50 protein-coding genes (2 of these 50 only partly in view) are annotated in these 57553 nt (G+C 71.8%); 21 read left to right on the top strand and 29 right to left on the bottom strand.

Annotated features, from left to right (window positions below; all coding sequences use genetic code 11):
- From GA0070618_RS16305 to GA0070618_RS16280, 6 genes are all read left to right on the top strand, one after another.
- Positions 1-2891, top strand: the 3' portion of a protein-coding gene (locus GA0070618_RS16305) for a hypothetical protein (RefSeq protein WP_143740359.1). 271 nt of this gene lie to the left of the window's left edge; the window shows 2891 of its 3162 coding nt (coding positions 272-3162); its start codon lies beyond the left edge, outside the window; it ends in the stop codon at positions 2889-2891.
- A 104-nt stretch (positions 2892-2995) separates the two neighbouring features.
- Positions 2996-4933: a sensor histidine kinase gene (locus tag GA0070618_RS16300; protein WP_088982404.1), complete on the top strand. Its 1938-nt coding sequence runs from the start codon at positions 2996-2998 to the stop codon at positions 4931-4933.
- A complete protein-coding gene (locus GA0070618_RS16295) occupies positions 4930-5610 on the top strand; it encodes a response regulator transcription factor (protein ID WP_088982403.1) in 681 nt (226 codons plus the stop codon). Before GA0070618_RS16300 ends, GA0070618_RS16295 begins: the two co-directional genes overlap by 4 nt.
- A 152-nt stretch (positions 5611-5762) precedes the next feature.
- Positions 5763-6365 (top strand): hypothetical protein, encoded by a 603-nt coding sequence (locus GA0070618_RS16290; protein ID WP_088982402.1) that lies wholly within the window; start codon positions 5763-5765, stop codon positions 6363-6365.
- Between the two features lie 12 nt (positions 6366-6377).
- Positions 6378-7367 carry a hypothetical protein gene (locus GA0070618_RS16285; protein ID WP_088982401.1) on the top strand — a complete coding sequence of 330 codons (990 nt, stop codon included), beginning with the start codon at positions 6378-6380 and terminating at the stop codon, positions 7365-7367.
- Between the two features lie 174 nt (positions 7368-7541).
- The gene (locus tag GA0070618_RS16280) at positions 7542-7910 is read left to right on the top strand and encodes a hypothetical protein (RefSeq protein ID WP_088982400.1); all 369 of its coding nucleotides are present in this window, start codon (positions 7542-7544) and stop codon (positions 7908-7910) included.
- Positions 7911-8022: 112 nt separating this feature from the next.
- Here GA0070618_RS16280 and GA0070618_RS16275 read toward each other — a convergent pair whose 3' ends face one another.
- The gene (locus GA0070618_RS16275) at positions 8023-9801 is read right to left on the bottom strand and encodes a glycoside hydrolase family 6 protein (RefSeq protein WP_088982399.1); all 1779 of its coding nucleotides are present in this window, start codon (positions 9799-9801) and stop codon (positions 8023-8025) included.
- A 502-nt stretch (positions 9802-10303) separates the two neighbouring features.
- Here GA0070618_RS16275 and GA0070618_RS16270 point away from each other — a divergent pair.
- On the top strand, positions 10304-11506 hold the full coding sequence (locus tag GA0070618_RS16270) for a hypothetical protein (protein WP_157748947.1): 1203 nt from the start codon (positions 10304-10306) through the stop codon (positions 11504-11506).
- Positions 11490-12215 (top strand): class F sortase, encoded by a 726-nt coding sequence (locus GA0070618_RS16265; protein WP_088982397.1) that lies wholly within the window; start codon positions 11490-11492, stop codon positions 12213-12215. The genes GA0070618_RS16270 and GA0070618_RS16265 overlap by 17 nt, the downstream gene beginning before the upstream one ends.
- Positions 12216-12288: 73 nt before the next feature.
- Here GA0070618_RS16265 and GA0070618_RS16260 read toward each other — a convergent pair whose 3' ends face one another.
- On the bottom strand, positions 12289-17370 hold the full coding sequence (locus GA0070618_RS16260) for an NAD-glutamate dehydrogenase (protein WP_088982396.1): 5082 nt from the start codon (positions 17368-17370) through the stop codon (positions 12289-12291).
- A gap of 275 nt (positions 17371-17645) precedes the next feature.
- On the opposite strand from GA0070618_RS16260, the gene GA0070618_RS16255 reads away from it, so the two are divergent.
- Complete coding sequence (locus GA0070618_RS16255; RefSeq protein ID WP_088982395.1) at positions 17646-19601, top strand: penicillin-binding transpeptidase domain-containing protein; 1956 nt, start codon at positions 17646-17648, stop codon at positions 19599-19601.
- Between the two features lie 500 nt (positions 19602-20101).
- On the opposite strand, the gene GA0070618_RS16250 is transcribed toward GA0070618_RS16255, so the two are convergent.
- The 6 genes from GA0070618_RS16250 to GA0070618_RS16225 all read right to left on the bottom strand — a co-directional run bounded on the left by GA0070618_RS16250 (position 20102) and on the right by GA0070618_RS16225 (position 26762).
- Entirely contained in the window at positions 20102-21202 is a 1101-nt protein-coding gene (locus GA0070618_RS16250; RefSeq protein WP_331253149.1) for an arginase family protein, read from the bottom strand.
- Positions 21203-21268: 66 nt separating this feature from the next.
- Positions 21269-22186, bottom strand: coding sequence for a tetratricopeptide repeat protein (locus GA0070618_RS16245; RefSeq protein WP_088982394.1), 918 nt, complete (start codon positions 22184-22186; stop codon positions 21269-21271).
- Between the two features lie 125 nt (positions 22187-22311).
- Positions 22312-24000 (bottom strand): acyl-CoA mutase large subunit family protein, encoded by a 1689-nt coding sequence (locus GA0070618_RS16240; protein WP_088982393.1) that lies wholly within the window; start codon positions 23998-24000, stop codon positions 22312-22314.
- An 85-nt stretch (positions 24001-24085) separates the two neighbouring features.
- Positions 24086-24499 (bottom strand): Asp23/Gls24 family envelope stress response protein, encoded by a 414-nt coding sequence (locus GA0070618_RS16235; RefSeq protein ID WP_088982392.1) that lies wholly within the window; start codon positions 24497-24499, stop codon positions 24086-24088.
- A gap of 77 nt (positions 24500-24576) precedes the next feature.
- Positions 24577-25512, bottom strand: a complete 936-nt coding sequence (gene meaB / locus GA0070618_RS16230) for a methylmalonyl Co-A mutase-associated GTPase MeaB (RefSeq protein ID WP_231931907.1) — start codon at positions 25510-25512, stop codon at positions 24577-24579.
- A gap of 50 nt (positions 25513-25562) precedes the next feature.
- Positions 25563-26762: an acetyl-CoA C-acetyltransferase gene (locus GA0070618_RS16225; RefSeq protein ID WP_088982390.1), complete on the bottom strand. Its 1200-nt coding sequence runs from the start codon at positions 26760-26762 to the stop codon at positions 25563-25565.
- 63 nt (positions 26763-26825) lie between these two features.
- On the opposite strand from GA0070618_RS16225, the gene mce reads away from it, so the two are divergent.
- The 4 genes from mce (at position 26826) to bla (ending at position 32024) form a co-directional block, all read left to right on the top strand.
- Positions 26826-27290: a methylmalonyl-CoA epimerase gene (gene mce / locus GA0070618_RS16220; RefSeq protein ID WP_088982389.1), complete on the top strand. Its 465-nt coding sequence runs from the start codon at positions 26826-26828 to the stop codon at positions 27288-27290.
- 356 nt (positions 27291-27646) lie between these two features.
- Positions 27647-28906 (top strand): DivIVA domain-containing protein, encoded by a 1260-nt coding sequence (locus tag GA0070618_RS16215; protein ID WP_088982388.1) that lies wholly within the window; start codon positions 27647-27649, stop codon positions 28904-28906.
- 182 nt (positions 28907-29088) lie between these two features.
- A complete protein-coding gene (locus GA0070618_RS16210) occupies positions 29089-31077 on the top strand; it encodes a coiled-coil domain-containing protein (protein ID WP_088982387.1) in 1989 nt (662 codons plus the stop codon).
- An 11-nt stretch (positions 31078-31088) separates the two neighbouring features.
- Positions 31089-32024: a class A beta-lactamase gene (gene bla, locus GA0070618_RS16205; RefSeq protein WP_088982386.1), complete on the top strand. Its 936-nt coding sequence runs from the start codon at positions 31089-31091 to the stop codon at positions 32022-32024.
- A 150-nt stretch (positions 32025-32174) separates the two neighbouring features.
- On the opposite strand, the gene GA0070618_RS16200 is transcribed toward bla, so the two are convergent.
- The 4 genes from GA0070618_RS16200 to GA0070618_RS16185 form a co-directional block, all read right to left on the bottom strand.
- Complete coding sequence (locus GA0070618_RS16200; RefSeq protein WP_088982385.1) at positions 32175-32987, bottom strand: alpha/beta hydrolase; 813 nt, start codon at positions 32985-32987, stop codon at positions 32175-32177.
- Positions 32988-33054: 67 nt separating this feature from the next.
- Complete coding sequence (locus tag GA0070618_RS16195; protein WP_172900298.1) at positions 33055-33381, bottom strand: ligand-gated ion channel; 327 nt, start codon at positions 33379-33381, stop codon at positions 33055-33057.
- 119 nt (positions 33382-33500) lie between these two features.
- Complete coding sequence (locus GA0070618_RS16190; RefSeq protein WP_088982384.1) at positions 33501-35288, bottom strand: 3-hydroxyacyl-CoA dehydrogenase family protein; 1788 nt, start codon at positions 35286-35288, stop codon at positions 33501-33503.
- A gap of 103 nt (positions 35289-35391) precedes the next feature.
- Entirely contained in the window at positions 35392-35808 is a 417-nt protein-coding gene (locus GA0070618_RS16185) for an FHA domain-containing protein (protein WP_231931758.1), read from the bottom strand.
- Between the two features lie 355 nt (positions 35809-36163).
- Here GA0070618_RS16185 and GA0070618_RS16180 point away from each other — a divergent pair, with 355 nt between their 5' ends.
- A complete protein-coding gene (locus GA0070618_RS16180; RefSeq protein ID WP_088982382.1) occupies positions 36164-37660 on the top strand; it encodes an aldehyde dehydrogenase family protein in 1497 nt (498 codons plus the stop codon).
- A gap of 73 nt (positions 37661-37733) precedes the next feature.
- Here the strand turns inward: GA0070618_RS16180 and nucS are convergent, their stop codons facing one another.
- Positions 37734-38393: an endonuclease NucS gene (gene nucS, locus GA0070618_RS16175; protein ID WP_088985570.1), complete on the bottom strand. Its 660-nt coding sequence runs from the start codon at positions 38391-38393 to the stop codon at positions 37734-37736.
- A 71-nt stretch (positions 38394-38464) separates the two neighbouring features.
- On the opposite strand from nucS, the gene GA0070618_RS16170 reads away from it, so the two are divergent.
- Positions 38465-39064 (top strand): DUF4126 domain-containing protein, encoded by a 600-nt coding sequence (locus GA0070618_RS16170; protein ID WP_088982381.1) that lies wholly within the window; start codon positions 38465-38467, stop codon positions 39062-39064.
- A gap of 86 nt (positions 39065-39150) precedes the next feature.
- On the opposite strand, the gene GA0070618_RS16165 is transcribed toward GA0070618_RS16170, so the two are convergent.
- The gene (locus tag GA0070618_RS16165; RefSeq protein ID WP_088982380.1) at positions 39151-39744 is read right to left on the bottom strand and encodes a hypothetical protein; all 594 of its coding nucleotides are present in this window, start codon (positions 39742-39744) and stop codon (positions 39151-39153) included.
- 382 nt (positions 39745-40126) lie between these two features.
- Between GA0070618_RS16165 and GA0070618_RS16160 the strand changes: the two genes are divergently transcribed.
- The 4 genes from GA0070618_RS16160 (at position 40127) to GA0070618_RS16145 (ending at position 43316) form a co-directional block, all read left to right on the top strand.
- Positions 40127-41068 carry a polysaccharide deacetylase family protein gene (locus GA0070618_RS16160; RefSeq protein ID WP_231931757.1) on the top strand — a complete coding sequence of 314 codons (942 nt, stop codon included), beginning with the start codon at positions 40127-40129 and terminating at the stop codon, positions 41066-41068.
- 53 nt (positions 41069-41121) lie between these two features.
- Positions 41122-41409 (top strand): DUF1540 domain-containing protein, encoded by a 288-nt coding sequence (locus tag GA0070618_RS16155; RefSeq protein WP_088982379.1) that lies wholly within the window; start codon positions 41122-41124, stop codon positions 41407-41409.
- 213 nt (positions 41410-41622) lie between these two features.
- Positions 41623-42468, top strand: coding sequence for an ABC transporter ATP-binding protein (locus GA0070618_RS16150; RefSeq protein WP_088982378.1), 846 nt, complete (start codon positions 41623-41625; stop codon positions 42466-42468).
- Positions 42468-43316 (top strand): ABC transporter permease, encoded by an 849-nt coding sequence (locus tag GA0070618_RS16145; RefSeq protein WP_088982377.1) that lies wholly within the window; start codon positions 42468-42470, stop codon positions 43314-43316. Before GA0070618_RS16150 ends, GA0070618_RS16145 begins: the two co-directional genes overlap by 1 nt.
- Before the next feature lie 140 nt (positions 43317-43456).
- On the opposite strand, the gene GA0070618_RS16140 is transcribed toward GA0070618_RS16145, so the two are convergent.
- Together GA0070618_RS16140 and murA are read right to left on the bottom strand one after the other, a co-directional pair.
- On the bottom strand, positions 43457-44305 hold the full coding sequence (locus tag GA0070618_RS16140) for a 3-hydroxyacyl-CoA dehydrogenase family protein (protein ID WP_088982376.1): 849 nt from the start codon (positions 44303-44305) through the stop codon (positions 43457-43459).
- Between the two features lie 95 nt (positions 44306-44400).
- The gene (murA, locus tag GA0070618_RS16135; RefSeq protein ID WP_088982375.1) at positions 44401-45843 is read right to left on the bottom strand and encodes a UDP-N-acetylglucosamine 1-carboxyvinyltransferase; all 1443 of its coding nucleotides are present in this window, start codon (positions 45841-45843) and stop codon (positions 44401-44403) included.
- On the opposite strand from murA, the gene GA0070618_RS16130 reads away from it, so the two are divergent.
- Together GA0070618_RS16130 and GA0070618_RS16125 are read left to right on the top strand one after the other, a co-directional pair.
- A complete protein-coding gene (locus GA0070618_RS16130) occupies positions 45842-46414 on the top strand; it encodes a cob(I)yrinic acid a,c-diamide adenosyltransferase (protein WP_088982374.1) in 573 nt (190 codons plus the stop codon). The two genes, murA and GA0070618_RS16130, sit on opposite strands and share 2 nt — an antisense overlap.
- A gap of 548 nt (positions 46415-46962) precedes the next feature.
- Positions 46963-47436: a hypothetical protein gene (locus tag GA0070618_RS16125; protein WP_088982373.1), complete on the top strand. Its 474-nt coding sequence runs from the start codon at positions 46963-46965 to the stop codon at positions 47434-47436.
- Positions 47437-47512: 76 nt separating this feature from the next.
- On the opposite strand, the gene GA0070618_RS16120 is transcribed toward GA0070618_RS16125, so the two are convergent.
- The 13 genes from GA0070618_RS16120 to GA0070618_RS16060 form a co-directional block, all read right to left on the bottom strand.
- The gene (locus GA0070618_RS16120; RefSeq protein ID WP_088982372.1) at positions 47513-47968 is read right to left on the bottom strand and encodes a DUF2550 domain-containing protein; all 456 of its coding nucleotides are present in this window, start codon (positions 47966-47968) and stop codon (positions 47513-47515) included.
- 12 nt (positions 47969-47980) lie between these two features.
- Complete coding sequence (locus GA0070618_RS16115) at positions 47981-48265, bottom strand: F0F1 ATP synthase subunit epsilon (protein WP_088982371.1); 285 nt, start codon at positions 48263-48265, stop codon at positions 47981-47983.
- A 90-nt stretch (positions 48266-48355) separates the two neighbouring features.
- Positions 48356-49498 carry an LCP family protein gene (locus GA0070618_RS16110; protein WP_088982370.1) on the bottom strand — a complete coding sequence of 381 codons (1143 nt, stop codon included), beginning with the start codon at positions 49496-49498 and terminating at the stop codon, positions 48356-48358.
- Positions 49499-49721: 223 nt separating this feature from the next.
- Positions 49722-51161 (bottom strand): F0F1 ATP synthase subunit beta, encoded by a 1440-nt coding sequence (atpD, locus tag GA0070618_RS16105; protein WP_088982369.1) that lies wholly within the window; start codon positions 51159-51161, stop codon positions 49722-49724.
- Entirely contained in the window at positions 51161-52090 is a 930-nt protein-coding gene (locus GA0070618_RS16100; protein WP_088982368.1) for a F0F1 ATP synthase subunit gamma, read from the bottom strand. Before GA0070618_RS16100 ends, atpD begins: the two co-directional genes overlap by 1 nt.
- Before the next feature lie 9 nt (positions 52091-52099).
- Entirely contained in the window at positions 52100-53743 is a 1644-nt protein-coding gene (gene atpA, locus GA0070618_RS16095) for a F0F1 ATP synthase subunit alpha (RefSeq protein ID WP_088982367.1), read from the bottom strand.
- A 93-nt stretch (positions 53744-53836) separates the two neighbouring features.
- Positions 53837-54658: a F0F1 ATP synthase subunit delta gene (locus tag GA0070618_RS16090; protein ID WP_088982366.1), complete on the bottom strand. Its 822-nt coding sequence runs from the start codon at positions 54656-54658 to the stop codon at positions 53837-53839.
- A complete protein-coding gene (locus tag GA0070618_RS16085; protein ID WP_088982365.1) occupies positions 54658-55185 on the bottom strand; it encodes a F0F1 ATP synthase subunit B in 528 nt (175 codons plus the stop codon). Before GA0070618_RS16085 ends, GA0070618_RS16090 begins: the two co-directional genes overlap by 1 nt.
- Positions 55186-55252: 67 nt before the next feature.
- On the bottom strand, positions 55253-55477 hold the full coding sequence (gene atpE / locus GA0070618_RS16080; RefSeq protein WP_088982364.1) for an ATP synthase F0 subunit C: 225 nt from the start codon (positions 55475-55477) through the stop codon (positions 55253-55255).
- A 102-nt stretch (positions 55478-55579) separates the two neighbouring features.
- On the bottom strand, positions 55580-56395 hold the full coding sequence (gene atpB / locus GA0070618_RS16075) for a F0F1 ATP synthase subunit A (RefSeq protein ID WP_231931756.1): 816 nt from the start codon (positions 56393-56395) through the stop codon (positions 55580-55582).
- 27 nt (positions 56396-56422) lie between these two features.
- Positions 56423-56638 carry an AtpZ/AtpI family protein gene (locus tag GA0070618_RS16070; protein ID WP_088982363.1) on the bottom strand — a complete coding sequence of 72 codons (216 nt, stop codon included), beginning with the start codon at positions 56636-56638 and terminating at the stop codon, positions 56423-56425.
- Positions 56639-56801: 163 nt separating this feature from the next.
- Positions 56802-57203 (bottom strand): hypothetical protein, encoded by a 402-nt coding sequence (locus tag GA0070618_RS16065; protein WP_088982362.1) that lies wholly within the window; start codon positions 57201-57203, stop codon positions 56802-56804.
- On the bottom strand, positions 57200-57553 hold the 3' portion of the coding sequence (locus GA0070618_RS16060) for a serine hydroxymethyltransferase (RefSeq protein WP_088982361.1). Its footprint extends 933 nt past the window's final position; the window shows 354 of its 1287 coding nt (coding positions 934-1287); its start codon lies off the right edge, out of view; its stop codon occupies positions 57200-57202. Before GA0070618_RS16060 ends, GA0070618_RS16065 begins: the two co-directional genes overlap by 4 nt.

Raw genomic sequence — 57553 nt, 5'->3', positions numbered from 1 at the left:
TGCGGCACCTGGTCGCCACCCGGCAGGCCGTGGACGCGGCCGGCGTCTCCGACACCACCGCCCGGACCACGTACGCCACCACGATCAAGGTCATCGACGCGTTGTCCGGCGTACCCGGGGTGTCGATCGGCGCGCCGATGGTCAAGGCACTGCTGGACGCCACCATCGGCGGGACGGTGACGGCGTCCGCCGAGGTCGAGGACGCGGTCACCAGCGCCTACCAGCACTACCGCTGGATGGACGCGCTGTACGGGGTGCAGGAACGGGCCTGGGGACAGCTCACCCGCGCCGCCGCCCAGGACGCGGACCTGGCCGCCGCGTGGGACGGCACGATCGGCGCGCAGGTCAACGTGCGGGCCACAGCCACCACGGAGCAGCTGCTCGCCGACCCGGTGCTCGCCTCGTTCATCAACACCGAGGCCATCCTGGAGCACCTCGGGAACGAGCAGGCGTACCTGGCCGCGCTGCGTACCCAGCTCACCACGGCCCTCGACAAGGTCTCCGGGCAGAACGCGGAGATCATCGAGCGGCTCGCGGCGGCGGACCTGAAGTACCCGGTCGGTCCGGGCCCGAAGCCCACCCCACAGGACTACACGAACGCGCTCGCCGAGGCCGCGAGCCGACAGGTCGCCATCGACGCGGCCGGGTCCGCCGTCAGCATCCTCGCCACGCTCGCCGGCTTCGCCGACGAGAAGGCCGGCAAGGAGGTGCTGGCGCTCGGCAAGGCCGCCGTCGGCATCGCCACCGCGATCAACCAGTACCTGCCCACGGTCGCCGGCCTCGGGCTCAGCGAGGCGCTCGGCTCGCTGAGCACGATCGTGCTCACCGGCAACGTGCTCGGCGCGGTGATGACGCTCGCGCCGCTCTTCTTCGGTTCCGGTCCGTCCGAGCACGAACTGGTCATGCAGGAGATCGGCAAGCTCCGGGAACAGGTGGCCGCCCTGCGCACCGAGATGCACGACCGGTTCGACCGGGTCGAGGCGATGTTGACGGCGATCTACGACGACGTGATGTCGATCATGTTGAAGATGAGCACCGACCTCGACGGGATCATCCGCGACATCGACGCGGTGAAGCGCCAGATCGGCGGCCTGGAGAGCCGAGTGGACCAGCTCAGCCTGTCCATGCAGGAGGCGTTGAAGAAGAGCGCCCTCAGCGACACCGAGTATGTGATCAACACGTACGTCGGTTACCGGGCGCGGAACGGGCGCACGCTCGGCGTCGCGCAGTACGACGAGGCCGAGGGCCGGTTGTTCACCACCGCCACGTCCACCAGCACCGGCGCGCCGTTCGTGCTCACCCCCACCGAGTGGGCGCAGCCCGGCACCGACCCGGCACGGGTGCTCGACGAGAAGGGCCCGTACGGCGCCGTCGACTATTTGTCCCACCTGGCCCGGACGTGGGACCCGACCTTCCCGGCGACGAACCGGGTGCCGCACGCCGGGGTGTGGACGATGTCCGCGCGCGCGTACAACGCCCTCGCCCTGGAGAATCCCGCGCTCGCCGGCGACATGACCAGCGAGAACTCGTTCGCCGTCCGGCTTCGCCGCTCCGGCCAGAGCATCCTGGACGCCGGCAGCCGGTTCAGCCAGCCCGGTCCGGACGGGCACCGCAACGCGTTGTTCACCGGCCTCGTCGACGGCTACCGGAGCGCGGTCAACGCCCAGTCGGCCGAACTCCGGCGGTTGCGGGACTCGGTCACCGGCGGCGGCTACAACCCGTGGTACGGCCCGGACCAGGCACCGCCGGTGCGGCTCACCAACACCCGCTCGTACTGGTCAGCCGTTCCCAACGCGCAGGGCAAGGACGAGAAGTCGTACAACGCCGATGGCAAGATGAACGGCTGCGGGCAGGACGGGCTGCCCCGGGTCCAGATTCCGGCCAACGTCCAGCTCGCCGACCTGCCGAATGCGTTGCAGCTCCTCACCTACGGGACGAAGGAGCAGTTCCAGCCCCACTTCCGGATCTGCTACGACGCCGTCTTCGTCAACTTCCGGACCACCACCGGACCGCGCCTGGAGACCACCACGGCGGACCTCCAGCTCACCGTGCGCCAACAGATGAGCCTGAACCAGGGCGACTTCTGGATGGACGTGCGGAGCCACCGCAACACGCACAGCGCCGGAATCATCTGCTCCTGGAGCACCCGGGAGAACCCGCCCACCGGCTACTGCCACGACGAGACGTACGTGATGAGGTACGAGGACGGTGGGCACCGGACCGCGTTCGAGAGCGGAGCCGGTTCGGCCGACAACCCGGAACGGCTCACCATCGCCCGGACCAAGGCCGACCGCATGCTGTGGGGCAAGCAGAAGCAGTACCACCAGGTGGTCAACGACGCGTTCGCGGACCCGACGTCGCAGCTGCGGGCGAAGAACAAGAAGATCACCGAGATGGTGCGGCTGCTCCAGGCGTACACCAGACTCGGGTTCCCGGTCGCCCTGGAGAACGACGGGTCGCTCAGCGGCCACCTGTTCGGGGACACGCCGCTGCCCAGCGACTACCGGCACCCGGCCGCCCCGGTGGGGCGGGAGCTGCCGCAGACGAACATCAGCCGGGCGTACGTCGTCGCCGAGGCGAACTACGCCCCATGTACGCAAAGCGCTGCCGGTGACCCGTGCCCGGACGGGATGACCGAGATCGACCCCCGGGCCGGGCAGACGCCCATCTACTCACCGGCCTGCTCGGGCGCGGACAGCCCCGGCTCGCCGAACGAGTACCTGGGCAACTGCATCCACGCGGTCGCCATCGAACGGGCCGACGCCCTCGGCGCACTGTACGAGACGCACTCGCAGCGCCTGGCCGCGAACGTCTACACCGAACGGCTGCCGGAGGTCGCCTCGGTGATCGACCAGATCAGGGTCACCGGCGCGGCGGTGACGGCGAGCTGAGCACGCGTGCGCAGGGTCGGGCCGGGACCGGCCCGACCCTGCGCGCATGTCCGGCCGAACGGTGGTCCGCCGCCGTCGGCGACGACTGACACAGTGGATGGATCATGTCGACTCCCCGCCCGCCCGACCGGATCGCCGCCTGGGTGGTCCTCGCCGTCACCACCGGGTGCACCACCGCCGCGATCGTGATGTGGTGTGTCGCGCTGCCGGCGTTCACCGACACCCAGCTGTACTCGCTGGTGGACCTCATGGACGGGATCGTCTACGGCGGCGTCGCATGGCTCGTGCTGAGCCGGCGACGCACCGGCGGTCGGCTCGCCGGGTGGATCGTCGCGGCCGCCGGGGTCGGCGGGTCCCTGTCCGCGTTCGCCGCCCAGTGGGACCTGCTGGCCGACGGCCCGTACTGGTTGCTGTCCGCGCATCACTGGGCCTGGGTTCCCGGCCTGTACGCGCTGGTCGTGGTGATGCCGTGGCTGCTGCCGGAACGGACGCCGACCCGCGTCGAGCGGGTCGCGGTCGCCGTCGGGCTCGGATACGTGGCGCTGATGTGGGTCCTCGTGCTGACCGCGCCGCCACCACGCGGCCTGGTCCCGCTCGGGCCCACCGCCACGGCGGTCCGCGCCGCGCTCGCCGGGTCGGTCGGGTACGCCCTGGTGCTGCTCGGTCTGCTCGCCGCGGCGGCCTGCGCGTGGCGCTGGAGGCACGGCCCGCGCCAGCAGCGGCACGGCATGGGCTGGGCGACCGCGGGCAGTACGCTGCTGACCCTCGCGTTCCTGGTCACCGTGCTGCCGCCGGTGTTGCCCGCCTCGGTGCCCGCCCTGCTGATGCTCGCCTCGCAGGCGTTCTTCCCGGCGGCGGTCGCCGTGGTGGTGCTCCGCCAGCAGATGTGGGGGCTGCGGTTGGCGGTGCGGCGGGCCCTGGTCTGGTACCTGATGACCGCCGGGGTGATCGCCGGGTACAGCGCCGGGGTCACCGTGCTCGACCGGGTGCTGCCGGACGCGTCGTCCGCGCCCCGGATCGTGGTGACCGCCGCCATCGCGGTCGCCTTCCAGCCGGTGCGGCAGTGGGTGCAGCGTGGCGTGGACCGGCTGGTGCACGGCGACAGCCCGGAGCCCCTGATGCGCCGGGTCGCCCACAGCCTGCACAGCTCCGCCGAGCTGGGGCCGGTGATCGCCGCCGCGCTGCGCCTCGCCGAGGTGCTGGTCACCGCCGACGGGCCCGAGCCGCCCCCGCGTGCCGGGGGCACGCCGGTGACCGTGCCGCTGACCAGTGGAGGTCGCCCGGTCGGGTACCTGCACGCCTGGCCGCGTCCGGGGGAACTGCTCGGCGGCCGGGTCACCGACGCGCTCACCGGGCTCGCCCCGGTGGTCGCCGCCGTGGTGGATCTCGCCCGGACCAACGAGGAGCTGACCCGCTCGCGGCGACGGCTCGCCGAGGCCCGCGACGAGGAGCGCCGGGCCCTGCGTCGGGACCTGCACGACGGGCTCGGCCCGGCGCTGAGCGGCATCGGTCTCGGCCTCGCCGCCACCCGCAACCTGCTGCACCGCGACCCGGCCCGCGCGGACGACCTGCTGGAGCGGCTGATCGCCGAGCTGACCACGCGCGCCGAGGACGTCCGGGACCTGGCGCACGGCCTGTTGCCGCCGGTGCTCGCCGACGGCGGCCTGGAACCCGCGGTGGGCACCCTGCGCGACCAGTACGCGCGGGCCGGGCTGGACATCGCCGTGCACGTCCCGGTGCCGCTCGACCCGCTGCCCGGCTCGGTCGCCACCGCCGCCTACGGAGTGACCGCCGAGGCGGTGCGCAACGTGCACCGGCACGCCGGGGTGAACCACTGCACGGTCACCCTGGAGCGGCGGCCGGACCTGCTGCGGGTCGTCGTCACCGACCACGGTCAGGGCCCGCCCGTCGGGTCGACCCGGGGCGTCGGCCTGCACGCGATGCGGGAACGGGCCGACGGCATCGGTGGAACCCTCACCATCGGCCCGGCCGACCCACGCGGCACCATGGTGCGGCTGACCATCCCCCTGGAGCTGCCGTGAGCGCACCGATCCAGGTCGTCGTGGTGGACGACCACCCTGTCTTCCGGCTCGGCATGACGGCGTTGCTGTCCACGCTCGACGGCATCGAGTGCGTGGGCGAGGCCGCCGACGTGGCGACCGCGTTGCAGGTCGTCACGCGCGTACGGCCCTCGGTCGTGCTGATGGACCTGCACTTCGGGCAGGGCTCCGGCGTCGAGGCGACCCGGGTGCTCACCCGCGACCACCCCGACGTCGGCGTGCTGGTCGTGACCATGCTCTCCGACGACGCGTCGCTGGTCGCGGCGATGCGCGCCGGGGCCCGTGGCTACCTGCTCAAGGGCGCCAGCGCCGCCGACGTGGAGCGCAGTATCCGGGCGGTGGCCAGCGGCGACCTGGTCCTCGGGGCCGCCGTCGCGGGTCGGGCCGCGCTGCTGTTCCGCGCCGGTTCCGACCGCCCGGAGCCGTTCCCGCAGCTCACCGATCGGGAACGGGAGATCCTCGGGCTGCTGGCCCGGGGCCTGCCCAACGCCGGGATCGCGCAGCGGCTCGGGCTGAGTCCCAAGACGGTGCGGAACAACGTCTCCGCCATCCTGGTGAAGCTCCAGGTGAACAGCCGCGCCGAGGCGATCACCGCGGCCCGGGACGAGGGACTGGGCGACCCCTCGTCCGACGGTCGGCGTGGGGCAAACCAGCACTAACCCCAGCAAAATCGTTTCCTGGATCGAGTCAAGTTTCTGGCGAAGATCACCACGTGGGCCCGGTCATGTCGGGCGCGTCAGCGGGAAAGTAGGCGCAATCGGGATTGGCGATCAGGTCGACGCGGGAATAGCAGGTGACGAAGGAGGAGGCCATGTCGCCCACGCAGGTAGTCGTCATCGTTCTCGTCGTACTTGTGATCGCCGCCGGAATCACGCTGGCCGTGACCGCCGCGCGCCGCCGTCAGCTGCGCCAGCGGTTCGGACCCGAGTACGACCGGGTGGTCGCCGAGCGGGCCAGTCGCAGCGAGGCGGAGAAGGAACTCCGCGAGCGCGAGCGCCGGCACGCCGAGCTGACCCTGACCCCGCTCGACCCCGAGTCGCGCGCCCGTTACGCCACCGCGTGGGAGGAGGTCCAGCTCCGCTTCGTCGACACCCCCGCCGAGGCGGTCGGCGACGCCGACGCGCTCGTGTCCCGGCTGGTCGCCGAGCGCGGTTACCCGACCGGGGACTTCGACCAGCAGGCCGCCCACCTCTCCGTCGAGCACGCCCGCACGCTCACCCGCTACCGGGAGGCCCACGAGATCCACCTGCGCAACGAGCGCGGCGAGGCCAGCACCGAGGAGTTGCGGCAGGCGGTCGTCCACTACCGGGCGCTCGTCGCCGACCTGCTCGGTGGCGAGCCGGTCGCGGCCCAGCCGCCGGCACCGCGCCGCGCCGAGGAGACCGAGACCCCACACGACGTCACGAGCCGCTGAGGAGGCCGCCGCATGCGCCAGCAGGAGCAGCAGACCGACCAGACCGAGGTGGTCCGCTCGGAGCCCGTACCGGTGCCGTCGCCGGACGGCACGGCGGCCCGGCGCGGGGACCGCGCCGGGCGGACCGAGGTGCCCGAGGACGCGCTCGACGACCGGGGCACCTTCGACGACCCGTCCGCGCGCCGGGACGGCCAGGGCCACGACCGGGCCACGGAACGACGGAACGACCCGGACGGGGTCGACGTGGACCGGACGGACTTCCACCAGCCCGGCCCGGTGCCGACCGCCTTCGGCGCGACCACGGTCGGCGGTGCGGTGGCCGCCTCGGCGCTGGCCAGCCCGATCCCGGCCGACGAGCCGGACCCGCGTGAGGAACGCACCGCCCGCCCGGGCGACGGCACCACCGGCGAGCAGGGGTCCGACCGCCGGGCGGACCCCACCGCGCTGCTGCACGGACACCACCGCGCGCAGACCATCGACGAGGCCGAGCCGGCCGGTCGGCACCGGGGCGAGGCACCCGGCAGCGACCGGACCGACGACCGCCGGGAGACCGGGGTACGCCCGGACGCCGCCACCGGCACCGCCACCGCCACCGGCGCTGGTGCCGGCTACGGCAGCCCGGCCCCGGCGATGGTGGACCCGGACGCCGCCCCGGTGCCGGTGTCCACCGACGGCGCCCCGGACACGCTCACCGCCGCCGGCACGACCGGCTCCTCCGCGTCCGCCCTCGCCGAGCCGGCGACGCTCTTCGACCCGGGGACCGCGCAGGGCTTCCGGGACCGCTGGCGGGACGTCCAGCTCCGCTTCGTCGACGATCCCAAGGCGGCGGCCGGGCAGGCCCAGGGCCTGGTGGAGGAGGCGATCCACGCGCTCGCCGCGGCCCTGGCCGAGCAGAAGAACCGGATCGGCGGCTGGCAGGACGACGGCTCCGCCGACACCGAGCAGCTCCGCCAGGCGGTGCGCCAGTACCGCGACTTCCTCGACCGGGTCCTCGGCCGCTGAACCGGCGGACCCGGCACCTCCGGAACACCCCGGACGCGTCGCGTCCGGGGTGTTCCGCCGTGCGCAGCGCGCAGGACGGACCGGTCGCGCGAACCGGTCGGGCGCATGGGGTGGGTTCTGCGGGGTACGCGAGAGGGATCACGGAACGCGCCTGGGGACAGGAGGGCAGCAACGATGACGGATCGCGACCGCAATGCCGACCGGCCGCTGGAGGAGAGCCCCGAGATGGCCGCCGCGGCGGACGACGAGACGACCGTGCCGCAGTTGGTGACCGGCGGCGGCCCGGACGACGAGAACCCGGACTTCGTGGCCCCGGGCGAGTCCCCGGCGGAGCGCGGTGGCACCGACGAGCTGATCGGCGACCCGTACCGGAGCACCGGCGGCGGGGACCGTACGACCGTCCGTACCGGCGCGGAGCAGCCCTGGGAGCCGGAGGACCTGGCGGTGGCCCGGGGTCAGGACCCGGATCCGGCGAACGTCGAACGGGCGCGGCGCGACCTGGAGCGGGAGGGACGGGCGGCGGTCGAGCGCACGGTGCCCTGACCGGCACGGGGCAGGGCCCCCGGCCGACCACGTGGGTCGGGCCGGGGGCCCCAGGGGAGGCCTGCCGCCTCCGGCGCCTCACAACCGGAGGGCGGCGGGCAGGTTGTGGAGATCAGGACAGCGGCGGGTACGCGTTGCGCATGAGCTCCTGGAACTGGGCGGAGAACCAGGCACCGGAGATCGGCGCGTTGTCCAGGGCGCCGCTCATGTTGTTGCCGTTGCGGGCGTTACCGGTGTAGGTCGGGTCGCACATCCGGTCGAAGCCCTTGCCCTCGTCGTTCGGGATGTACTTGCTGGAGCCGTCCGACTCGCCCGGAGGCTTCACCCAGACGTAGGCGTCGATGCCCGGCTCGGGGGCGACCGTCGGCCGCTCGCCGAGGCCCGCACCGGCCTGGTTGCACCAGTTGCCGGCGTGGATCCGGCGGTCCATGCGGCCACCGTTGACGTAGGTGTCCACGTTGGTCGTCGCACCCGGGCCGGTGGGCCGGGCGGCGCCGCCCCAACCGTTGCGGGAGGTGTCGATCAGCATGCCGATGCCGGAGTTGAAGCCGACCCGGACCAGCTCGTTGCGGAACGCCTGGGCGAAGGTGAGCTCGTCGGTGTACTGGTTCCAGTCGATCCACTTGGACTGGCGCACGGACTGACCGTTCACCGTGTCAGTGATCTTGACGTACGGCTCCTTGAGCGCGGAGTAGTTCGCCGTGTTCACGATGAAGCCGTGCACGTTGTTCACCGTGCTGCCGGAGGCGACGGCGGCCTCCTTGAGCTGGTTGGCGGTCGGGGTGAAGTTGCTGTCCCAGCCGATCCAGCCGTGGTGAGCGGCGTCGATGTAGTTGTAGACGTTGCCGAGCGCGCCCAGCTTGGCCAGGGCGTAGCCGACACCCTGGACGTACGCGCCGTTCGCCTTCACGACGTCACAGGCCGCGGTGCCACCCGGGTTGCCCGAGGTGTTGGTCACCAGGTTGGGCAGCGAGTCGATCTCGATGATGTTGATGATCCGCAGACCCGCGTACTTCGGGTCGGCCTGGATCGCCGCGATCGGGTCGATGTACTGCGCCTTGTACTTCGGCAGTTCGTCCGCCTTCAGCTCGCCGTTGGACGCGAGCGCGGCGCAGTCGCGGCCGGGCAGGTTGTAGATGACGAACTGGATGTAGCCCGCGCCCTGGGCGAGAGCAGTGTCCAGGTGGTCCCGTACGCCCATCGAACCGTTCGAGCTGCTGTCGTCGGTGCCCTCGATGGCGGCGATCCGGTCCAGCCAGACGGCGGTCGGGTTGTTGGAGATCCGGTTACCGCCCGGCTCCCGCTCCGCCTTCGCCTTCCACTCCGGGTTGACGTAGCCCTTCACCCCGGCGTACGGGTTGTCCACCTTGGGGCCACCGGGCGGCGGCGTGGTGGGCGGCGGCGTCGTGGGGGGCGGCGTGGTCGGCGGCGGGGTGGTGGGGGGCGGCGTGGTGGGCGGCGTCCCGCCGTTGCAGGCCGTGCCGTTGATGGTGAACGACGTCGGCTTCGGGTTGCTGCCGCTCCAGGAGCCGTTGAACCCGACGCTCGTGCTGGCGCCGGTGGCGAGCGCGCCGTTGTAGGACTCGCTCTGCGCGGTGACGTTCCGGCCCGACTGCGACCAGCGTGCCGACCAGCCCTGCTGCACCCGCTGGTTGGCGTCCGGGAAGGCGAAGCCGAGCGTCCAGCCGGTCAGCGGGTCGCCGAGGTTCTTGATGGTGATGGAGGCGGTGAACCCGCCCTGCCAGTCGCTGGACGTGTAGCTGACGTCGCACTGGGTCGCGGCGTGCGCCACGGTGACCGGGATGGTCACCAGGCCGCCGGCGACCAGGGCGCTCGCGCCGGTCAGCGCGAGTGCCCGCCGCCTGGCGGACAGACTTCTCCACAGATTCATGCCACTGATCTCCTTGGGCGATACCGGACCAGGGAACGGCCCGGCTGCTTTCAGGCCCTGGAAACGTCGTTCCACAGAGGCCCTCGGGGGTGATGGGGATGCCCGACCCGGACGGGCAGCGGTGCGGTGCGGTGCGGTGCGGCCGAGCGGAGCCGACCGACGGTGCGGCCTCGACGTCGTCCGGTGGGGACCGGCTGCCCTCGACGCTCCGGCTGCGCGGTGTGGCTCCTCGTACGCAGTGCAGTGATTCTTGCATGGGAGCGCTTCCATGACAACCTCTCGATACCTGCACGTCACTGACCGGGAATTTCCGGGTGATGAGCCGGTAACGACGCGCGGCGACCGGAGAGGTCGCTAACCCCGCTTACCACCCGGCGAAGCCGCTTCACCGACACACTCCTAAACACGAATCTTTCCTCTCATAGGTCGCGAATCGGTCTAACGTCTGACCTAGCTCGGCTTCCGCCGGGTCAGGACGAAAAGGGATGGAGTGACGCAGGTCATGGCTACCAACAAGCTCGGGAAGGTCGTCGCTGGCGCTGCCCTCGGCGGGGCCTCCTTGCTGGTCTTCACGCCGGGCATCGCCTTCGCCGACAACGGCGGCGGACACGACGACCACCACAAGGGCAAGGTCTACGCCGACCCGTACGCCGTGCGGCCGGGTCACGAGGTCAAGCTCATCGAGGTCTGCGCGGAGCGCCAGGAGCACGCCTACGTCTGGTCGAAGGTGACCGGGAAGGTCAAGCTCCACCCCCGGGACCACCACAAGAAGGACCACGACTGGCGGGGCGAGGAGTCCGAGAGCGGGGAGAAGGGTCACGGTTCGAAGAAGGACCACGACTCGAAGAAGGACCACGACTCCAAGAAGGACCACGACTCCAGGAAGGACCACGACTGGGGCAAGGACGGCGACTCCGGCAACGACTGGGGCAACGGCAGCGACTCCGGCAACGGCAACGACTGGGGCAACGGCAGCGACTCCGGCAACGGCAACAGCTGGGGCAACGGCAACAGCTCCGAGAACGGCAACAGCTGGGGCAACGGCAACAACAACGCCCCGGGCAACACCGCCGAGAACGGCACCAACGCCCCGGGCACCACCGCCCCGGGCAACACCGCCGGCAACGGCACCAACGCCCCGGGCAACACCGCCGGCAACGGCACCAACGCCCCGGGCAACACCTCGGAGAACCGCCAGCAGTCCGGGACCGGTCCGTCCACCCAGCAGTCCGACGAGACCGGACAGCCGGGCATGAACAACGGCGGCTGGGGTGCCGGCGACGAGGCCAAGGACGAGGCCAAGAAGAAGGCCGACGAAGAGGCCGCGAAGAAGAAGGCCGACGAGGAGGCCGCGCGGAAGAAGGCCGAGGCCGAGGCCACCGCCGAGGAGGAGAAGGCCCACGAGGACCGGGGCGCCGAGGAGGAGTCCGCCGAGGAGGGGGCGAAGGACCGGGGACCGCGGTTCGTGTACTACGGCGAAGCCGAGATCCCGTGGGACGCCGAGCCCGGCAAGTACGAGCTCAAGGGCTCCTGCGGCGAGGGCACCCTGATCGTCCTGCCCAGGGGACACGTCAAGGGCGGCGACGGGGGCGCCACCAGCACCGACCGTGAGGCGACGGTCGGTGGAGCGGCGATGCTCGGTGCTGCGGCGCTGGGCGGCATCGTGCTGATGCGGCGCCGTCGGACCGATGAGTCGCTGGTCTGACGCGGGGACACGTGCCGGCGGCCGTCACGGGAGACCGTGGCGCGCCGCCGGCGCGGCCGCGGTGGCGCTGACCGGCGTCCTCGGTGTCGGGCTGCTCGGCGTGGGGCTCACCGGGTCGGAACCGGCCCGGCCACCGCAGCCGATCGTCGGGGCCGGCACCCTGCCGGCGACGGCGTACCCGGACGTCACCGGGATCGACCCCGACGTGGACGTCGCGCCGGAGTCCGACGACTCGGGCGAGACGGTCGGGATGGCCCGTTCCGAGCCGACCACCATCACCATTCCCCGGATCGGCGTGGACGCCTCGATCATGTCGCTGGGCGTGGAGGCGGACGGGACCGTCCAGGTGCCTCCGTTGCAGCAGGCCCAGCTCGCCGGCTGGTACCGGCTCGGCGCCGCCCCCGGCGAGGTCGGCAACGCGGTGATCGTCGGGCACGTCGACTCCAGTTACATCGGACCCGCCGTCTTCTACGACCTCGGCGCGCTGCTGCCCGGCGACACCATCAACGTCGCGCGGCAGGACGGCAGCACCGCCACGTTCCGGGTCGACGCGGTGCGGTCGTACCCGAAGACGGAGTTCCCCACGGAGCTGGTCTACGGTCCGAACGACCGGGCCGCGCTACGGGTGGTCACCTGCGGTGGGAAGTTCGACGAGAAGGCCCGTGACTACCTGGACAACGTGATCGTCTTCGCCACCCTGGTGATCTGAGGCGGGATGGCGGGCGGAGCGCCCCGCGCGCCCGGTGGGAACGTCCCACCGGGCGCGCGGCGTGCCGACGTCCTCAGCTCGCCGAGGAGGTACGCACCAGCGTCCGGATCTGCCGGAGCAGGACCGAGAGCGCGGCCAGGTCCGCCCGGGACTCGTCGAACTCCCCCATCGCCCGGTGGGCCCGGTGGATCGACACGGCGTTGGACTGCTCCCAGACCTGCACCCGGTCCTGCGGGGACAGGGCCGCGTCGGTGGAGTCGAGCACCTCGCTGGTGAGCGCGGCCAGGGCGGCGTAGAGGTCGTACCGCAACGCCATCCGGGCCAGGGTCTGCCAGCGGTCCTCCCGGGGCAGCAGGGAGATCTTCGACAGCAGCGAGTCGACCCGGAACCGGTCGGAGAGGACGAAGTAGACCGAAGCCACCTCGCCGACATCCTTGCCGGTCTGCGCCGCCGTCTCCACCACATCCAGCAGGCCGAAGCTGTACATCAGCCGGGTGGCCCGCTCGGCCAGGTCCCGGGGCAGTCCCCGCTTGCTCATCATGTCGACGTGCGCGGCCAGCGCCTCCCGCTCGGCCCCGTAGAAGAGGCTGTCCAGCTCCGGCAGGAGCCGGGCCACCCCGTCGCGCAGCCGGGCGATCTCGGCCGGCACGTCGATCGGCGAACGCCGGTTGGTGACCAGCCAGCGCACCGCCCGGTCCAGCAGCCGCCGGGTGTCCAGGTAGCCGCTGGTCTGCAACTCCGGGGCGACCCGGTTGTCCAGCGCCTCGATCGCGTCCCACAGCTCCCGGAGCCCGAAGACCTCCCGGACCACCAGGTACGCGCGGATCACGTCCGCCGGGGAAGCCGCCGTCTCCTCGACCACCCGGAAGACGAACGTGATGCCGCCCCGGTTGATCGCCTCGTTGACCAGCACGGTGGTGACGATGTCCCGGCGCAGCCGGTGCTGCCCCATCCGGTCGGCGAATCGCTGCCGCATCGGCGTGGGGAAGTAGTTGACCAGGACGTCGGTCGTCCACTCCTCGTCGGGCAGCCCGTCGGCGAGGATCTCCCGTTCCAGGGCGATCTTCACGTACGCGAGCAACACCGCGAACTCCGGCGCGGTCAGCCCGGACTCGGTCCGGGCGGCCAGCTCCTCGTCGGACGGGAGCGCCTCCAACGCCCGGTTCAGCACCCCGGAGCGCTCCAGGTCGCTGATCATCCGGCGGTGCACCGGCAGTAGCGACGCGGACTGGGCCTGGGCGTTGTTCAGCGCCCGTGCCTGGTCGTAGTTGTCGCGCAGCACCAGCTCGGCGACCTCGTCGGTCATCTCGGCGAGCAGCTCGTCCCGCTCCGGGACGGTCAGCTCGCCGTCGGCGACCGCCGTGTTGAGCAGGATCTTGATGTTCACCTCGTGGTCGGAGCAGTCCACCCCGGCCGCGTTGTCGATGAAGTCGGTGTAGATCCGCCCGCCGGCCTGGGCGTACTCGATCCGGCCGGCCTGGGTCCAGCCCAGGTTCCCGCCCTCGCCTGCCACCCGGCAGCGCAGGTCCTTCCCGTTGACCCGGATCGCGTCGTTGGACTTGTCCCCCACCTCGGCGTTGGTCTCGCTGGAGGCCTTGACGTAGGTGCCGATGCCGCCGTTCCAGAAGAGGTCCACCGGGGCGGTCAGGATCGCCTTCATCAGCTCCGCCGGCGACATCTGGGTGACGTCGCCGTCCAGGCCGAGCACCGCGCGGACCTGCGGCGAGACCGGCACCGACTTGGCGGTACGCGGGAACACCCCACCGCCGGCGGAGATCAGCTTCTGGTCGTAGTCCTGCCACGACGACCGGGACAGCTCGAACAGCCGCTTCCGCTCGGCGTACGAGGAGGCCGCGTCCGGGTCCGGGTCGAGGAAGATGTGCCGGTGGTCGAAGGCGGCCACCAGGCGGATGTGCTCGCTGAGCAGCATCCCGTTGCCGAACACGTCACCGGACATGTCGCCCACGCCCACCACGGTGAAGTCCTCGGACTGGGTGTCGTGCCCCAGCTCCCGGAAGTGCCGCTTGACCGACTCCCAGGCGCCCCGGGCGGTGATGCCCATCTTCTTGTGGTCGTAGCCGGCCGAGCCCCCGGAGGCGAACGCGTCGCCCAGCCAGAACCGGTGCGCGGTGGAGATCTCGTTGGCGATGTCGGAGAACGTCGCCGTCCCCTTGTCCGCCGCGACCACCAGGTACGGGTCGTCGCCGTCGTGCCGGACCACGTCGGTCGGCGGCACCACGTCGCCGCTGACGATGTTGTCGGTGACGTCCAGCAGGGCCGAGATGAACTCCTGGTAGCAGGCGACCGCCTCGTCCCGGTCCCCCGGCTTCTGCTTGAGCACGAAGCCGCCCTTGGCGCCCACCGGCACGATCACGGCGTTCTTGACCATCTGCGCCTTGACCAGGCCGAGCACCTCGGTACGGAAGTCCTCCCGCCGGTCGGACCAGCGCAGCCCGCCCCGGGCCACCGGACCGTACCGCAGGTGCACGCCCTCGAACCGGGGCGAGTAGACGAAGATCTCGTACTTCGGGCGGGGCGCGGGCAGGTCCGGGATGGCCTGCGGGTCCAGCTTGAACGCCACGTACGACTTCGGCCGCCCGCCGTCCTCCATCTTCTGGAAGAAGCTGGTCCGCAGGGTCGCCCGGATCAGCGTCAGGTACGACCGCAGGATGCGGTCCTGGTCCAGACTGGACACGTCGTCCAGGGCGGCGCTGATGGTGTCGGCCAGTTCCGCCCCGCGCCGTTCCCGTTCCTCGGGCGTCAGCCCGGCGGCCGGGTCGAAGCGCACCTCGAAGAGTTCCACCAGCAGGGTGGCGATCTTCGGGTAGGCGATGAAGGTGGACTCCATGTAGTCCTGGGAGAAGACCGTGCCCGCCTGACGCAGGTACTTCGCGTACGCGCGCAGCACCACCACCTGCCGCCAGGTGAGCCCGGCCCGCAGCACCAGCTCGTTGAAGCCGTCCACCTCGGCCTCGCCCCGCCACGCGGCGGCGAAGGCGTTCTCCACGTGCGGGCGCACCTCGGACAGCTCCTGGTGCCCCTCGGGCAGTTGCAGGCCGAAGTCGTAGAGGTAGATCCGCCCGTCGATCCGGTCCACCTCGTACGGGTGCTCGTCGACCACCCGGACGCCGAGGGAGTGCAGCACCGGCAGCACGTCGGACAGGAGCATCGGCTCGGCGTTGCGGTAGACCTTGAAGCGGACGTCCATCGCCTCGGCCGCGTCGCCCGCGACCCGCGCGCCGTTGCGCGGGGCGAGCTGCTTGCGGAACAGGTGCATCTCGAGCTGGCCAGGTTCCTCCAGCAGCTCCAGCTTGGCCAGGTCCTTCATCGCCTCGTACGGCGTGTGCCCGTCCTTGTAGCCCTCCGGGAAGGCGTCGGCGTACCGGGTGAACAGGTGCTTGGCCTGCTCGTCACCGAGCTTGCGCTCCAGCACCAGCCGGTAGTCGTCGTCCCAGAGCCGGGTCGCGTCGGCCAGTTCCTCGGCGAGCAGGTCGGCGTCGACGTCACCGGGCGGGTCGGTCGGGTCGGTCCGGACGATGAAGTGCACCCGGGCCAGCATCGACTCGGTGACCCGGGTGGTGTAGTCCACCCCGACCCCGTTCAGCTCACGCAGCAGGATGTCCTGCATCCGCAGCCGGTTCTGCGTGGTGAACCGGTCCCGGGGCAGGTAGATCAGGCAGGAGATGAACCGGCCGTAGCCGTCCCGGCGCAGGAACACCCGCAGCTGACGGCGTCCGGCCATCCGGAGCACGCCGATCACCGCGTGGTAGAGGTCGTCGGTCTTGATCTGGAACAGCTCGTCGCGCGGGTAGGTCTCCAGGATCTGGAGCAGGTCCTTGCCGGAGTGGCTGCGCGGGCTCAGCCCGGACCGCTCCAGCACCTCGGCCACCTTGCGGCGGACCACCGGCAGCTCGCGCACGCTGGTCCGGTACGCGGCGGTGGAGAAGAGCCCGAGGAAGCGACGCTCCCCGACCACCTCACCGTGCTCGTTGAAGATCTTGAAGCCGATGTAGTCGAGGTACGCCGAGCGGTGCACGGTCGCCCGGGAGTTCGCCTTGGTGATGATCAGCAGGCGCTTCTCCAGCACCTTCTCGTGCGCCTCCGGCGTCATCGACGACAGCGTCCGGGGCTCGGTGCGGTCGGACCGCAGGATGCCCAGGCCGGTGCCGAGCACCGCCTCCAGCGCCTGGCCGCCCGACGGGTCGCCGGCGCCGCCCTCGCCCACCTCGACCAGGCGGTACTCGCGGTAGCCGAGGAAGGTGAAGTGGTCGTGGGCCAGCCAGCGCAGCAGCTCCACCGAGTCGGTGATGTCCTTCTCCGGCACCGGCGGCCGGTGCTCCGAGGTCCGCGCCGCGGAGAGCTCCTCGGCGAGGTCGAGGGCCTGCTGGCGCATCTTCGGCCAGTCCTCGACAGCCTCCCGGACGTCGGTGAGCACCCGCTGCAACTCGGTGCGCAGCCGGTCCCGCTGGGCCGCGTCCCGGATCGGGTCGATCTCGATGTGCATCCAGCTCTCGACGATGTCGCCGTCGATCGCGTCGTCCGGCTCGACGTCCGCCGCCACCTCGGCGAGCCGGCCCAGCGGCTCGCGCCGGACCACCACCAGCGGGTGTACGAGCAGGTGCACGTCGAGGTGGTGGGAGTTGAGCAGGGAGGTCACCGAGTCGACCAGGAACGGCATGTCGTCGGTGACGATCTCGACGACCGTGTGGTGCTGCTCGGCGTCCGGCTCGTGGATCCGCAGCTTCAACTCGCCCGGAACCCGCTGCTCGGCCAACTCGCGGTGGGCCCGGGCCGCGTCGAGCATCTCCTCGGCGGTGAAGCCGATCAGCTCCTCGTCCGGCGCGAACCGCCAGAACCGGTCGACCAGGGTGGCCGCGCCGTGGTCGTCACCGGCCAACGCCACCGCCTGGGCGACCAGGCGCTCCGCGTTGGGCACCGGCTCGTCGAGCTCGGCGTCCTCCACGTCGTCGCCGAGCGCCTCGGCCGGCAGGCCCAGATCGTACAAGGTGTCGATACTCGCGCCGGACATCCCGGTCACTCCTGCATGAAGACGGCCGAAACCATCACGGTCGGTCGCCGACTCGAAACTGTCGTCACGGCCGGAGTCATCCGGCCGGAGGTCGGGACCCGGTTTGATCGCCGGACGCCGGTCCATCGGTGCCACTCCCCTCGACCCACCGCGTTGTGGGTCACTCACCGTCCAGCCTAGGCCCTGTCGATCACGTTGCTCCTCGGCGGACCACTGGCTGGACTTCCGGTTCGGGACTGTCGCCCATCCACCCGTTGCGGGTTCGAGGTGGCCGGGGCAGGAGTACCCCGACAGGCGATGTTCATCACACCACCCCGCGTCCGACTTCGTGGGCCGGGCGCGGGACCACAGGTGGACGGTCCGCGTACTACCGTGCAGGTCAGGCCGAGATCGGAGGGTCCATGCCCCTGTCCTACCCGCCCCGTCACCGGCGTACCCGCCGTATCCGTAACGCCCTTTTCGCGGTGGTCGTCACCGCCACCACGCTGGTGGGGTGTTCCGGCGGCGACGGACCGGAGAAGAGCGTCGACGCCTTCCTCGCCGGCTGGCGTTCCGGCGACCTCCACGCGGTCGGGTTCCGCGACCCGACCGGGGCGCGGGTGCCGGCGGAGCGGGTGACCGAGGAGATCCGGACACTCTCCGGCGAACTGGCCGACCAGCCACCGACCCTGCGCCGGTCCGGGGAACCCACGATCACCCGGGACTCCGCCGAGGGACGGATCAGCGTGGAGTGGACGCTGCCCGGCGACACCCGGTGGCGCTACGAGCGCCCGATCCGACTGGCCCGCACCGGGGACGGCGCGTGGCAGGTGATCTGGGAGCCCGCCCTGGTCCAGGAGGCGCTGCTGCGCGGGGACCGGCTGGCCGTACGCCGGGTCGCCGCGCCCCGCGCCGGGGTCCTCGACGGCACCGGCGCGCCGATCGTCGCGCCCCGCCCCGTGGTCCGGGTCGGGGTGCAGCCGAGCGAGGTCACCGACGCGGCCGGGCTGGCCCGCCGGCTGGACGCCGCGTTCCGGGCGGTACGCCCGGCGATCACCCCGCCGGTCGACCTGTCCGACCTGCCGAAACGGCTTTCGGACGCCAGACCGGACGCCTTCGTCGAGGTGGTCACCCTGCGGGACGAGGCGTACCGGCAGATCCGGGACCGCGTCTACGACCTGCCCGGCACGAAGTTCCGCAGCGAGAAGCTGGAGCTGGCGCCCACCCGGGAGTTCGCCCGAGCCCTGCTCGGCTCGGTCGACCCGGCCACCGCCGAGGACCTCACCGCCAAGCCCGACGTGTACGCCGACGGCGACCAGGTCGGCCACGGCGGCCTCCAGGGCCGGTACGACGAGCGGCTGCGCGGTGCTCCCGGGATCAGCGTGGTCACCGAACGCCTGGGGCCGGAGGGCACCTGGGCGCCGACGGGCACCGAGGTGTTCCGGAAGGACCCGCAGCCCGGCCAGACCGTGCAGACCACCCTCGACCCGGCGGTGCAGAACGCGGCGGACGCCGCCCTGCGGAGCGAACGACGCCGTTCCGCCCTGGTCGCGATCCGGATCAGCGACGGCGCGCTGCTCGCCGTGGCGAACGGCCCCGGAGCGGCCGGGGAGAACCTCGCGTTCACCGCCCAGGTGCCGCCCGGCTCGACCTTCAAGATGGTCAGCACGCTCGGCCTGCTCGACCGGGGCGCGGTGACCCTGGACGGCACCGTCGACTGTCCGAAGACGTTCACCGTCGACGGCCGGTCCTTCAAGAACTCGGACAACTTCGCCCTGGGCCCGGTGCCCTTCCGGACCAACTTCGCGAAGTCCTGCAACACCGCCTTCGCCGCGCTCGCCCCGAAACTCGGCGACGCCGGCCTCGCCGACACCGGCCGGGCGCTCGGCCTGGAGGCCACCTGGAACCTCGGCGTGGACGCCTTCACCGGCAAGGTCTCCACCGGCGGCTCCCCCGCCGAGCTGGCCGCCGCCGCGTTCGGTCAGGGCACCACCCTGGTCAGCCCGGTCGCCATGGCCGCCGCCACCGCCGCCGTCGCCCGGGGCCGCTGGGAACAGCCGAAACTGCTGCTCGACCCGGCCCCCGGACAGCCCGCGCCGGCCGGTCCGCAGCTCACGCCCGAACATGTCGAGCCGCTGCGCACGATGATGCGCGAGGTGGTCACCAAGGGCACCGCCACCGTCCTGCGCGGCGTCCCCGGCAAACCCGTGCACGGCAAGACCGGCACCGCCGAGTACGACGACAACCCGGCGAACACGCACTCCTGGTTCGTCGGCTGGCAGGGCGACGTCGCCGTCGCCGTCTTCGTCGAGAAGGGCGGCTCCAGCACCGAGTCGGCCGTCCCGATCACCGCCCGTTTCCTGCGCGCCCTCGCCTGACCTGCGGTCCACGCCCGCATGATCCACCCTGTTCCGCCGATCCCGCGCTGTCCACCGCCGGCTTCCCACCTCGTACATCTCGGCGAGCGCCTTGGTCGACGGCAGCTTGTGTCCGGGAGGCCACTCGGTGGTAGCAGGGGCCCCTTGTTACCGCTTTCTGCGTAGCAGGGGTCCCCTGCAACCACCTCGGCAGAGGTGTGACGTGCGGAGCCTGTAGAGCTGCCCGCACCGGCGGGGCAGGCCGACGCGATCTCGCGCGCTGGCGGTCCACCAGGATGATGCCTTCGGGGCTGGGCGCACAGACGGGGCAGCTCTACAGCGTCCAGGTAGGAACCGTCCCACCTTCTCGGCCCTGTGCCACCGGCCGCCACGCGACACAAGGTCGGCGCGGTCGCCATGGACCTCGCCACCGCGCCCCTGACCCGCCTCGCCGTCGCTCCTCGGACCGGCGCCACGTCGCGCTCCTCGACCCGGTGCGAGGCCGGGCGGTCGGCCGTGAGTCAGCCGGCGGCGGCCGGACCCAGGTCCTCGGCGTCCCCGGGAAACGACCGGCCCGGGACGCCGGCAGCCGCCGGGTCGGCGACGGATGACAGCGACTGCTCGGGGGCAGCCTCGGTGAGCGCGGGGACGGCCGACCGGGGCGGCGGGACGGGCCGGGGCGGCAGCAGCTTGGGCGGGACCGCGCCCGGGGCGGTGACCGGGGCCAGCCCGGCGACCAAGGTGTTGACGATCTCGGCGGCGTACGCGCCGTCCGGGTCGTAGTCGGGGTCGAAGACGGTGAGTTCGACGCCGAGGCAGTGCGGGGTGTCGACCAGCCCGGCGATGAGGATCTCCAGCTCGGCGAAGGCGATGCCACCCGGGTCGGGGGCGTCCACCGCCGGCATCACCGCCGGGTCGAGCACGTCCACGTCGACGTGCAGCCAGTAGCCGGCGCAGTCGGCGAGCTGCTCGTGAGCCCACTGCGCGGTCCGGGCCGCCCCCTCGGCCCGCAGCGCCGGCACCGGCCGGGTGACGATGCCGGCCGCCTGGAGGTCGAGACGGTACTCGTCCTGGGCCCGGATGCCGAGCACCACCACGTCGACGTCCCGGAAGTACGGCCGGCGGCCCTCGATCGCGGCCAGGTCGGCCTGCCCCCGCCCGGTCACCAGGGCGAGGTCCTCCCCGGCGGCGGCCCCCACGTAGGAGGCGTTGCCGGGGTGGCGGAAGTCGGAGTGCCCGTCGACGAAGACCAGACCGATCCGGCCGCCGACCGACTCGCCGAGGCGGTGCATGGCCAGGGCGGAGCCGAGCAGGACCGAGCAGTCCCCGCCGAGCACCACCGGGAACTCACCCCGGTCGATGATGTCCCCGATCCGCCCGGCCAGCGCCACCGAGTAATCCGCGATCTCGAACGAGTGGCAGACGCCGTCGCCGGGACGCCAGTCGCTCGGGTCGTACCGGGGTGGGGTCAGGCAGCCGGCGTCCCGGGCCCGCAGCCGGGCGAGGAGCCCGTGGTCGCGCAACGCCCCCGGCGCCTTGGCGCAGCCCGGCACGCTGGTGAGCGTGGGTGGGCGCAGGCCGAGATTCGTCGGCGCGTCGAGGACGGCGATTCGGCGCATCATGGGCTCCCGTCCTCGTGAGGGTCGGGCGGGCCGGCCACCGCCGGCCCGCGCTGGCGTGGGGGGTGGTCAGAACAGGGCGCTCGCCAGGGCTCGGCGGGCCTTGGCGACCGCGGGGTCGTCCGGGCCGGCGACGGTGAACAGCGAGACCAGGTGCTGGCGGGCCTTCTCCCGGTCGTCGCCGGCCGACCGCTTGACCAGGGCGACCAGCCGAGCGTACGCCGCCTCGGCCTGACCGCTGAGCACCTCGACGTCGGCGGCGAGAAGTTGCGCGTCCACGTCGTCGTGGTTGGCCTCGGCGGCGGCGAACACGGCGACCGGGTCGGCCGCGCCGACCCGACGGACCAGCCCCACCTGGGCCAGCCCCGCCTCGGCCGCGGCGTCCGCCGGGGTCTCGGCCAGGATCTTCCGGTACGCCGCCTCGGCCGCGTCGAGGTCGCCGACCATCAGCGCGTCGTCGGCCTCGTCGAGGCGGGGGTCGCCCGCCGGCTCGACGGTGACGCCGGCGGCCTTGAGCACGGCCTGGATCCACTGCCGCAGCTGCGCCTCCGGCACCACGCCGGAGAAGGCGTCGATCGGCTGTCCGCCGACGACCGCGAAGACCATCGGGATGCCCTGCACCCGGAACATCTGGGCCAGGCGGGGATTGGCCTCGACGTCGACCTTGGCGAGCACCCACGCGCCCCCGCCCTCGGCGGCGAGCTTCTCCAGCACCGGGGAGAGCTGCTTGCAGGGCTCGCACCACTCGGCCCAGAAGTCGACCACGACCGGCGTGCTGAGGGACCGTTCCAGCACCTCGGACTGGAAGGTGGCCTCGGTAACGTCGATCACCGCGACCCCGGCGCCCGGTGTGGCACCGCCCGGCACGCCGGCGGGCGGACCGCCCTGGGCGGGGGCGGCGGGACGGGCAGGGGCGGACGGGCGCAGCGCGCTGAGGTCGACCGCGCCACGGGTGAAGATCGACGAGGTGATCCGTGGGTCGCTCATGGTTATCTAGTCTCGCACGTACCCGGTCCGGAACAGATCAGCCGACGTGCCGACACATGTGACTTCCACGGCTGGTCGCGGGCGGTGCGGGGACTCCACCGGCCCCGCACCGCCCGCGCCGGGATTCAGAACCGGGCCGGCTCGCGGTAGACGCCCCACTCGGCACGCAGCGCGTCGCAGATCTCGCCGAGCGTGGCCTCGGCGCGGACCGCGTCGAGCATCGCCGGGATCATGTTCTCGTCGGTACGGCTGACCGCCACCATCCGCTCGATCGCGCTCTTGACGGCGTCGTTGTCCCGGCCGGCCTTGCGCTCGGCGAGCAGCTTGCGCTGCTCCAGCTCCACCTCGTGGGAGATACGCAGGATCTCCAGGTCCTTGGCGACCGTGCCGGTGTGGCAGTTGACGCCGACGATCTTCTTCTCGCCCTTCTCTAGCGCCTGCTGGTAGACGAAGGCCGCCTCGGCGATGTGCCCGGTGAACCAGCCGTCCTCGATGCCCCGCAGGATGCCGGAGGTCATCGGGCCGATGGCGTGCGGGCCGTCCCCGCCGAGCTGCCGGATCCGGGCGAAGATCTCCTCTGCCTCGGCCTCGATTCGGTCGGTCAGCGCCTCGACGTACCAGGAGCCGCCGAGCGGGTCGGCGACGTTGGTGACGCCGATCTCCTCCATCAGCACCTGCTGCGTCCGCAGGGCGATCTCGGCCGACTCGTCGGTGGGCAGCGCGAGGGTCTCGTCCAGGGCGTTGGTGTGCAGCGAGTTGGTGCCGCCGAGCACCGCCGCGAGGGCCTCCACCGCCGTACGGACCACGTTGTTCACCGGCTGCTGGGCGGTCAGCGACACCCCGGCGGTCTGGGTGTGGAACCGCATCCACATCGCCTTCTCGCTGGTGGCGCCGTAGACCTCCTTCAGCCAACGGGCCCAGATCCGGCGGGCGGCCCGGAACTTGGCGATCTCCTCGAAGAAGTCGACGTGCGAGTCGAAGAAGAAGCTCAGTCCGGGGGCGAAGACGTTGACGTCCAGGCCCCGGGAGAGGCCCAGCTCGACGTAACCGAACCCGTCGGCGAGGGTGTACGCCAGCTCCTGCGCGGCGGTCGAGCCGGCCTCGCGGATGTGGTAACCGGAGACCGACAGCGGCTTGTAGCGCGGGATGTCCCGGGCGCAGTACTCCATCAGGTCGCCGATCAGGCGCAGGTGCGGCTCGGGGTCGAAGAGCCACTCCTTCTGCGCGATGTACTCCTTGAAGATGTCGGTCTGGAGCGTGCCGTCGAGCTTGCCGATGTCGGCGCCCTGCCGCTCGGCGGCGACCAGGTACATGCAGAACACCGGCACGGCAGGGCCGGAGATGGTCATGCTGGTGGTGACCCCGGCCAGGTCGATGCCGTCGAAGAGCGCCTCCATGTCGGCGGCGCTGTCGATGGCGACGCCGCAGTGGCCGACCTCGCCGAGCGACTGCGGGTCGTCGGAGTCCCGCCCCATCAGGGTGGGCATGTCGAAGGCCACGGAGAGGCCGCCGCCACCCGCGCCGAGGATCATCTTGTAGCGCTCGTTGGTCTGCTGGGCGTTGCCGAAGCCGGCGAACTGCCGGATCGTCCAGGTGCGGCCCCGGTAGCCGGTCGGGTACAGGCCCCGGGTGTACGGGTACTCCCCCGGCCAGCCGATGCGCTCGAAGCCCGGGTGGGCGACCCCCTCCGGCGGGCCGTACACCGGCTCGACCTCCAGCCCGGAGAGCGTGGTGAAGTCCGCGTCCCGCTTGCGCGCGGCGTCGTACCGGGCCTGCCAGCGGGCCCGGCCGGCGGCGATCTCGTCGGCGTTCATGCGCAGGGCTCCTCCTCGAGTCCTCGACTGCACGTCGAGTGTAGAGCCCATCCTGAACGATGGCTAAGGAAGTCGCCCCGCCCCGTCAGGCCGGCGGCGTCGCAGGGTCGCCCAGGGCCACGTCGTCGACCCGGATGTTGACCTCGTCGACCCGCAGCCCGTACGCCTCGACAGCCTGGGTGACGGCGGCCCGGACCCCGTCGGTCACCTGCGGCACCGGGCGGCCGGCGTCGATCACGATCACCAGGTTCACCACCGCCGCACCGTCGGTGACGTGCGCGGAGCAGCCGCGCCGGGCGTCGCCGACCTGGTCCAGACCGACCCGGTCGAGCACGGCGTTGAAGAACCGGGCCACGTCACCGCCCAGCTCGGTCACCCCGGGTACGGACTTCGCGGCGGCCACCGCGATCTTCTCCACCACCTCGTCGGAGACGACGGTCGTGCCACCCGCCACCGCGCCCGGCGTCACGGTCAGCTCCTGTGTCGCCTCGTCAGCCATGCTCTCCCCACAGACACTCGTACCGCCCCACGCCGGCCGTGCGAGCGTACTAGGCCGGACGGGTCCCCGGTGGGCCCTCAGGCGCCGAGCTGGGACAGCAACTCGTCCGCCGCCGCGTACGGGTCCAGCACCCCCTCGGCCACCCGGGCGGCGAGCGTCGGCAGCTCCGTACCGTCGCGCAGCGAACCGATCCGGGCGCGGAGCACGCCGAGCGCGATCGCCTCGATCTCGGCGGCGGCCCGCGCCTCACGGCGGCGGCGCAGCTCGTCGTGCTCGACCAGCCAGCCCCGGTGCTTGTCGATGGCGGCGGCGATGTCGTCGATCCCCTCGCCGCGCGCGGCGATCGCGCGCACCACCTGGGGCCGCCACTCGCCCGGCCCACGCTCGCCCAGCGCGATCATGCCCTGGATGTCACGGACCGTGGCGTCGGCGCCGTCCCGGTCGGCTTTGTTGACCACGAAGACGTCGGCGATCTCCAGGATGCCGGCCTTGACCGCCTGGATCGCGTCGCCCATGCCGGGGGCGAGCAGCACCAGCGTGGTGTCGGCGAGCGAGGCCACCTCGACCTCGGCCTGCCCGACCCCGACCGTCTCCACCAGCACCACGTCACAGCCCGCGCCCTCCAGCACGCGGACCGCCTGCGGGGTGGCCGCCGAGAGCCCGCCGAGGTGCCCCCGGCTGGACATCGACCGGATGTAGACGCCGGGGTCGGTGGCATGGTCCTGCATCCGGACCCGGTCGCCGAGGATCGCCCCGCCGGTGAACGGGCTGGACGGGTCGACGGCGAGCACGCCGACCCGGTGCCCCCGGGCCCGCAGCGCCCGGACCAGTTCGTTGGTGGTGGTCGACTTGCCCACCCCGGGCGAACCGGTCAGCCCCACCACCTGGGCCTGCCCGGCGTACGGCGCGAGGGCCGCCGCGACCTGCGGCAGCACCTCGTCGCCGGACTCGACCAGGGTGATCAGCCGGGCCACCGCACGGGGGTCACCCGCCCGGGCCCGCTCCACCAGCATCGGTATGTCCCGACTGCGCCGGATCGACGGGACGGCGGTGGCCGGCTCGCTCACTGGGCGTTCTCTCCGGCACCGGGAACGTGGATGATCAGCGCGTCGCCCTGGCCGCCACCGCCGCAGAGCGCCGCCGCTCCGGTCCCGCCGCCACGCCGCTTCAGCTCCAGCGCGAGGGTGAGCACCAGTCGGGCACCGGACATGCCGATCGGGTGGCCGAGCGCGATCGCCCCACCGTTCGGGTTGACGATCGCCGGGTCGACGCCGAGATCGCGGGTGGACTGGATGCCGACCGCGGCGAACGCCTCGTTGATCTCGATGAGGTCGAGATCCTCGATGCTCAGCCCACCCTTCTTCAGGGCGTGCACGATCGCGTTCGACGGCTGCGAGTGCAGGGAGTTGTCCGGGCCGGCCACGTTGCCGTGCGCGCCGACCTCGGCCAGCCAGGTCAGACCCAGCTCCTTGGCCTTCGCCTTGCTCATCACCACCACGGCGGCGGCCCCGTCGGAGATCGGCGACGCGCTGCCCGCGGTGATCGTGCCGTCCTTGGCGAACGCCGGACGGAGCTTGGCCAGCGACTCGACGGTGGTGTCCGGCCGGATGCCCTCGTCCTCGCTGATCACCAACGGGTCGCCCTTGCGCTGCGGGATCAGCACCGGCGTGATCTCGTCGGCGAAGTGGCCGTTCTTCTGCGCGGCGGCGGCCCGGGTGTGGCTGGCCGCGGCGAAGGCGTCCTGCTCCTCGCGGGTGATGCCGTGCCGCACGCCGTGCCGCTCGGTGGACTCGCCCATCGAGCAGCAGTCCCAGGCGTCGGTCAGCCCGTCCAGGGCCATGTGGTCCTTGATGGTCACGTCACCGTACTTGTAGCCGGCGCGCTGGCCGAGCAGCAGGTGCGGGGCGTTGGTCATCGACTCCATGCCGCCCGCGACCACGATGTCGAACTCGCCGGCCCGGATGAGCTGGTCGGCCAGGGCGATCGCGTCGAGGCCGGAGAGGCATACCTTGTTGATGGTCAGGGCCGGCACCGACATCGGGATGCCCGCCTCGACCGCCGCCTGCCGGGCGGGGATCTGGCCGGCGCCGGCCTGGAGCACCTGGCCCATGATCACGTACTGCACCTGCTCCGGGGCCACCCCGGCGCGCTCCAGGGCGGCCTTGATCGCCACGCCGCCGAGCTGGGTCGCGGAGAGGTCCTTGAGGTTGCCCAGCAGGCGGCCCATCGGGGTCCGCGCGCCGCTGACGATCACCGAAGCCATGGTCTGCCTCCGTAGGGGTGCCGAACCTGTACGCCTTAACGTTTGTTCGGTCAGACTAGCGCCATGGCTGAGAACTCCCCCGTCGAGCCCGCTGCGGACTACGTCACAGACATCGGTATCCGCCGAATCGACCACGTCGGCGTGGCGGTCGCGGACCTGGACGCGGCGATCGACTTCTACCAGCGCACCTTCGGCATGCGCTGTGTGCACACCGAGACCAACACCGAACAGGGTGTCCGCGAGGCGATGCTGGCGGTCGGCCCGACCACCGAGGGCGGCTGCCTGCAACTGCTCGCCCCGCTCACCCCCGAGTCGACGATCGCGAAGTTCCTGGACCGCAACGGCCCGGGGGTGCAGCAGGTCGCGTACACCGTCACCGACATCGACGCGGCCTGCGCGGCGCTGCGCGAGCGCGGCATGCGGGTGCTCTACGAGACCCCGCGCCGGGGCACCGCCGGGTCCCGGGTCAACTTCGTCCACCCGAAGGACGCCGGCGGCGTCCTCGTCGAACTGGTCCAGCCCGCCTGAGGTGGTAGCAGGGGCCCCCGGTTACCGCTTTTTGCCGAACAGGGGGCCCCTGCACACACCCGGGCGCCGGCCCGTCGCAACCGGACGGATCGTGATTGCCGCGACCGGCATTGGCTTTCGTCGGTGCTCGGCGGACGCCGATTCCATCGATGCGCATCGGTGGCCCGGAAAAGGGCGGCCCGGCCGGCGGGCGTCCTTTTCCGGCCCGGCGGGCACGCTCCGCGCCCCGGCTCGGACCTGCCAAGATCGCCTGCCCGGACGGGCTCCGGGCCCCCCGGACGTGACCATGTAAAGAGGACACGAAAGCTCCGCACCGCTCTTGCGAAGCACCCCGGTGCGTCTGCGAGTATGGGCCAATGCCCCAGCAGCAGTCCTCCCCTCTCGCGTTCTTCGATAACGCGAACTCCCAGCCGGATTTCACCGTTGGCCTGCGCGGATACAACACCGGTCAGGTCGACGACTTCATCGGGCGGCTGACCGCCGCGCTGACCCAGTCCGAGCAGGCCCGCGCCGAGGCCGAGCAGCGGATGAACGACGCGCAGCGCCGGCTCCGGCAGGCTGAGCAGCGCCTCGCGGCGCTGGAGCAGAAGCTCGCCGAGACCAACAAGCAGCTCGAGGAGAACAGCCGGCCGACCCTCTCCGGTCTCGGCACCCGGGTCGAGCAGATCCTGCGGCTGGCCGAGGAGCAGGCCAACGACCACCGCAACGAGGCCAAGCGCGAGTCCGAGGGCATCCTCTCCGCGGCCCGCCTGGAGGCCCGCGAGATCACCGACAAGGCGCGGGCCGAGGCGGCGGCCATGAAGGCCACCGCGGAGCGCGAGGCGGGCAGCGTCCGCACCACCGCCGAGCGGGAGGCGGCCGAGGTCCGGGTGCAGGCCCGGCGGGAGGCCGACACGCTGCGGGCCGACGCCGAGCGGGAGACCAAGCAGCTCCGCACGGTCACCGCGCACGAGGTGGCCGAGCTGAAGTCGACTGTCGAGCGTGAGGTGGCCACCCTGCGGGCCACCGCCGAGCGGGAGATCACCCAGCAGCGGGCCAAGGCCGCCCGCGAGGCCGAGGAGAAGCGCGCCGAGGCGACCAAGCTGCTCACCGACGCCCGCGACAAGCGGGACAAGGACCTCCAGGCCCTGGAGCTCCAGCTCGCCGAGCGGCGGGAGAAGGCCGAGCGCGAGGAGTCCGAGCGGCACGCCGCGCAGGTCGCGCAGACCCAGAAGCTGGTCGGCGAGGCCGAGCAGCGGGCCCGCGCCGCGCAGGAGCGCGCCAAGGAGATCGAGCAGCGCGCCGAGGCCCGGCGGGTCGAGTCGGAGCGCACCGCCACCGAGACCGTCGAGAAGGCCAAGTCGCTGGCCGAGAAGACGCTCGCCGAGGCCAAGGCCGAGTCGCAGCGCCTGCTGAACGAGGCCCGCACCGAGGCGGAGCTGACCACCCAGGCCGCCCGGCGCGAGGTCGACGACCTCACCCGCCAGAAGGACGCGGTCACTTCGCAGCTCGGGCAGATGCTCTCCGGCCTGGCCGGCATCGTGCCGGGGGTGCCGCAGCAGAAGGCCGAGCCGGCGGCGCCGGCAAAGGCCGAGGAGGCCGCCGCCGAGCGGGTTCCCGCGGAGAAGTCCAACTGACGGCCCGCGCGTCGTCCGGGGCATGAGTCGTGTCGCGCGGGGTGTCACCTTGAACGGGTGCGCCCCGCGCAATACGCTGCCCACCGAAGCCGATCGACGCGTCCCCCGCACCGGGTGAACTGGGTCCCATCGTCGCCGTGCGTATCGCCGCACCGGGGGCGACCGCGTGTGAGGATGGGGGTATGTCGCACGGCGAGGAACTGTTCGCTCTCGGCGGGGAAGTGACCACGGAGCCCAGCTTCGAGTCCGCCCTGCGGGGGTACGAGAAACGACAGGTCGACCGGTACGTAGCCCGTGCCGAACACGAGATCGCGGCACTGACAGCCGAGCGGGAACAGGCGTACACCCAGATACACAAGCTCGCGGGCCAGGTGGAGGTGCTCCAGCGCGACCTGGCACACGTGCGCAAGCAGGGCACCGTGGTCGACCGGGCCTCGTTCCGGCATCTGGGGCCCCGGGTGGAGCAGATCCTCACCCTCGCCGAGGAGCAGGCCGACGACATCCTCGCGGCGGCCAGCGAGGAGATCGAGGCGCGCCGCGCGGCGGCCGAGCACATCATCGAGGAAGCCCGCGAACAGGCCGCCAAGGCGCTGAAGGACTTCGAACTCGCCCTCGCCGCCCGACGGGCCGAGGAGGAGCGGCACAGCGCCGCCCGACGGGCCGAGGCGGCGGCGACCGTCACCGCCGCCAAGGAGGAGGCCGCCCGGATCCGCGAGGCGGCGCAGACCGCGCTGGCCAAGGCCCAGCAGGAGGCCACCCAGCTCCGCGACGCCGCCAAGGAGATCCACAACCGGGCCCAGCAGGAGGCCACGAAGCTGCGCGAGGCGGCCCGGGAGGCGCATGCCAAGGCCCAGCAGGAGGCCGCCCAGCTCCGCGACGCCGCCAAGGAGGTGCACCTCAAGGCGCAGCAGGAGGCGAAGCGCCTGACCGACCAGGCCACCGAGGCGGGCCGGGCGACACACGCCCGGGCACAGCAGGACGCCAAGAAGCTGACCGACCAGGCGGCCGAGGCGGCGCAGGCCACCCGGACCAAGGCCCAGCAGGAGGCGAACCAGCTCACCACGCAGGCCGCCGAGGCGGCCAAGCGCAGCCGGGCCGAGACCGAGGCGTACGTGCAGCGCATGCGCTCCGAGACCGAGGCGTACGTGCAGCAGGCGCGGGCGCAGACCCAGCAGGAACTGGGCACCTGGCGGGCCGGGGTGGAGAAGGAGGTCGCGGCGCAGCGGGAGGCGGCCGAGCGGGAGCTGACCCGGCTGCGGGAGACCGCCGACCGGAAGTTCACCAGCCGCCGCGAGGAGTTGGAGCAGCAGCACACCGCCCGGCAGGACGAACTGGAGCGGGCGTACACCGCCCGCCGGGACGAGATCGAACAGGGTGCCGCCGGGATCCGCGAGGAGGCCGAGCGGGCTGCGGCAGCCCTGCGGCAGACCACCGAGCAGGAGGTCGCCGCGCTGCGCCGGGAGACCGAGGAGCAGGTGACGACACTGCTCCGGGAGGCCGAGGAGCGGGCCACGGAGCTGCTGAGCAAGGCCGAGGCGGAGGCCACCGCGAAGCGGCGCAAGGCCGACGAGCACGTGTCGACCTCGCGGCGGCAGTTCGAGGAGTACGCCGCCACCACCCAGCAGCACCTGGCGACGACCCAGCAGCACCTCGCCGCCACCCAGCAGGAGGTGGCCGCCGGCCGGCAGCAGTTGGCCCAGGTCATGACGGAGATCGCCCAGGCCCAGCAGGAACTGGCCGACCTGCGGCAGGAGACCTGGAAGTCCCGACAGGAGTCGGACGACCTCCAGTGGACCCTGGAGGAGATCCGCCAGCAGCTCGGTGCCGAGCGGTCCCGGCTGGACGAGACGGACACCTCGGTCCGGCAGGCCGGCGAGTCGGTGGCCCTGGCCCAGGCGGAGGCCCGCCGGTTGGCCGACGTGGCCGCCGACGGCGACGGCGGCAAGCCGAAGACCCGGCCGGTCGCCGAGCCAGTCACCACCCTGGACGGTGGCGCCGCCAGCGCGGGCGTCGACGGGGAACCGACGGTGGCGGCGGTCCCCGGCTCGGGGGGCCGGGGCGCCACCCCGACGAAGATCACCAGCACCGGTGAGGGCGGGAAGCGTCCGACCAAGCCGACCACCGACGAGCGCAGCGCGAAGCCCACCAAGGTTCGCGTCGACTCGGAGTAGACGGCACCGGTATGGCTCTGACGGGACGTGTCCGACGGGCCGTGGCGGGTGTCGTCGTGACCGGGCTCCTCGGGTTGGCCGCCTGCGGCTCCGGGGAGCCCTCGTCTCCCGTTCCGGCACCGACCGGCGCTGTCGCGTCGACTCCGACGGCCGCCGCCCCCTCGGCAGCGGACCGGAGCTTCGACGCGCTGGAGGCGCGGTTCGCGGCCCGGCTCGGTGTCTTCGCGATCGACACGGGCTCCGGCGCCACGGTCACCCACCGCGCCGACGAGCGCTTCGCCTACGCCTCCACGTTCAAGGCGCTGATCGCCGCCGCCCTGCTGGACGCGACCACGCCCGCGCAGCTCGACCGGGTCGTCCGCTACACCCGGGCCGACCTGCTGGCGCACGCGCCGGTCACCCGGGAGCACGTCGGGACCGGGATGTCGCTGCGCGACCTCGCCGACGCGGCGGTCCGGTACAGCGACAACACCGCGGCCAACCTGATCCTGGCCGAACTCGGCGGCCCGGCCGGGCTCGCCCGGCACCTGCGGGCCCTCGGCGACCGGACCACGAAGCCGGTACGCACCGAGCCCGCCCTCAACGAGGCCACGCCGGGCGACGAGCGGGACACCAGCACGCCCCGGGCGCTCGCCACCGACCTGCGGGCGTACGTGCTGGGCGACGCGCTGGACGCCGGGGACCGCGCGTTGCTCACCGACTGGCTGCGCCGCAACACCACCGGCGACGCGTTGATCCGGGCCGGTGTGCCGGCCGGCTGGACGGTCGGCGACAAGACGGGCACGGCGGCCTACGGCACCCGCAACGACATCGCGGTGCTCTGGCCGCCCGAGGGCGCCCCGATCGTGCTGGCGGTGCTCTCCAGCCGGGCCGCCGAGGACGCGGAACACGACGACGCGCTGATCGCCGAGGCCACCCGGGTGACGCTCGACGCCCTGGGCCGCTGACCCCCGGCCGGGGTGGCCCGGCGCAGGTCGGCGCAGGAGTCCAGGCCAGGCCGAAGGTCAGTTCAAAGGCCGGGCCAGGTCGAAGGTCAGTTCAAAGGCCGGGCCAGGTCGAAGGGCGGCTCAGGGGTCGACTCAGGGGGCCGGGCCAGGTCAGAGGTCGGCTCGGTTCGCGGGCGGGCCGGGGACCGGCCGGTCGGCGAACGAGGCCACCGTCCGGTCGGCGTACGCGCTGACGTCCCCGGTCTCCATCGGGCCGTCCCAGGTGGTGGGCAGCGGCACCGGCACCGCCGGGTTCACCCGGCGGACCACCTCGTCGAGGACGGTCTCGGCGTCACCGACCCAGAGGTGCTTCGCCCCCGGCACTCCGATCACTTCGGCCTGCGGGATCGCGGCGAAGCGCTGCCGGGCCTCGTCGGGGCGGAGGTAGTCGTCGAACTCGGGCACCAGCGCGACCAGGGGCTTGCCGCTGTCGGCCCAGACCGCCAGGTCCTCCGGGGTGGAGTAGCGCAACGGCGGGGAGAGCAGGACGGCCCCGGTGACCGTCGGGTCGCAGCCGTGCTTCAGCGCCAGGTCGGTGCCGAACGACCAGCCGAGCAGCCAGACGTTCGGCAACTCGGCGAACTCGGCGTACTCGACGGCGGCGGCGACGTCGTACCGCTCGCCGACCGCGTTGTCGAACTCGCCCCCGCTGGTGCCGCGGACGCTGGTGGTGCCCCGGGTGTTGAAGCGGAGCACGGCCAGGTCGGCCAGGGCCGGCAGCCGCCAGGCGGCCTTGCGGAGGACGTGGCTGTCCATCATCCCGCCGTGGGTGGGGAGCGGATGCAGGCAGACCAGGGTGGCCACCGGCTCGCGGTCGAGCGGCCGGGCCAGCTCGCCGACGAGGGTCAGGCCGTCCGCGGTGTGCAGTTCGATGTCCTCGCGGTGTCCGGGCAGGATCGAGGAGGCGCGGATCGGGGTGCTCACCGGTCCAGTCTCCCGCCTCGGCGGTCCGCGCGCCGGCCGGGGGCGACTTCGGGGTGACCGAGATCGCTCAACCGTGTCGCGGGGCGCCGCGACCGCGCTGGACGGCCGGGCCCCGCCGATCCCGCGCCCGCCAGCACCCGTTGTGCCAGTGCCGGCGGTCGGTCAGGTCGCCCCACCCGTCCGCCGGCCAGGCCACCAGGTGCGCCACCCCCGGACGGATCTCCTGGTCACATCCGGGACAGCGGTACGTCTTGCTCGACGCGCCACCGCTGATGCCGCGCACCTGCCACTCGCCGTCCCGCCACCGCTCGACCGTGGGGACGCCGTGGCGGGCCCGCTCGGCGTCCAGGTGGGCGGTGTCGTCCCGGCGGGGGCGGTTGCGACGAGGGCTCACGCCATCCAGCGTACGGGCGCTCGCGGGTCGTCGGCGCTCCGGCCACCGCCGGTTCGACACGGCGGCGACCGGTGCCCGGGCGGCGGTCCGGGCCGGCGCGGTGACTCCGGCGAGGGCGGTCAGTGGGACGTGTGGTCGCGGAATCCCCGGCCGCTCCCGCGGCCCAGGTAACCGGCGGTGACCAGGTGTTCCAGCAGCGGCGCGGGCGCGAATCCGGGATCACGCAGTTCGCGGTAGAGCGTGCGCTCGACGGCCAGGGCGACGTCCAGCCCGACCCTGTCGAGCAGCGCGAACGGACCCGTCGGGTAGGCGCAGCCGAGCGTCATCGCGTGGTCGATGTCGTCGGTGGTGGAGTAACCCGCCTCCAGCATCTTCACCGCGTCGTTGAGGTACGGGAAGAGCAGCGCGTTGACGATGAAGCCGGCGCGGTCCCCGCAGACCACGGCGGTCTTGTCGAGCCGGGCGGCGACGGCGCGGGCGGTGGCCACCGCGTCCGGCGAGGTGCGGATGGTCCGGACGATCTCCACCAGCGACGTCGCCGGCACCGGGTCGAAGACGTGCACCCCCACCACGTCGGCGGGGCGCTGGGTGGCCATCGCCAGGTCGATCACCGGCAGGGTGGCGGTGGTGGTGGCCAGCACCACGCCCGGCTTGCAGATCTCGTCGAGGTCGGCGAAGAGGGCCTTCTTCGTGCCCGGGTCCTCGGCCACCGCCTCGACCACCAGGTCGACGTCGGCGAGGTGGTCGAGCGCCGCCGACCAGGTGATCCGGCCGAGGGCGGCGTCCCGCCCGGCCTCGTCGAGCCGGCCCCGGAGCACGTCCTCGGCCAACGACGTGGTGACCGTCTCCCGGACCCGGGCGTCCTCCTCGCCCCGGGCCACCGACACCACCCGGTACCCGGCGCGCGCCAGGGCCTCGACGATCCCGCCGGCCGTCGTCCCACCGCCGACCACGCCGACCGTGTCGACCGCCCGCGCGCCGTCGAGGAGCGCGGTCTCCGCCACCACCGGCGTCCGCTCGTCCGGTACGACCACCGGCGACCCCGGACGCTCGTAGGTGTAGAAGCCCCGGCCGGACTTCCGGCCGAGCAGTCCTGCCGTCACCATCTGCCGCAGCAGCGGCGCCGGCGCGTGCCGGCGGTCCCGCCCGCCCCGCCGGTACATCGTGTCCAGGATCTCGTACGCGGTGTCCAGGCCGATCAGGTCCAGCAGCGTCAGCGGCCCCATCGGCAGTCCACCGCCGAGCTTCATCGCGGCGTCGATGTCCTCGCGGGTGGCGTAGCGCGCCTCGACCATCCCGACGGCCTGGTTGAGGTAGCCGAAGAGCAGGTGGTTGGCGATGAAGCCGGCCCGGTCGCCGATGGTGACGCCGACCTTGCCCAGGCGGACGCAGAGCGCTTCGACATCGGCCACCACCTCGGGGGCGGTGACCACCGTCCGGACCACCTCGACCAGCTTCATGACCGGCGCCGGGTTGAAGAAGTGAACGCCGACGACCTGCTGGGGACGCCCGGTGGCGACCGCGATGTCGGTGACGCTCAGCGACGAGGTGTTGGTGGCGAGGACGGCCTCGGGCCGGCAGATCCGGTCCAGCTCGGCGAAGAGCCGCTGCTTCAGGTCGAGACGCTCGGGAACGGCCTCGATCACCAGGTCCACCGAGTCCAGGGCGGCCAGCCCGACGGCGAAGTTCACCCGCCCCAGCAGGGCGTCCCGGTCGGCCGGGGCGAGCTTCCCCCGGGCCACGGCCCGATCGGTCGAACCGGTCAGCGTCCGGCGACCGCGCTCCAGCGCGTCCTCGGCGATCTCCACCGCCACGACGTCGATGCCGTTGCGGGCGAACACCTCGACGATCCCGGCACCCATGGTGCCCAGTCCGACAACGCCCACGCTGGTGAACTCGCGCGCCACGACCGGCCTCCCGTCGCTCCCGGACCGCCGCTTGAACGGTCGCTAAGGTTCTGCGCGCGAGTCTGCCACGTGACGCCGGGTCCGCGACACGTGGTGGGACCTGTCACCGGGTCCCGTCGACCGCCTCGGCTGCGGCGCGCAGGGCCGGTGGGCCACCGGCCGACAGGGACGGCGGATTGGCGACCGGCAGCGGCAGCGTCGCGCGCTGGTGCCGGCGCATCACGCCGAAGCTCAGCCCCACCGGGTCGGTCAGAGCCACACCCGGATCGAAGAAACGCAGTTCCGTGCGGCCGAGCCGGATGACGTCGCCGTCCGTGAGCGGCTCCACGTCGAAGATCCGGCGGTCGTTGAGCCAGGTGCCGTTCGTCGACCCGAGGTCGTTCAGGATGACCATGTCGCCCTCGCTCCGCACCACGGCGTGCCGCCGGCTCAGGTGCGGGTCGTCGACGACGATGTCCACGGTCGGCGCTCGGCCGATCACCAGTGGACCCGGCCGGAGCCGGAAGCGGGCACCCCGCATCGGCCCACCAGCCACCGTCAGTACTGGCAGAAGCTCCGGGTGATCCTCCATGGACAATCCGCCCCTCTACCCCACCGGCACACCCCGTGACACAGGTTGCCACCAAACGGCCGTCGGCTCCACCGCCGGCCGGTCACCTCGCCGGCCACGGCCGGCCACCTCACGTTCACCGATTCGGCCGACCGGGGCGCCGCCGTCGGACAGTTGGGACGGGGCGACGTTACCGTGAGCCGGAACCGGGGAGCGCGGTGACACCCCACGATGGGCACACCTCGGAGCCGGAACACCGAACGTGTCACCGCAGCTCCGGAACGTGACCCTACCGGTCGGTAAGCCCCCGGTCTAGACTTCCTCCATGACGGTTGCGAACGCACCGGGGACGCCGCTCCTCGACGACGGCCGACTCGTCTCGACCAGCCCCGCGACCGGTGTCGAAGTGGGTCGCCTCCCACTGGCCACCACAGAGGACGTCCGCCGCGCCGTGGAGCGGGGCCGCGCCGCGGGCGCCCGGTGGGCGGGGCTCGGTTTCACCGGCCGTCGCGCCCGGCTGTTGCGCTGGCGGACGCTGCTGGCCCAGCGCGTCGAGCAGCTCGCCGAGCTGGTGCACGCCGAGGGCGGCAAGCCGGTCGCCGACGCTGTCGTCGAGGCGGTCACCGCCATCGAGCACGTCGACTGGGCCGCCCGCAACGCCGCCCGGGTGCTCGGGCCGCGCCGGGTCCGGTCCCGGCTGATCCTCGCCGAGTTCTCCGGCCACCTGGAATACCAGCCGTACGGCGTGGTCGGCGTCATCGGCCCGTGGAACTACCCGGTCTTCACCCCGGTCGGCTCCATCGCGTACGCCCTGGCGGCCGGGAACGCCGTGGTGTTCAAGCCCAGCGAGTACACCCCCCTGGTCGGGCAGTGGCTGGTCGACACCTTCGCCGAGGCGGTCGGCGAACAGTCGGTCCTCACCGCCGTGCACGGGTTCGGCGACGTCGGCGCGGCGCTCTGCCGTTCCGGGGTGGACAAGCTGGCCTTCACCGGCTCCGCCGCCACCGCGAAGAAGGTGATGGCGGCCTGCGCCGAGTCGCTGACCCCGGTGCTGGTGGAGGCGGGCGGCAAGGACGCGATGATCGTGGACGGTGACGCCGACCTGGACGCGGCGGCCGAGGCCTGCGTCTGGGGCGCGTTCATGAACGCGGGTCAGACCTGCATCGGCATCGAGCGGGTGTACGCGGTCGAGCCGGTCTTCGACGCCTTCGTGGCGAAGGTGGTGGAGCGCGCCGGCCGGCTGACCGTCGGCGCGGACGGCGCGGACATCGGCCCGATCACCATGCCCGCCCAGCTCGACGTCATCCGCCGGCACATCGACGACGCGCTCGCCCGGGGCGGCCGGGCCGTGCTCGGTGGCGCGGACGCCGTCCAGCCGCCCTTCGTCCACCCGACCGTGCTGGTGGACGTGCCGGAGGACTCGGCCGCCGTGCGGGAGGAGACCTTCGGCCCGACCCTGACCATCAACCGGGTGCCCGACGTCGACGAGGCGGTGGCCCGCGCCAACGCCGTCCCGTACGGCCTGGGTGGCGCGGTCTTCGGCCGGCGGCGGGCGGTGGCCGTCGCGCGGCGACTGCGGTCCGGGATGGCCTCGGTGAACTCGGTGCTCTCCTTCGCCGGCATGTCCACCCTCCCCTTCGGTGGGGTGGGCGAGTCCGGCTTCGGCCGGATCCACGGCGAGGACGGCCTCCGCGAGTTCGGCCGACCGAAGTCGGTCACCCGGCGGCGCGGCCCGTCGCTGCTCCCCGCGATGACCTTCGAGCGGACCCCACGGGACGTCGCCCGCATGGTCAAGGCGGCAAAGATGATGTACGGCCGCTGAGCCCGCCGGGGCGGGCCGGCGTCCCGTCACCGCACAGGCCGGCCCGCTGTGGCGGACCGGCCGGTCGGTCGGTTCAGAAGAGGGTCAGCTCGTCGCGCTCGATGCCGCGCAGCTTGTCGTAGTCGACGACCACGCAGCGGATGCCCCGGTCGGTGGCGAGCACCCGTGCCTGGGGCTTGATCTCCTGGGCGGCGAAGACACCGGCCACCGGAGCGAGGAGCGGGTCCCGGTTGAGCAGTTCCAGGTACCGGGTGAGCTGCTCGACCCCGTCGATCTCACCGCGTCGCTTGACCTCGACCGCCACGGTGCCCTGGTCGGCGTCCCGGCAGAGCAGGTCGACCGGACCGATCGCGGTCATGTACTCGCGGCGGACCAGGGTGTACCCCTCCCCCAGGGTCTCCGGGTTGGCGGCGAGCAGCTCCTGGAGGTGCGCCTCCACCCCGTCCTTGCGCAGCCCCGGGTCGACACCCAGCTCGTACGAGGTGTCCTGGAAGATCTCCTCCAGGGTGATCCGTAGTTCCTCACCGGCCTTGTTGACCACCCGCCACACCCCGGGGGCCTCCTGCAGCCGGCAGGGCGGGCTCATCCAGTTCAGGGGCTTGTACGCCCGGTCGTCGGCGTGGATGGAGACCGACCCGTCCGCCTTCACCATCAGCAGCCGGGTGGCCGGCGGCAGATGGGCCGAGAGCCGTCCGACGTAGTCCACCGAGCACTTCGCAATCACCAGACGCACCCGACGAGGGTAGCGGAGCGACCGGCCGTCGCCACCGAGCACCGCTGGCGCGCCGGTGCGATCCTGGACGGGTGTTCGAAATCCTCACCGGATCCGGGTTGGCCGCCTCGGCCGGCCTGAACGCCTACATCCCCCTGCTCACCATGGGGCTGCTGGCCCGCTACACCGACGTCATCACCCTGCCGGCGGGTTGGCAGTGGCTCGGCGACGGATGGGTCATCGCGATCCTGGTCGTGCTGCTCGCCGTGGAGGTGGTCGCGGACAAGGTGCCGGTGGTCGACCACGTCAACGACGTCGTCCAGACGGTGGTCCGTCCGACCGCCGGTGGGCTCGCCTTCGGGGCCGGCTCCAGTTCGGAGACGGTCACCGTCAGCGATCCCGGCCAGTTCTTCTCGTCCAGCGACTGGGTGCCGGTGGTGGTGGGCGTGCTGATCGCCCTCGGGGTGCACCTGCTGAAGTCGGCGGCTCGGCCGATCGTCAACGCCAGCACGGCCGGCGTCGGCGCTCCGGTCGCCAGCACCGCCGAGGACGCCACCAGCGTGGTGATGTCCCTGGTGGCGATCCTCCTACCGGTACTGGTGCTGGTCCTCCTGGTCGGGCTGGTCGTCTTCGTCTTCTGGTTCCTGCGTCGGCGCGCCGACCGTCGCCGAAGACGTCGGGTCCCGCTCTGACAGCGACGTCCCGCCCGGACGGACGCGGACAGGCGTGTGGGCCGGCACCCCGGGTTCGGGGTGCCGGCCCACACGTGTGATCAGGGTCAGCTGTTCCAGTGCTCGGCGACCAGGTCGGCGGCCTGCTTCTCCCACTGCGCGTAGTGGTCGGGGTACGCCGACACCTGCACCGTCTGCGCGGCCCGGGTCAGCGGCATGTCCTTCCAACCCTCGACCTGCTTCAGGCCCTTCAGGAACGCCGTCGTCGAGTACTCCGGGTCGGTGATCTGCTCGACCGTGCCCCAACCCGACGACGGACGCTGCTGGAACAGGCCCTGCGAGTCGTGGTCGTTGCGGTCACCCAGATGACCCAGGTTCTCCAGCTTCGACTCCTGCAGACTCGTCGCGATCGCGACCACGGCAGCCCGCTCGTCCATCCCGGCCTTCTTCGTCGCCGCGACGATCGCCTTCACGTTCGCCGTCTGCTCGGCGTCCAGCGGAATCCGCGACTGCCCGCCCGGCACACCGTTCGGCATCAGCTTCCCGGCATCCGGCTTCTCCGCCTGCACCACGGCCACAGGGGTGGCCGGGGCAGCCTGGGCGGGGCCGTCCAGCACGGTGCCGACCGGACCACCGACCACACCACCGGCGAACGCCAGACCAGCCACACCGAGAACAGTCTTACGCAGCATCGTGTTCATGGGGGAACTCCAATCGGGGGATCGACACCCCGGCGTAGGGGACACCGGGCACACGAGCACCGTCAGGCACCCGAACAAAAGTCAGAAGGGGATCACTCGCACCGGCGGAAGGCCCTCACGCTGCCCGTCCACGCCGGCGAACCATGTACAACGACCCGCCACCCGCCGGCATTCCACCGACCAGGCCCGCGCACCCCACCCACCAGCAGGGCGCCTTCCTCGGCCGTCGACCCGGTACAACCACCGGCCCACCCCCACCATTCCCCGACCGCCAACCCGACCAAAGCGACCCCGACACCCGCGACGAATGGGCACAGACCGGACATGATTCCTGGCCGGATGTCCGGCGTACGGGCCAAACCGACACTGCGATCATCTCCTGGTGTTCCTGAAGAAGTTCCACGTCTTCCTGCTCGTCGCCGCTCTGGTCGCCGGGGCCGGTGTCGCCATCCTGGCCTGGGACGGTGGTCAGAGGCTCACCGAGGCGGGAGCCTGGGTCACCCGGGCACCGGCGACGCCCGGCCCGGGCGGCCCGGATGTCTCCGCCACGCCATCGACCCCGGACGCCCCGGGTCGACCGGGCGACTCGACCGGAACCCCGGGACGGATCCCCGGTGCGACGCGGCCCGGGACCCGCCCGCCGGTCGTCGACCACGGACCCCGCACGGGCAACAAGGTCGCACTCACCTTCGACGCGGACATGACGGACGCGATGCTGTACCAGTTGCGGACCGGACGGGTGCGGTCGTACGCGAACATGCGGATCATCGAGCTGCTGGAGCGGGAGGAGGTGCCGGCCACCTTCTTCCTCACCGGCAAGTGGGTGGAGCGGTATCCCGAGGTGACCCGGCGGCTGGCCGGAAACCCGCGCTTCGAGCTGGCCAACCACAGCTACGGGCACCTGGCCTTCACGTCGGACTGCTACAACCTGCCCCGGCTCCCCGCCGCAGGGATGACCTCGGACGTGGCGCGGACGTTCGAGGTCGTGGCGGCGTACGGCGGACGACAGACGCGGTACTTCCGCTTTCCCGGGCTCTGCCACGACGGCCCGGCGCTGGCCGCGCTCGCGCCGCTGGGTACGACCGTGGTCGACGGGGACGTGGTGAGCGGAGATCCGTTCGCCACCGCCTGGCGTCCGATCGTCCGGGCCGTGCTCAGCCAGGTGAAGCCGGGTTCGGTGATCGTCCTGCACGTCACCGAGGCCAACGCCGCCATGACCGACGAGGCGCTCCCGCACATCCTCGCCGGGCTGGCCGAACGCAATCTGACCCCGGCTCCGCTCTCCGAGGTGCTCGGGGACGGACTTCCCGCCGATCCCGCCTGAACGAAAGTCGCCAAAGACATAAAATCTGGTCATAACGACCAGAGGAGACCGTGATGACCAGCGCCGTCCAGATGCCCCCCGTCGAGGAGTGCACCGTCACCCGGTGCTCGTACAACGAGAACGGCTGCCGGGCGTTCGCGATCACGGTGGGCAGCAGCGCCCACGCCCGCTGCCACACGTTCGTGGAGATGCCGGTACGCGGTGGCATCGAGATGCTGGTCGCCCAGGTGGGCGCGTGCCAGCGGGCCGACTGTCGGCACAACTCCGAACTCGAGTGCCACGCCCCGGGCATCCGGGTCGGCGAGGAGAGCGCCGACTGCCTGACCTACGCCCCGGCCTGAGCCACCCACCGGCCCGGGCCGGCCACCCCGGTCACCGGTCGTCAGGGCGCCTCGTCCAGGGCCGGGGAGTCCGAGTTACCGGCGAGTCACCGGGGCCGGTGAAAAACCACACAGCCCGGCGCGGCGTCGTCTGCCGGACACCGGGCACGAACGGCACCGGACCGGCCGTGCCCGGCGGTCGGCCCGGTCGGCGCAGGTCGCACACTTGACGGCATGGATGACGAGCTGGCGATCTCGGTACGGGGGCTGCGCAAGGCGTACGGCGGCAACGTCGCGGTGGCCGGCGTGGACCTGGCCGTCCGGCGCGGTGAGGTGTTCGCGTTGCTCGGTCCGAACGGCGCGGGCAAGACCACCACCGTGGAGATCCTGGAGGGCTACCGGCAGCGGGACGCGGGCGAGGTGCACGTCCTCGGGGTCGACCCGGCGCACCCGACCCCGGACTGGCGGTCCCGGATCGGCATGGTGCTCCAGGGCACCGGGGAGTTCGACGAGCTGACCGTCGCCGAGGTGGTCGGGCACTTCGCCGCGTTCTACCCGGATGCCGACGACCCGGTGAAGGTCATCGAGCGGGTCGGGCTGACCGGCAAGGCGAAGGCCCGCACGCACACGCTCTCCGGCGGACAGAAGCGTCGACTCGACGTGGCGCTCGGCATCGTGGGTCGACCCGAGCTGCTCTTCCTCGACGAACCGACCACCGGTTTCGACCCGGAGGCCCGGCGCGAGTTCTGGGAGCTGATCCGCGATCTGAACGCCGCCGGCACCACCATCCTGCTGACCACGCACTACCTGGACGAGGCGGAGGCGCTCGCCGACCGGGTCGGGGTGATCGCCGCAGGCCGGGTGGTCGAGGTCGCTCCCCCGAGCCGGCTGGGCAACCGGCAGGAGGCCGTGGCGACGGTCTCCTGGCGTACCCCGGACGGCGTGGTGGAGAGCGCGGAGAGCGCCACGCCGACGGCGCTGGTGGCCGAGTTGGCCACGCGGTACGGCGGCGAGGTGCCCGGTCTCACCGTGACCCGGCCGACCCTGGAAGACGTCTACCTGCGGATGATCGGACATTGATGACCACCACGACGAAGCCGGCCACGCCCACCGCCGACGCGACCCGGACCCGGCGGACCGGGGCGCTCGCCCTCGGGCTGCGTCAGGGGCGGCTGGAGATCACGCAGTTCCTGCGCAGCCGGGAGTCGGTCGTGTTCACGATGGGCTTCCCGATCATCATGATCCTGATCTTCGCGTCGATCTTCGACGACGAGATCGCCCCCGGCGTCAGCTACACGCAGTACTTCATCACCGGCATGATCGCGGCCGGGCTGATGACGGTGAGCTTCCAGAACCTCGGCATCTGGATCCCGATCGAGCGGGACCGGGGCGTGCTCAAGCGGTACCGGGGCACCCCGATGCCGAAGTGGGTCTACTTCGCCGGCAAGGTGATCATGGTGGTGGTGATCGGCATCGCCGAGACCGCGCTGCTGCTCGCCGTCTCGGTGGCGCTGTTCGACCTGGACCTGCCGGGCACCGCCGGCAAGTGGCTCACCTTCGCCTGGGTCTCGGTGCTCGGGGTGACCGCCTGCACCCTGTGCGGCATCGCCATCTCGTCGTTGGCCCGCACCGCCCGCAGCGGCTCCGCCGTGGTGACCCCGGTGGCCCTGGTGCTCCAGTTCATCTCCGGGGTCTTCTTCGTCTTCACCAACCTGCCGGCCTGGATGCAGCAGGTGGCGGCGCTCTTCCCGCTCAAGTGGATGTGTCAGGGGCTGCGCTCGGTCTTCCTGCCGGAGAGCTTCGCCGCCCGCGAGCCGGGCGGCTCCTTCGAGCTGGACCGGGTCGCCCTGGTGCTCGTCGCGTGGTGCGTGATCGGCCTGCTGCTCTGCCTCGGCACCTTCCGCTGGACCACCCGCCGCGACGGCTGACGCCGGGGCCGAAGCTCAGGCCTCGGCCAGAGCTGGGGTGGTAGCTGAGGACCGGGCTGAGGTGGTAGCAGGGGTCCCCTGTTACCGCTTTCCGATGAGGAGGGGACCCCTGCTACCACTCAAGCCGCCCGCGACCACCCTCAGTACGTGTAGAAGCCCTTGCCGCTCTTGCGGCCCAGGTCGCCGGCGGTGACCATGCGCTGGAGCAACTCCGGCGGGAAGAACTTCTCGTCGGCGGTGTCGGTGTAGATGTTCTTCGCCGCGTGCATCAGCACGTCCACGCCGGTCAGGTCGGTGGTGGCCAGCGGCCCCATGGCGTGCCCGAAGCCGAGCCGGCATGCCGTGTCCAGGTCCTCGGCGGACACCACGCCGGACTCGACCAGCTTGACCGCCTCGACCACCAGGGCGGCGATCAGCCGGGTGGTGACGAAACCGGCGATGTCCCGGTTGACCACCACCACCGTCTTGCCGACCTCCTCGGCGAACGCCCGCGCGGTGGCCAGGGTCTCGTCGCTGGTCTTGTAGCCCCGGACCAGCTCGCAGAGCCGCATCATCGGCACCGGCGAGAAGAAGTGCGTCCCGACCACCGACTCCGGCCGCTCGGTGACCGCGGCGATCTGGGTCACCGGGATGGCCGAGGTGTTGGTGGCCAGCACCGCGTCCGCCTTGCAGATCTTGTCCAGCGCCCGGAAGACCTCGTGCTTGATCTCCAGCCGCTCGAAGACCGCCTCGACGACGATGTCCGCGTCGGCCACGGCCTCCAGGTCGGTGGTCGGGGTGATCCGGCCGAGCGTCGCCTCGACGTCCGACGCCTCGATCCGGCCCTTCTCGGCGAACTTCTCCAGCGACTTGCGGATACCGGCGACGCCGCGCGTGGTGGCCGCGTCGTCCAGGTCCCGCAGGGTCACCTGCCAGCCCGCCTGCGCCGCCACCTGGGCGATGCCCGAACCCATCAGTCCGGCCCCGACGACCGCGAGTCGACCCGCCATCTGCTTTTCTCCCTCGCCTGGTGTTGAGTGCTTCTCCCAGCACCCTAGTGGGGCTCCTTAGCGAAGGTTAAGGCCGACCGGTCGCGGAACGGTCGTCAGATGGTAAGCGCGGGCTCCTCCGGTGTCCGGTCCCGTTCCACCTCGACCCCGAGGGCCCGCAGGTCGGCGACGAAGTCGGGGTAGCCCCGGTCCACGTGGTGCACGTGGGAGACCTCAGTGTCCCCGTCGGCGCAGAGTCCCGCGATGATCAGGCCGGCTCCGGCCCGGATGTCGGTGGCCCGGACCGGTGCTCCGGAGAGCCGTTCCCGGCCACGGACCACCGCGTGGTGGCCGTCGGTCTTGATGTCCGCGCCGAGCCGCATCATCTCGTTGGCGAACATGAACCGGCCGTCGAAGATGTTCTCGGTGATCAGGGACGCCCCGTCGCTGACCGAGGCGAGTCCGATCGCCATCGGCAGCAGGTCGGTGGCGAAACCCGGATACGGCAGGGTCACCACGTCCACCGCGGCCGGCCGGTCGTCCGTCCGGACGCGGAAGGCGTCCGGCCGGGTCTCCACCAGGCTCCCGGCGGAGACCAGCTTGTCCAGCGCGATCTCCAGGAAGGCCGGGTCGACCCCGGTGACCGTGACGTCCCCCCGGGTCATCGCGGCGCCGAACGCCCACGTCCCGGCGACGATCCGGTCCCCCACCGTGGCGTGCCGGACCGGGGCCAGGTCCGGTACGCCCTCGATCTCGATGGTCGAGGTCCCCTCGCCGGAGATCCGCGCGCCCATCCGGATCAGCATCGAGCAGATGTCGACGATCTCCGGCTCACGGGCGGCGTTCTCGATCACCGTCCCGCCCCGGGCGAGCACCGCGGCCATCAACAGGTTCTCGGTCGCGCCGACGCTGGGGAAGTCGAGGACGATCTCGGCACCGTGCAGTCCGTCCGGCGCGGAGGCGATGACGAACCCGTGCTCGCCGGAGATCTCGGCACCCATCCGGGTGAGCCCGGAGACGTGCATGTCGAGCCCCCGGGAGCCGATCGCGTCCCCGCCCGGGTGCGCGACCCGCACGTACCCCCGGCGGGCGAGCAGCGGGCCGAGCACGCAGATGGAGGCGCGCAGGCGGCGTACCAGGTCGTAGTCGGCTTCGGAGCCGGGCTGGTCCGGCACGTCGATGGTGACCGAGCGGGACCGGGCCACCCCGCCGTGCGCGACCATCGGATCGACCGGATCGTCGTCGTCGAAACGGACGTCGCAGCCGAGCCGGCGCAGCACCTCCCCCATGATCGCGATGTCGGTGATCCGGGGAACGTTGGTGATCACGCTTCGTCCGGGGGCGAGCAGCGCGGCGGCCATCAGCTTCAGGGCGGAGTTCTTCGCCCCGACGACGTGCACCGTGCCGGCGAGCCGGGCGCCGCCCCGGACCCGGATCACATCGACGTCCCGGAGGGCCAGATCGCCCGCGTCACCGGGCCCCGGGCCCGTCCGGGTCGGGACGATCGGCTCCGGTCGGGCCGGCATCGTCAGGTCAGGTATCCGTAGGCTGTGCGTCATGGCCGTCCACCTCACGCGCATCTACACCAGGGCCGGCGACGCCGGCACGACCAGGCTGAGCAACAACGAGCAGGTAGCGAAGACCGATCCGCGGATCGCGGCGTACGCCGACGTCGACGAGTGCAACGCGGCGATCGGGGTGGCGCTGGCCCTGGGCCAGCTGTCGGAGGAACTGCGGTCGGTCCTGGCCTCGATCCAGAACGACCTCTTCGACGTCGGCGCCGACCTGGCCACCCCGGTCGAACCGGAGCCGGAGTACCCACCGCTCCGGGTGACCGAGGGGTACGTGGAGCGCTTGGAGGGCTGGTGCGACGAGTTCAACGCACGCCTGGGCAAGCTCGACTCCTTCATTCTCCCCGGCGGAACCGCCGGCGCGGCGTTGCTGCACGTGGCTCGGACCGTCGCCCGGCGCGCAGAGCGGGCGGCATGGGGCTTGGTCAGCCACGATCCCGAACGAACCAGCACTCTTCCGGCAAAGTATCTCAACCGGCTCTCCGATCTGCTCTTCATCCTGGCAAGAACGGCAAATCCGGACGGCGATGTGCTATGGGTTCCCGGCGGTAAGCGCTGACCGACGTTCCCAGCCGGGTCGGGCACCCCATCCCGTCGGGGTCCGGGTACCCGACCTGGCCGGTCCCATCCGCCCACCCCGGGTTTACGCCGTTCCCACCGACGACCTTCGGCGCCGGCCGGACGCCGTGCACGCCCTTCACGGTGGCAGCGGACGCGGCGCACGCCCCTCACGGCGACGGGCGGTGAGGCCGCTCCACGGCGGCAGCGGACGCGGCGCACGCCCCACACGGCGACGGGCGGTGAGGCCGCTCCACGGCGACAGCGGACGCGGCGCACGCCCCACACGGCGACAGCCGGTGACGCCGCTCCACGGCCGCGCGGCCGTTCTGTCCTGGGGCCGACATGCGCATTGCCACCCCCGCTGACCTGCGCTTTCATGACGGCAGAAGGCGGCGGACACCCTGGTGGAGGGCAGGTCGGGCCACGTTGTCGCACCCGGATCGGACCACCCGCGCGACGGGTCCGGGCCGACCGGTCACCGGACGGAACCGAACCGTTCCCGCTCCACCGGTCCGCCGCACCACCGGTTCTGCCGAAGGAGCGACCATGTCCGTCACCACGATCGGCGCCCGTGCCGTCCGGACCGTCCGCACGGCGGTCGGCGTCCGTGTCGCCCTGACCGCCGTCACGGCAGGCGCGCTCCTCGCCGTCGGCACACCCGCCCCGGCCGCGCTCCCCCGACCGGTCGGCCCGTCCGCCACCGGCACGGCCACCACCGGGACCGCCCCCGACTGCCACGGCGGATACTCCCGGGACGGCGGCGCGCTGGCCTGCTTCGTCCCGTACGGCGAGCACCTCTGGGTCTGCGACACCCGGGCCGACGGGCACCATCCGGGGGTGGCCTACCGCGTCAACGGTGGCTCCTGGGTCTACCGCGACTACGACCTGGGCAACGGCAACTGCCGGGACATCGACCTGGACATCGCCGAGTCCGGCTACATCGAGCTGGTCCCCCGCAACTACGAGGGCTCGACGATGGTCAGCGACGGTCCCACGTTCCGGGTCAGCGCCCAGGGATGACCGCTCCCGGTGCCGACGTCACCGGCCCGGCCGGATTCCTCGTGGTCGGGTCACACCGACCCGCGCCGGCGCCCGGTCAGGCGGCGGGCCAGTCCTGGTGGGCCAGACGCGGCGAGACCGCCCCGGGCGGGGCGGCCTCGAGCCAGGAAAGGAATCCGGTGACCGTGGAACGCTCCATGGCGATCTCGATCGGGGTCTGCTGGCTCGTACAGTTCAGGATCACCCAGTCGGCGGGCATGGAGAAGCGCTCCTGGCCCTCGGGGAGCCGCCGTCGGCGCACCACCAGGGTCTCCCGAGAGAGCACCCGCTTGGGGCGGATGGCGAAGCTGAACATCCGGTACCACCGGAGTTCGTCACCGGCGAACCGACCGAATCCGGGCGACCAGCCCCGACCGTCAAGCAGGGTGGAGACCCGGACGTGGAGCCGGATGGTGCCGCCGGTGCGGGTCACCAGGGCCCGCCGGAGGAAGAGGATCAGAACCGCCACGACGAAGACGGCGAGGCCGATTCCGATCCCTTCCACGATCTCCATCGGCGGTACGGCTCAGTGGCTCTGCGCGCCGGAGACCGGGGTGGCGCTCTCCGCGAGCACCGTGACGCCCTCGCGGGACACCGAGAGGAAGCCGCCGGCCACCTCGTAGGCGACCTGTCCGCCGCCGGGCAGCTTGATCCGGACCTGACCGGGCTCGGCGAGCTGGCCGAGCAGCGGTGCGTGGCCGGCCAGGACACCCAGCTCACCCTCGGTCGTCCGGGCGACGACCATCTCGGCCTCGCCGGACCAGACCTTCTCCTCGACGGCTACGAGCTCGACGTGAAGCTGCTGTGCCACGCTGTCTCCTTGCTGCGGCGGGCGGTTGGCAGAAGTCTAGTCGCGCGCCCCCTGACCCACTAACGCGGGTACCGAGAGCTGCGACACTCCCTACTTGGTCTTGTTCTGGAAATCGGGGTGTTCGAGCATGAACGCGTCGACCGTCCCGTTGTGCAGCGAGGTGAAGAACTCGGCCGCCTCGGGCAGGAACCGTTCGCCCCGGTAGGCCGACCCGGTGCCGATGCCCTCCGCCGGCAGCTTGACCATCTGGATCGCGTCCGGCCGCAGGTCCTTGAGGGCGAACGCGAAGTCGACGATGCTGTTCCCGCGACCGCTGAAGACCAGCGACTCGCCGGCGGCCCGGAGCACCCGGTCCAGCTTGATCGGGTTGGTCACCACGTCCGCGCTGAACGCCTGACCCGCCATGGCCTTGACGAACTGCTGCTGGTGGCGCTGGCGGCCGTAGTCGCCGTCGGGCACGCCGTTCTTCGGGTAACGCTGCCGGACGTAGTCGAGCGCCTGCCACCCCTCCAGCCGCTGGGTGCCCTTCGGGTAGACCGCCTGCGGACCGAGGTAACCCCCGCCGCCCGGCCGGGGTTCACGGTGGGTGCCGTCCGGCTCGCGGTGCTCGGAGCGCACCTCCCGCTCGATGTACATCTCGACGCCGCCCATCGCGTCGACGATCTTCTTGAACCCGTTGAAGTTGATGATCGCCCCGGCGTCGAAGCGGGCGATGCCGGTCTCCTTCTGGATGGTGGTGGCGAGCAGCTCGAAGCCGAGGTTCGCGTCCGGGTTCCGACCGGAGACCCGGCTGCCGTACGACATCGCGGCGTTGAGCTTGTCGGTGCCCCCGTCGAATCCGGACTTGGCGAACGCGGGAATCTCCACCCGCAGGTCGCGCGGCATCGAGAAGAGGTACGCCCGGTCCATCTCGACCGGGATGTGCATGATCATGATCGAGTCGGCGAGCGGCGGGTCCTCCGGCTTGCGCGGGTCCACGCCGACCAGCAGGATGTTGAGCGGGCCCTTGATCTCCTTGCGCTTCTCCTGCGCGCCGGCTGCCTGGTCGCCGAAGAGGTCACCCTTGCCGACCGAGCCTTCGTAGCGGCTGAGCAGGGCCTCGTAGCCCACCAGCACCGCACCGCTGAGCATCAGCAGCACGGTGCCGAACACCGTGCACAACCGGGCCCACCGGGGCACCCCCGCCCACACGGACGACCTCGCGCCCCGCTTACCGCTCCGAGCCACGTACATCTCCATTCATCACGCCCATGAGGAGGAGACGGGCGCGAGCCACCTGTTGCCTGCGGAAGTCAAGCTCGACACGTGCTGCGGATCGAAGGTACCTCGCCGGCACGGCAACTGTCGCATCGAGCGGCGTGGGCCCGTCAAGCCGACACGCGCAACGACCGAGGCCGCCCCGGCGAACCGGGACGGCCTCGGACAAAGCTGACTGGAGAGTCAGGCTGATCGCGGATCAGCCCTCCTTCATCAGCTCCGCGGCCTTGCGCTCCAGGTCCTCGAGGCCGCCGCACATGAAGAAGGCCTGCTCGGGGAAGTGGTCGTACTCGCCCTCGCTGATCTTCTTGAACGCCTCGATGGTCTCCTTGATCGGGACCGTCGAGCCCGGCACGCCGGTGAACTGCTCGGCGGCGTAGGTGTTCTGCGACAGGAAGCGCTCGATCCGCCGGGCCCGGCCGACGGTGAGCTTGTCCTCCTCGGAGAGCTCCTCGATACCGAGGATCGCGATGATGTCCTGCAGGTCCTTGTACTTCTGGAGGATCCGCTTGACCTCGGTCGCGACCGCGAAGTGCTCGGCGCCGACGAACTCCGGGGCGAGGATCCGGGACGAGGACGCCAGCGGGTCCACCGCCGGGTAGATGCCCTTGTCGGAGATCGACCGCTCCAGGTTGGTGGTGGCGTCGAGGTGGGCGAAGGTGGTGGCCGGAGCGGGGTCGGTGTAGTCGTCCGCCGGCACGTAGATCGCCTGCATCGAGGTGATGGCCTGGCCCCGGACGGAGGTGATCCGCTCCTGGAGCTCGCCCATCTCGTCGGCCAGGGTCGGCTGGTAGCCCACCGCGCTCGGCATCCGGCCGAGCAGGGTGGAGACCTCGGAGCCGGCCTGGGTGAAGCGGAAGATGTTGTCGATGAAGAGCAGCACCTCCTGCTTCTGCACGTCGCGGAAGTACTCCGCCATGGTCAGCGCGGAGAGGGCGACCCGCAGCCGGGTGCCCGGCGGCTCGTCCATCTGGCCGTAGACCAGCGCGGTCTTGTCGATGACGCCGGACTCGGTCATCTCGGCGATGAGGTCGTTGCCCTCACGGGTCCGCTCCCCCACGCCGGCGAAGACCGAGGTGCCACCGAAGTTCCGGGCCACCCGGGTGATCATCTCCTGGATGAGCACCGTCTTGCCCACGCCCGCGCCACCGAACAGGCCGATCTTGCCGCCCTTGACGTACGGGGCGAGCAGGTCGATGACCTTGATGCCGGTCTCCAGCATCTCGGTCTTCGGCTCCAGGTCCGCGAAGGCCGGGGCCTTGCGGTGGATAACCCAGTGGTCGTCGGCCTGGAGGGTCTCCCCCTCGGGCAGGTTGAGGCACTCGCCGATGGCGTTGAAGACCCGGCCCTTGACCGCGTCACCCACCGGCACCTTGATCGGCGAGCCGCTGTCGCGCACCTCGGCACCGCGGACCAGGCCGTCGGTCGGCTGCATCGAGATCGCGCGGACCAGGTTGTCACCCAGGTGCTGGGCGACCTCCAGGGTCAGCGTCTTCTCGCCGCCGGAGAGCGTCACGTCGACGTGCAGGGCGTTGAACAGGGCCGGCATGGCGTCGCGCGGGAACTCGGCGTCGACGACCGGGCCGATGACCCGGACCACGCGACCCGTGGCCGTCTTGGTCTCTACTGGGGCAGTCATCACACTTCACTTCCCGACGCGGCGAGCGCGTTCGCGCCGCCGACGATCTCGCTGATCTCCTGGGTGATCCCGGCCTGACGAGCCGAGTTCATCTCCCGCGTGTACTTCTCGATCATCTCTTCGGCGTTGTCGGTGGCGCTCTTCATCGCCCGCCGCCGCGCCGCCGACTCGCTCGCCGCCGACTCCAGCAACGCCGCGTAGATCCGCGTGTTGATGTACTTCGGCAGCAGCGCGTCGAGCAGCGCCTCCGCATCCGGCTCGAACTCGTAGGCCGGCAGCAGACCCTCGGACCGGGGCCGGTCCTCGATCTGCATCGGACCGATGACCTTCGCCACCGGGACCTGGGTGATGAGGGACTTGAACTCGGTGTAGACGATGTGCAGCTCGTCCACCCCGCGCACGCCGTCCGGTCCGGCCCCGCCGTCGACGTCGTCCGCACCGGCCGCGAACGCCCGGATCAGGGTCTCGCCCACCTCGCGGGCGGAGGCGAAGTCCGGCTGCTCCGAGAAGCCCGTCCAGCTCGCCTCGACCGGCCGGTTACGGAACTTGTAGAAGCCGACGCCCTTGCGGCCGATGACGTAGAGCACGGGCTCCTTGCCCTCGGCCTGCAACCGGGCGACCAGCGACTCCGCCATCTTGATCGCGTTGGAGCTGTAACCGCCGGCCAGGCCCCGGTCGGAGGTCACCAGCAGGACGCCCGCCCGCCGCACCCGCTCACGCGGGGTGAGCAGCGGGTGGTCGATCCGCGCGTTGGAGGCCAGCGCCGTGAGCACGCCGGTGATGGCCTGGGCGTACGGCAGGGATGCCGCCACCCGGGTCTGGGCCTTGGCGATGCGGCTCGTGGCCACGAGCTCCATCGCCTTGGTGATCTTCTTCATCCCCTTCGCCGAGCGGATCCGTTGACGAAGAACGCGTACCTGGGCCGCCATGAGTCAGCCCTACTGCTTCTCGACGTCGTCGCCGCTGTAGCGGGTGACCTTCTCGCGGTCCACCTCGCCCTCCATCGGCTTGGCCGGGGCCTCGTTGATCCGGGGCTCGTCCGCCTTGCTGAGGAAGGACTGCTTGAACTCGCTGATAGCCCGGTCGAGCGAACCGATGATCTCGTCGTCCCACTTGTTGTCGGCGATGCCGGCCAGGACACCCTCGTGCCGGTGCCGCAGGTGCTGGAGGAACTCCGACTCGAAGCGGCGGATCTCGCCGACCGGGACGTCGTCCAGCTTGCCCTCGGTGCCGGCCCAGACCGAGACGACCTGCTCCTGCACCGCGTACGGCGAGTAGTTCGGCTGCTTGAGCAGCTCGACCAGGCGGGCACCGCGCTCCAGCTGGGCCCGGGAGGCCCGGTCCAGGTCGGAGGCGAAGGCGGCGAACGCCTCCAGCTCGCGGTACTGCGCCAGGTTGAGCCGCAGCGAGCCGGCGACCTTCTTCATCGGCTTGACCTGCGCGGCGCCACCCACCCGGGAGACCGAGGTACCGACGTTGATCGCCGGGCGGACGCCCTGGTTGAACAGGTCGGTCTCGAGGAAGATCTGACCGTCGGTGATCGAGATGACGTTGGTCGGGATGAAGGCCGAGATGTCGTTGGCCTTCGTCTCGATGATCGGCAGACCGGTCATCGAGCCGCCACCCAGCTCGTCGGAGAGCTTCGCGCAGCGCTCCAGCAGCCGGGAGTGCAGGTAGAAGACGTCACCCGGGTACGCCTCACGGCCCGGCGGGCGGCGCAGCAGCAGCGAGACCGCGCGGTAGGCCTCGGCCTGCTTGCTCAGGTCGTCGAAGACGATCAGGACGTGCTTGCCGCCGTACATCCAGTGCTGCCCGATGGACGAGCCGGTGTAGGGGGCGAGGTACTTGAAGCCGGCCGGGTCGGAGGCGGGCGACGCGACGATGGTGGTGTACTCCATCGCGCCCGCCTCCTCCAGGATGCCCTTGATCGAGGCGATCGTGGAGGCCTTCTGCCCGATGGCGACGTAGATGCAGCGGACCTGCTTCTTCGGGTCGCCGGTGCGCCAGTTGTCCCGCTGGTTGAGGATGGTGTCCAGGGCGACCGTGGTCTTGCCGGTCTTCCGGTCACCGATGATCAGCTGCCGCTGGCCCCGACCGATCGGCGTCATGGCGTCGACCGCCTTGATACCGGTCTGGAGCGGCTCCTCCACCGACTGCCGGGACATCACGTTCGGGGCCTGGAGCTCCAGCTCACGGAAGCCCTCGTTGGCGATGTCGCCGAGGCCGTCGATCGGCTGGCCCAGGGCGTTGACCACGCGGCCGAGGAAGGCGTCGCCGACCGGCACCGAGAGCACCCGGCCGGTGCGCTTGACGCGCTGCCCCTCCTCGAGCTTGGCGGAGTCGCCGAGGACGACGACACCGATCTCCCGGACGTCGAGGTTCAGCGCCACGCCGAGCGTGCCGTCCTCGAACTCCAGGAGCTCGTTGGTCATGGTCGAGGGGAGGCCCTCGACGTGGGCGATGCCGTCACCGGTGTCGGCGACGGTGCCGACCTCCTCGCGGGAGACGTCGGGCGAGTAGGAGGAGACGTAGCGCTCCAGGGCGCCGCGGATCTCCTCCGTCGAGATGGTCAGCTCGGCCATCCTCTGCTTCCTTAAGTATCAGGGGCCCGGGATACCTAGTACCGACCGGTCCGAATGGCGTATGTCATTCAGGGCGCTGAGCGGTTGGGCTGGTCAGCGCTTCGCGAGCGCGTTGCGGGTCTCGTTGAGGCGGCGCAGGACGGTGCCGTCGTACAGGTCGGAGCCGACCCGCACGCTCGCCCCACCGAGGACTCCGGGATCCACCGTCTGCTTGACGGAGACCTCCCGACCGTATATCGCGGCGAGGCGGGCACCCAGTCGGCGCTCCTCGTCCTCGGTCAACGGGGCGGCCACGGTCACGTAGGCGATCTGCCGGTCGCGACGCTCGCCGACCAGCTCGACCAACCGGCTGAGCGAGCCGGCCAGGGAGCGCCCGCCGAACCCGCTCAGCGCCACCTCGACGAGGCGGACGGTAATCGGGCGGGCCTTGCCGGCGAGCAGGTCCCGGGCCAGGGCGGCCCGCTGCTCGACCGGGGCCGTCGCGTCGCCCAGCGCTGCGGCGAGCGCCGGCTCGGCGGCGACGACCTGACCGAAGCGGAACAGCTCGTCCTCGACCTCGCCCAGGTCACCGGCGGCGTCGGCGCTGGCGAGCAGCGCCTCCACCCCGAGCCGCTCGGCGCCGTCGAGCAGTTCCGACGGTGCCGACCAGCGGCCGGAGACCAGGGTGGCCAGCAGGTCGAGGGCGGCCGCGTCGATCTTGCCCCGCAGCATGTCGCCGAGGAGCCCGGCCCGGTCCGCGCCGGACCGGGCCGGCTCGGAGAGCGCCCGGCGCAGCCGGGGCTCCCGCCGCAGCAGACCCGCCACGGCGAGCAGGTCGTTCGCGGTGGCGACCACGGCGTCCGGCTGCGCGCCGCGCGTGTGCGTCGTCAGGTGCTCGACGGCGGCGCGGTACGACTCCCGGCTGGCGGCCTGCATCAGCGGGCCCCCGTGCTCTCGAGGTCGGTGAGGAACCGCTCGACGGTGCCCTTGCGACGGGCCTCGTCGGCCAGCGACTCCCCGACGATCTTGCTGGCCAGCTCGACCGCGATGGTGCCGACCTCGGTACGCAGCTCGCGCACGATGGTGGCCCGCTCGGCGGCGAGCTGCTCCTTGCCGGCCGCGATGATCCGGTCGGACTCCTCCCGCGCCTTGGCGAGGACGTCCTGCCGGATGCCCTCCGCGTCGGCCCGGGCGTCGTCCCGGATCTTGGCAGCGTCGGTGCGCGCCTCCGCGAGCTGCGCGCGGTACTGCTCAAGGAGCTGGTTCGCCTCGGCCTGGGCGGCCTCGGCACGCTTGATGCCACCCTCGATGGCGTCGACCCGGGCCTGGTACATCGCTTCCATACGGGGGAAGACGAACTTGCTCAGGACCCAGAGGACGAGGCCGAACGCGACGAGACCGACGATGATCTCAGCCAGGGGCGGGAGCAGGATGTTCCCGCCCTCTTCCGCTGCTAGGTACATGGACACTCCCCTTCGCCGGCGGCCGACCAACGAGGGCCGGCCGGGTCAGCTGAACGCTGGCTGGGACTCAGCCCTGGAGGGCGAACGCGAGGACCAGACCGAGCAGGGCCAGCGCCTCGACCACGGCGAAGCCCATGAACATGTAGACCCGGGTCAGGCCGGCGCTCTCCGGCTGGCGGGCGGTCGCCTGGATGTAGGCGGCGAACACCAGACCCACACCGATGCCCGGGCCGAGCGCCGCGATGCCATAGCCGATGACGTTGACGTTGCCTGAGATCTCGGCCAGGAACATGGTTGGTTTCCTCCTGCGGGGAACGCGTGACCGTCACGCGTTCGACTAGGTGAACTTTTCAGTTGTCGTTCTCGGGGGGATGGAGCGGTGCGCGTCGACGCCTCAGTGGTCGTCGGCGAGCGAGGACTGCAGGTAGGTCGCGGTCAGCAGGGTGAACACGTACGCCTGCAGGATCAGGATGCCCAGCTCGAAGAACGTCATCAGGATCGCCATGGCCCAGCTGAGCAGGGCGACCGGCTTGATGAAGATCGACTCCGCGTTGAGCAGCGCGACGCCGCCGAGGGTGAAGACCAGCAGGATCATGTGGCCGGCGAACATGTTGGCGAACAACCGGACCGCGAGGGTGACCGGGCGCAGCACCAGGTTCGACACGAACTCGATCGGCACCAGGATCGGCTGGACCCAGAGCGGTGCGCCGCTGACCCAGCAGCTGGCCTTGATGTAGCCGAAGAAGCCGTGCTTGCGGATGCCGACCCCGACGTAGACCAGCCAGCTGGAGGCGGCCAGGACAATCGGGAAGGCGATGTGCGAGCTCGGCGAGATCTGCGCGAACGGGAAGATGCCCCAGATGTTCAGCAGCAGGATGAAGACGAAGAGCGAGGCGAGGTACGGCGCGAAGCGCACGCCCTGGTGCCCGATGATGTCCTTGGCGATGTTGTCCCGGGCCAGGCCGTAGACCGACTCGGCCATCCACTGCCGCTTCGTCGGGACCAGCTGCGGGTTCCGGTAGCTGATCAGGAAGAAGAGAATGGCGATCGCGGCCGCGACCCAGACCAGCAGGGCGATCTTGGTGAAGGCCGGCTCCCAGGCCGTCCCCTCGAAGCCGGGAATCAGGCTGCGGTAGTTGAAGCTGTCAACGCCGGGGGGGAACTCCGCCGCCCGGATGTCCGCGGCGGCATAGGTCGGCAGCTCAGTCAACTCGAACCCTCCGTCGGTCGGGCATGGTCAGGCGCCCAGCCTCTTCATGGTCAGGTAGACCCCCGCAGCCGTGCCGCCGATCAGTCCGATCAGCAACCCGACGTTCGGAAGATCCAGCCACCGGTCGACGAGCCAGCCGGCCCCGCCCCAGACGGCCATGCCGCCGAGCAGGTAACCGACCGCAGCCCAACCCGCGTCCACACCCTGGGGTGCGGGACGTTTGTCGGATCGGTCGTCGGCCATGACGGAGCGAACGGTATCAGCCGCTCGAACGAGGCTGTGAGTCACCCCCCGCACAACCTGGTCGTGTGGGTCAGGGAAGCCTCGACTGGCGGATAGGCTACGCCTGTCTCGCGCTTGACGAAACTCCATCCCCGGCGTGGCGACGGCAACCCGACAGCCGGATTCAGTCACCAGGGGTGCTCACCTGCGGACGGTGGTCCCGGAACGTCCACCAGACCTGGACGGACACCCAGCCGATGGTCGCGACGATCATGGCGATGGCCATCATCCGGATCCCGCCCCAGCCGGCGTCGACGACGCCGAACATCACCACTCCGAACAACAGGAACTTGGTGACGTACGCGGTCAGCCCGACGCTCATCACGAGCTTCGGGTGCACCGAGTCGGCCCAGGCGACGGCCAGGCTCGACATCGCGTAGCTGAAGGTCACCAGGGCCACGCCGGCCGCCCCGCCGGCCGCGCCGACGCCGCCGTCGACCAGCCAGCCGGCTCCGGTGACGAGCACCAGCAACCCCGCGGAACTGAGCAGCGGCAGGACCAGGTGCCGCAGTCGCTGCCGGATCACCGGGGGTACGCCGGGAACTCGCGGACCAGCTCGGCGACCTCGCCGGCGATCCTGGTCAGCTCGGCCGTCCCGTCGGGCCCGCCGGGGTCGGTTCGTACCGCACGGGCGGTCAGCGCGGCGATCTGCCGCATCTGCGGCTCGCGCATGCCCTGGGTGGTCACGCTGGGCGTGCCGACCCGGATGCCGGAGGCGACCGTCGGCTTCTGCGGGTCGTACGGGATGGCGTTCTTGTTCAGGGTGATGCCGGCGGCGTCGCAGCGGGCCTCCGCCTCGGCCCCGGTCACCCCGACCGGGCGCAGGTCGACCAGGGCGAGATGGGTGTCGGTGCCACCGGAGACCGGCCGCATCCC

Source organism: Micromonospora echinospora (assembly GCF_900091495.1).
Lineage (GTDB): Bacteria > Actinomycetota > Actinomycetes > Mycobacteriales > Micromonosporaceae > Micromonospora > Micromonospora echinospora.
This window is presented reverse-complemented; position numbering and strand designations above follow the sequence as displayed.

Coding starts and splice junctions, on each gene's coding strand:
- GA0070618_RS16300 (WP_088982404.1), top strand. CDS start 2,996: ATGTCGACTCCCCGCCCGCCCGACCGGATCGCCGCCTGGGTGGTCCTC.
- GA0070618_RS16290 (WP_088982402.1), top strand. CDS start 5,763: ATGTCGCCCACGCAGGTAGTCGTCATCGTTCTCGTCGTACTTGTGATC.
- GA0070618_RS16285 (WP_088982401.1), top strand. CDS start 6,378: ATGCGCCAGCAGGAGCAGCAGACCGACCAGACCGAGGTGGTCCGCTCG.
- GA0070618_RS16280 (WP_088982400.1), top strand. CDS start 7,542: ATGACGGATCGCGACCGCAATGCCGACCGGCCGCTGGAGGAGAGCCCC.
- GA0070618_RS16275 (WP_088982399.1), bottom strand. CDS start 9,801: ATGAATCTGTGGAGAAGTCTGTCCGCCAGGCGGCGGGCACTCGCGCTG.
- GA0070618_RS16270 (WP_157748947.1), top strand. CDS start 10,304: ATGGCTACCAACAAGCTCGGGAAGGTCGTCGCTGGCGCTGCCCTCGGC.
- GA0070618_RS16265 (WP_088982397.1), top strand. CDS start 11,490: ATGAGTCGCTGGTCTGACGCGGGGACACGTGCCGGCGGCCGTCACGGG.
- GA0070618_RS16260 (WP_088982396.1), bottom strand. CDS start 17,370: ATGGACCGGCGTCCGGCGATCAAACCGGGTCCCGACCTCCGGCCGGAT.
- GA0070618_RS16255 (WP_088982395.1), top strand. CDS start 17,646: ATGCCCCTGTCCTACCCGCCCCGTCACCGGCGTACCCGCCGTATCCGT.
- GA0070618_RS16250 (WP_331253149.1), bottom strand. CDS start 21,202: ATGATGCGCCGAATCGCCGTCCTCGACGCGCCGACGAATCTCGGCCTG.
- GA0070618_RS16245 (WP_088982394.1), bottom strand. CDS start 22,186: ATGAGCGACCCACGGATCACCTCGTCGATCTTCACCCGTGGCGCGGTC.
- GA0070618_RS16240 (WP_088982393.1), bottom strand. CDS start 24,000: ATGAACGCCGACGAGATCGCCGCCGGCCGGGCCCGCTGGCAGGCCCGG.
- GA0070618_RS16235 (WP_088982392.1), bottom strand. CDS start 24,499: ATGGCTGACGAGGCGACACAGGAGCTGACCGTGACGCCGGGCGCGGTG.
- meaB (WP_231931907.1), bottom strand. CDS start 25,512: ATGCTGGTGGAGCGGGCCCGGGCGGGTGACCCCCGTGCGGTGGCCCGG.
- GA0070618_RS16225 (WP_088982390.1), bottom strand. CDS start 26,762: ATGGCTTCGGTGATCGTCAGCGGCGCGCGGACCCCGATGGGCCGCCTG.
- mce (WP_088982389.1), top strand. CDS start 26,826: ATGGCTGAGAACTCCCCCGTCGAGCCCGCTGCGGACTACGTCACAGAC.
- GA0070618_RS16215 (WP_088982388.1), top strand. CDS start 27,647: ATGCCCCAGCAGCAGTCCTCCCCTCTCGCGTTCTTCGATAACGCGAAC.
- GA0070618_RS16210 (WP_088982387.1), top strand. CDS start 29,089: ATGTCGCACGGCGAGGAACTGTTCGCTCTCGGCGGGGAAGTGACCACG.
- bla (WP_088982386.1), top strand. CDS start 31,089: ATGGCTCTGACGGGACGTGTCCGACGGGCCGTGGCGGGTGTCGTCGTG.
- GA0070618_RS16185 (WP_231931758.1), bottom strand. CDS start 35,808: ATGCGGGGTGCCCGCTTCCGGCTCCGGCCGGGTCCACTGGTGATCGGC.
- GA0070618_RS16180 (WP_088982382.1), top strand. CDS start 36,164: ATGACGGTTGCGAACGCACCGGGGACGCCGCTCCTCGACGACGGCCGA.
- GA0070618_RS16165 (WP_088982380.1), bottom strand. CDS start 39,744: ATGAACACGATGCTGCGTAAGACTGTTCTCGGTGTGGCTGGTCTGGCG.
- GA0070618_RS16155 (WP_088982379.1), top strand. CDS start 41,122: ATGACCAGCGCCGTCCAGATGCCCCCCGTCGAGGAGTGCACCGTCACC.
- GA0070618_RS16150 (WP_088982378.1), top strand. CDS start 41,623: ATGGATGACGAGCTGGCGATCTCGGTACGGGGGCTGCGCAAGGCGTAC.
- GA0070618_RS16145 (WP_088982377.1), top strand. CDS start 42,468: ATGACCACCACGACGAAGCCGGCCACGCCCACCGCCGACGCGACCCGG.
- GA0070618_RS16140 (WP_088982376.1), bottom strand. CDS start 44,305: ATGGCGGGTCGACTCGCGGTCGTCGGGGCCGGACTGATGGGTTCGGGC.
- GA0070618_RS16130 (WP_088982374.1), top strand. CDS start 45,842: ATGGCCGTCCACCTCACGCGCATCTACACCAGGGCCGGCGACGCCGGC.
- murA (WP_088982375.1), bottom strand. CDS start 45,843: ATGACGCACAGCCTACGGATACCTGACCTGACGATGCCGGCCCGACCG.
- GA0070618_RS16125 (WP_088982373.1), top strand. CDS start 46,963: ATGTCCGTCACCACGATCGGCGCCCGTGCCGTCCGGACCGTCCGCACG.
- GA0070618_RS16120 (WP_088982372.1), bottom strand. CDS start 47,968: ATGGAGATCGTGGAAGGGATCGGAATCGGCCTCGCCGTCTTCGTCGTG.
- GA0070618_RS16110 (WP_088982370.1), bottom strand. CDS start 49,498: ATGTACGTGGCTCGGAGCGGTAAGCGGGGCGCGAGGTCGTCCGTGTGG.
- atpD (WP_088982369.1), bottom strand. CDS start 51,161: ATGACTGCCCCAGTAGAGACCAAGACGGCCACGGGTCGCGTGGTCCGG.
- GA0070618_RS16100 (WP_088982368.1), bottom strand. CDS start 52,090: ATGGCGGCCCAGGTACGCGTTCTTCGTCAACGGATCCGCTCGGCGAAG.
- atpA (WP_088982367.1), bottom strand. CDS start 53,743: ATGGCCGAGCTGACCATCTCGACGGAGGAGATCCGCGGCGCCCTGGAG.
- GA0070618_RS16090 (WP_088982366.1), bottom strand. CDS start 54,658: ATGCAGGCCGCCAGCCGGGAGTCGTACCGCGCCGCCGTCGAGCACCTG.
- GA0070618_RS16085 (WP_088982365.1), bottom strand. CDS start 55,185: ATGTACCTAGCAGCGGAAGAGGGCGGGAACATCCTGCTCCCGCCCCTG.
- atpE (WP_088982364.1), bottom strand. CDS start 55,477: ATGTTCCTGGCCGAGATCTCAGGCAACGTCAACGTCATCGGCTATGGC.
- GA0070618_RS16070 (WP_088982363.1), bottom strand. CDS start 56,638: ATGGCCGACGACCGATCCGACAAACGTCCCGCACCCCAGGGTGTGGAC.